This window comes from Nocardia ninae NBRC 108245 (assembly GCF_007990755.1).
GTDB lineage: Bacteria > Actinomycetota > Actinomycetes > Mycobacteriales > Mycobacteriaceae > Nocardia > Nocardia ninae.
The window spans coordinates 1-57,671 of sequence record NZ_BJXA01000049.1 but is presented as its reverse complement, the minus strand read 5'-3'; the positions used below and the strand labels follow the sequence as shown (position 1 = coordinate 57,671).

The 57,671-nt window shown below is 67.8% G+C and carries 49 protein-coding genes and 1 pseudogene (1 of these 50 running past the window's edge); 21 read left to right on the top strand and 29 right to left on the bottom strand.

Annotated features, from left to right (window positions below; all coding sequences use genetic code 11):
* The 5 genes from NN4_RS28920 to NN4_RS28900 form a co-directional block, all read right to left on the bottom strand.
* Window positions 1–7,599: part of a non-ribosomal peptide synthase/polyketide synthase coding region (locus NN4_RS28920; protein ID WP_147138150.1), annotated on the bottom strand (this coding region is incomplete at its 3' end). 8,322 nt of the annotated region lie to the left of the window's left edge; the window shows 7,599 of its 15,921 annotated nt.
* A gap of 377 nt (window positions 7,600–7,976) precedes the next feature.
* The gene (gene cobM / locus NN4_RS28915) at window positions 7,977–8,726 is read right to left on the bottom strand and encodes a precorrin-4 C(11)-methyltransferase (RefSeq protein WP_147138147.1); all 750 of its coding nucleotides are present in this window, start codon (window positions 8,724–8,726) and stop codon (window positions 7,977–7,979) included.
* Window positions 8,727–8,755: 29 nt separating this feature from the next.
* Window positions 8,756–9,181: a PPOX class F420-dependent oxidoreductase gene (locus NN4_RS28910; protein ID WP_147138144.1), complete on the bottom strand. Its 426-nt coding sequence runs from the start codon at window positions 9,179–9,181 to the stop codon at window positions 8,756–8,758.
* Window positions 9,182–9,242: 61 nt separating this feature from the next.
* Entirely contained in the window at window positions 9,243–9,860 is a 618-nt protein-coding gene (locus NN4_RS28905) for a response regulator transcription factor (protein WP_147138141.1), read from the bottom strand.
* Window positions 9,857–11,053 carry a sensor histidine kinase gene (locus tag NN4_RS28900; RefSeq protein WP_147138138.1) on the bottom strand — a complete coding sequence of 399 codons (1,197 nt, stop codon included), beginning with the start codon at window positions 11,051–11,053 and terminating at the stop codon, window positions 9,857–9,859. Before NN4_RS28900 ends, NN4_RS28905 begins: the two co-directional genes overlap by 4 nt.
* Window positions 11,054–11,183: 130 nt before the next feature.
* On the opposite strand from NN4_RS28900, the gene NN4_RS28895 reads away from it, so the two are divergent.
* The 3 genes from NN4_RS28895 to NN4_RS28885 all read left to right on the top strand — a co-directional run bounded on the left by NN4_RS28895 (window position 11,184) and on the right by NN4_RS28885 (window position 13,987).
* Window positions 11,184–12,242, top strand: coding sequence for an ABC transporter permease (locus NN4_RS28895; protein WP_147138135.1), 1,059 nt, complete (start codon window positions 11,184–11,186; stop codon window positions 12,240–12,242).
* A 31-nt stretch (window positions 12,243–12,273) separates the two neighbouring features.
* Complete coding sequence (locus NN4_RS28890) at window positions 12,274–13,017, top strand: ABC transporter ATP-binding protein (RefSeq protein WP_147138132.1); 744 nt, start codon at window positions 12,274–12,276, stop codon at window positions 13,015–13,017.
* A gap of 109 nt (window positions 13,018–13,126) precedes the next feature.
* Window positions 13,127–13,987: an RpnC/YadD family protein gene (locus NN4_RS28885; RefSeq protein ID WP_147138129.1), complete on the top strand. Its 861-nt coding sequence runs from the start codon at window positions 13,127–13,129 to the stop codon at window positions 13,985–13,987.
* Between the two features lie 153 nt (window positions 13,988–14,140).
* On the opposite strand, the gene NN4_RS28880 is transcribed toward NN4_RS28885, so the two are convergent.
* On the bottom strand, window positions 14,141–15,061 hold the full coding sequence (locus tag NN4_RS28880; RefSeq protein WP_186818678.1) for a LysR family transcriptional regulator: 921 nt from the start codon (window positions 15,059–15,061) through the stop codon (window positions 14,141–14,143).
* Between the two features lie 141 nt (window positions 15,062–15,202).
* Here NN4_RS28880 and NN4_RS28875 point away from each other — a divergent pair, with 141 nt between their 5' ends.
* Both NN4_RS28875 and NN4_RS28870 read left to right on the top strand, forming a co-directional pair.
* Window positions 15,203–16,591: an MFS transporter gene (locus NN4_RS28875; RefSeq protein ID WP_147138123.1), complete on the top strand. Its 1,389-nt coding sequence runs from the start codon at window positions 15,203–15,205 to the stop codon at window positions 16,589–16,591.
* Window positions 16,588–17,334, top strand: coding sequence for a 3-hydroxybutyrate dehydrogenase (locus tag NN4_RS28870; RefSeq protein WP_147138120.1), 747 nt, complete (start codon window positions 16,588–16,590; stop codon window positions 17,332–17,334). The genes NN4_RS28875 and NN4_RS28870 overlap by 4 nt, the downstream gene beginning before the upstream one ends.
* A gap of 8 nt (window positions 17,335–17,342) precedes the next feature.
* Here the strand turns inward: NN4_RS28870 and NN4_RS28865 are convergent, their stop codons facing one another.
* Window positions 17,343–17,936 carry an SACE_7040 family transcriptional regulator gene (locus NN4_RS28865; RefSeq protein ID WP_107659420.1) on the bottom strand — a complete coding sequence of 198 codons (594 nt, stop codon included), beginning with the start codon at window positions 17,934–17,936 and terminating at the stop codon, window positions 17,343–17,345.
* Between the two features lie 143 nt (window positions 17,937–18,079).
* Between NN4_RS28865 and NN4_RS28860 the strand changes: the two genes are divergently transcribed.
* The 9 genes from NN4_RS28860 to NN4_RS28820 all read left to right on the top strand — a co-directional run bounded on the left by NN4_RS28860 (window position 18,080) and on the right by NN4_RS28820 (window position 30,530).
* Entirely contained in the window at window positions 18,080–19,678 is a 1,599-nt protein-coding gene (locus tag NN4_RS28860) for a carboxyl transferase domain-containing protein (RefSeq protein WP_147138117.1), read from the top strand.
* A 5-nt stretch (window positions 19,679–19,683) separates the two neighbouring features.
* Window positions 19,684–21,771, top strand: a complete 2,088-nt coding sequence (locus NN4_RS28855) for an acetyl/propionyl/methylcrotonyl-CoA carboxylase subunit alpha (protein ID WP_147138114.1) — start codon at window positions 19,684–19,686, stop codon at window positions 21,769–21,771.
* Window positions 21,768–22,928 (top strand): acyl-CoA dehydrogenase family protein, encoded by a 1,161-nt coding sequence (locus tag NN4_RS28850; protein WP_147138111.1) that lies wholly within the window; start codon window positions 21,768–21,770, stop codon window positions 22,926–22,928. The genes NN4_RS28855 and NN4_RS28850 overlap by 4 nt, the downstream gene beginning before the upstream one ends.
* A 41-nt stretch (window positions 22,929–22,969) precedes the next feature.
* Window positions 22,970–23,428 carry a MaoC family dehydratase gene (locus tag NN4_RS28845; protein WP_167769136.1) on the top strand — a complete coding sequence of 153 codons (459 nt, stop codon included), beginning with the start codon at window positions 22,970–22,972 and terminating at the stop codon, window positions 23,426–23,428.
* A complete protein-coding gene (locus NN4_RS28840) occupies window positions 23,425–24,237 on the top strand; it encodes an HpcH/HpaI aldolase/citrate lyase family protein (protein WP_147138104.1) in 813 nt (270 codons plus the stop codon). The genes NN4_RS28845 and NN4_RS28840 overlap by 4 nt, the downstream gene beginning before the upstream one ends.
* A 29-nt stretch (window positions 24,238–24,266) precedes the next feature.
* Entirely contained in the window at window positions 24,267–26,216 is a 1,950-nt protein-coding gene (locus NN4_RS28835; protein ID WP_147138101.1) for an acetoacetate--CoA ligase, read from the top strand.
* Between the two features lie 93 nt (window positions 26,217–26,309).
* Window positions 26,310–27,650, top strand: a complete 1,341-nt coding sequence (locus NN4_RS28830) for a cytochrome P450 (RefSeq protein WP_147138098.1) — start codon at window positions 26,310–26,312, stop codon at window positions 27,648–27,650.
* A 209-nt stretch (window positions 27,651–27,859) separates the two neighbouring features.
* Complete coding sequence (locus NN4_RS28825) at window positions 27,860–29,104, top strand: TetR/AcrR family transcriptional regulator (protein WP_147138095.1); 1,245 nt, start codon at window positions 27,860–27,862, stop codon at window positions 29,102–29,104.
* 181 nt (window positions 29,105–29,285) lie between these two features.
* Window positions 29,286–30,530 carry a TetR/AcrR family transcriptional regulator gene (locus NN4_RS28820; protein WP_147138092.1) on the top strand — a complete coding sequence of 415 codons (1,245 nt, stop codon included), beginning with the start codon at window positions 29,286–29,288 and terminating at the stop codon, window positions 30,528–30,530.
* Here NN4_RS28820 and NN4_RS28815 read toward each other — a convergent pair whose 3' ends face one another.
* From NN4_RS28815 to NN4_RS28765, 11 genes are read right to left on the bottom strand one after another with little or no spacing between them, the layout of a single operon-like run.
* Window positions 30,531–31,145, bottom strand: a complete 615-nt coding sequence (locus tag NN4_RS28815) for an Rv1363c family protein (protein ID WP_147138089.1) — start codon at window positions 31,143–31,145, stop codon at window positions 30,531–30,533.
* Between the two features lie 11 nt (window positions 31,146–31,156).
* Window positions 31,157–32,377 carry an MCE family protein gene (locus NN4_RS28810; RefSeq protein ID WP_147138085.1) on the bottom strand — a complete coding sequence of 407 codons (1,221 nt, stop codon included), beginning with the start codon at window positions 32,375–32,377 and terminating at the stop codon, window positions 31,157–31,159.
* A complete protein-coding gene (locus tag NN4_RS28805) occupies window positions 32,374–33,456 on the bottom strand; it encodes an MCE family protein (RefSeq protein ID WP_147138082.1) in 1,083 nt (360 codons plus the stop codon). The genes NN4_RS28810 and NN4_RS28805 overlap by 4 nt, the downstream gene beginning before the upstream one ends.
* Complete coding sequence (locus NN4_RS28800) at window positions 33,453–34,553, bottom strand: MCE family protein (protein ID WP_147138079.1); 1,101 nt, start codon at window positions 34,551–34,553, stop codon at window positions 33,453–33,455. Before NN4_RS28800 ends, NN4_RS28805 begins: the two co-directional genes overlap by 4 nt.
* Entirely contained in the window at window positions 34,553–35,578 is a 1,026-nt protein-coding gene (locus NN4_RS28795) for an MCE family protein (RefSeq protein WP_371865742.1), read from the bottom strand. The genes NN4_RS28800 and NN4_RS28795 overlap by 1 nt, the downstream gene beginning before the upstream one ends.
* On the bottom strand, window positions 35,575–36,597 hold the full coding sequence (locus NN4_RS28790; protein WP_147138076.1) for an MCE family protein: 1,023 nt from the start codon (window positions 36,595–36,597) through the stop codon (window positions 35,575–35,577). The genes NN4_RS28795 and NN4_RS28790 overlap by 4 nt, the downstream gene beginning before the upstream one ends.
* A 2-nt stretch (window positions 36,598–36,599) precedes the next feature.
* A complete protein-coding gene (locus NN4_RS28785; protein WP_147138072.1) occupies window positions 36,600–37,964 on the bottom strand; it encodes an MlaD family protein in 1,365 nt (454 codons plus the stop codon).
* Window positions 37,965–37,972: 8 nt separating this feature from the next.
* Window positions 37,973–38,836, bottom strand: coding sequence for an ABC transporter permease (locus NN4_RS28780; protein ID WP_147138069.1), 864 nt, complete (start codon window positions 38,834–38,836; stop codon window positions 37,973–37,975).
* Between the two features lies 1 nt (window position 38,837).
* Window positions 38,838–39,692 (bottom strand): MlaE family ABC transporter permease, encoded by an 855-nt coding sequence (locus NN4_RS28775; RefSeq protein ID WP_147138066.1) that lies wholly within the window; start codon window positions 39,690–39,692, stop codon window positions 38,838–38,840.
* Window positions 39,693–39,705: 13 nt separating this feature from the next.
* Entirely contained in the window at window positions 39,706–39,894 is a 189-nt protein-coding gene (locus NN4_RS28770; protein WP_147138064.1) for a hypothetical protein, read from the bottom strand.
* Window positions 39,894–40,118, bottom strand: coding sequence for a hypothetical protein (locus tag NN4_RS28765; RefSeq protein ID WP_135233531.1), 225 nt, complete (start codon window positions 40,116–40,118; stop codon window positions 39,894–39,896). Before NN4_RS28765 ends, NN4_RS28770 begins: the two co-directional genes overlap by 1 nt.
* Window positions 40,119–40,405: 287 nt before the next feature.
* On the opposite strand from NN4_RS28765, the gene NN4_RS28760 reads away from it, so the two are divergent.
* Window positions 40,406–41,308 (top strand): oxygenase MpaB family protein, encoded by a 903-nt coding sequence (locus NN4_RS28760; RefSeq protein WP_147138061.1) that lies wholly within the window; start codon window positions 40,406–40,408, stop codon window positions 41,306–41,308.
* Window positions 41,309–41,383: 75 nt separating this feature from the next.
* Here the strand turns inward: NN4_RS28760 and NN4_RS28755 are convergent, their stop codons facing one another.
* Window positions 41,384–42,514 (bottom strand): serine hydrolase domain-containing protein, encoded by a 1,131-nt coding sequence (locus NN4_RS28755; protein WP_147138058.1) that lies wholly within the window; start codon window positions 42,512–42,514, stop codon window positions 41,384–41,386.
* Between the two features lie 132 nt (window positions 42,515–42,646).
* On the opposite strand from NN4_RS28755, the gene NN4_RS28750 reads away from it, so the two are divergent.
* The 3 genes from NN4_RS28750 (at window position 42,647) to NN4_RS28740 (ending at window position 45,229) form a co-directional block, all read left to right on the top strand.
* Window positions 42,647–43,468 (top strand): carboxymuconolactone decarboxylase family protein, encoded by an 822-nt coding sequence (locus tag NN4_RS28750; RefSeq protein WP_147138055.1) that lies wholly within the window; start codon window positions 42,647–42,649, stop codon window positions 43,466–43,468.
* A 51-nt stretch (window positions 43,469–43,519) separates the two neighbouring features.
* On the top strand, window positions 43,520–44,215 hold the full coding sequence (locus NN4_RS28745; RefSeq protein ID WP_147138052.1) for a type 1 glutamine amidotransferase domain-containing protein: 696 nt from the start codon (window positions 43,520–43,522) through the stop codon (window positions 44,213–44,215).
* 141 nt (window positions 44,216–44,356) lie between these two features.
* Window positions 44,357–45,229 (top strand): aldo/keto reductase, encoded by an 873-nt coding sequence (locus tag NN4_RS28740; RefSeq protein ID WP_147138049.1) that lies wholly within the window; start codon window positions 44,357–44,359, stop codon window positions 45,227–45,229.
* A 49-nt stretch (window positions 45,230–45,278) separates the two neighbouring features.
* Here NN4_RS28740 and NN4_RS28735 read toward each other — a convergent pair whose 3' ends face one another.
* A complete protein-coding gene (locus tag NN4_RS28735) occupies window positions 45,279–45,467 on the bottom strand; it encodes a hypothetical protein (protein WP_135233537.1) in 189 nt (62 codons plus the stop codon).
* 258 nt (window positions 45,468–45,725) lie between these two features.
* Between NN4_RS28735 and NN4_RS28730 the strand changes: the two genes are divergently transcribed.
* A complete protein-coding gene (locus NN4_RS28730) occupies window positions 45,726–47,072 on the top strand; it encodes a helix-turn-helix domain-containing protein (protein ID WP_147138046.1) in 1,347 nt (448 codons plus the stop codon).
* A gap of 75 nt (window positions 47,073–47,147) precedes the next feature.
* Here the strand turns inward: NN4_RS28730 and NN4_RS45230 are convergent, their stop codons facing one another.
* The 6 genes and pseudogenes from NN4_RS45230 to mftA form a co-directional block, all read right to left on the bottom strand.
* The gene (locus tag NN4_RS45230; protein ID WP_159080728.1) at window positions 47,148–47,309 is read right to left on the bottom strand and encodes a hypothetical protein; all 162 of its coding nucleotides are present in this window, start codon (window positions 47,307–47,309) and stop codon (window positions 47,148–47,150) included.
* 122 nt (window positions 47,310–47,431) lie between these two features.
* On the bottom strand, window positions 47,432–47,650 hold the full coding sequence (locus tag NN4_RS28725; protein ID WP_107659443.1) for an MbtH family protein: 219 nt from the start codon (window positions 47,648–47,650) through the stop codon (window positions 47,432–47,434).
* Window positions 47,651–48,380: 730 nt separating this feature from the next.
* The gene (gene mftG, locus NN4_RS28720) at window positions 48,381–49,874 is read right to left on the bottom strand and encodes a mycofactocin dehydrogenase MftG (protein WP_147138043.1); all 1,494 of its coding nucleotides are present in this window, start codon (window positions 49,872–49,874) and stop codon (window positions 48,381–48,383) included.
* Window positions 49,875–49,915: 41 nt separating this feature from the next.
* Window positions 49,916–51,316 carry a mycofactocin biosynthesis glycosyltransferase MftF gene (gene mftF, locus NN4_RS28715; RefSeq protein ID WP_107659445.1) on the bottom strand — a complete coding sequence of 467 codons (1,401 nt, stop codon included), beginning with the start codon at window positions 51,314–51,316 and terminating at the stop codon, window positions 49,916–49,918.
* A gap of 230 nt (window positions 51,317–51,546) precedes the next feature.
* Entirely contained in the window at window positions 51,547–53,100 is a 1,554-nt protein-coding gene (mftC, locus tag NN4_RS28710) for a mycofactocin radical SAM maturase (protein ID WP_147138040.1), read from the bottom strand.
* Between the two features lie 15 nt (window positions 53,101–53,115).
* Window positions 53,116–53,190: pseudogene (mftA, locus tag NN4_RS46785) on the bottom strand (mycofactocin precursor MftA); the annotation flags it as partial.
* Between the two features lie 363 nt (window positions 53,191–53,553).
* Between mftA and mftR2 the strand changes: the two are divergent.
* Complete coding sequence (gene mftR2 / locus NN4_RS28700) at window positions 53,554–54,177, top strand: mycofactocin system transcriptional regulator MftR2 (RefSeq protein ID WP_107659447.1); 624 nt, start codon at window positions 53,554–53,556, stop codon at window positions 54,175–54,177.
* Window positions 54,178–54,239: 62 nt separating this feature from the next.
* Entirely contained in the window at window positions 54,240–55,295 is a 1,056-nt protein-coding gene (locus NN4_RS28695; RefSeq protein ID WP_147138037.1) for a ferredoxin--NADP reductase, read from the top strand.
* A 6-nt stretch (window positions 55,296–55,301) separates the two neighbouring features.
* On the opposite strand, the gene NN4_RS28690 is transcribed toward NN4_RS28695, so the two are convergent.
* The 3 genes from NN4_RS28690 to NN4_RS28680 form a co-directional block, all read right to left on the bottom strand.
* Window positions 55,302–56,042, bottom strand: a complete 741-nt coding sequence (locus NN4_RS28690) for a DNA alkylation repair protein (protein WP_147138034.1) — start codon at window positions 56,040–56,042, stop codon at window positions 55,302–55,304.
* Between the two features lie 28 nt (window positions 56,043–56,070).
* Window positions 56,071–56,832, bottom strand: coding sequence for a glutamate racemase (locus tag NN4_RS28685; protein ID WP_107659449.1), 762 nt, complete (start codon window positions 56,830–56,832; stop codon window positions 56,071–56,073).
* 96 nt (window positions 56,833–56,928) lie between these two features.
* A partial coding sequence (locus tag NN4_RS28680; protein WP_147138031.1) for an NAD(P)/FAD-dependent oxidoreductase occupies window positions 56,929–57,671 on the bottom strand: 743 nt, incomplete at its 5' end.

The window sequence follows — 57,671 nt, the reverse complement described above, 5'->3', positions numbered from 1 at the left end:
GCGCGCGTCGTAGTCGATGCCGTTGACCGAGAGACCCGGCAGTTCCAGGCTGGCCTGCCTGGTGTTCTGGAAGGTCAGCATCACCTGGAACAGCGGATGCCTGGCCTGCGAGCGCGCCGGGTTGAGCACCTCGACCAGCCGCTCGAAGGGCACGTCCGCGTGCGCGAAGGCGTGCAGATCCTTCTCCCTGGCCTGCGCCAGCAGATCCGCGAAGCTCGCCGCGCCGTCGACGTCGGTGCGCAGCACGAGCGTGTTGACGAACATGCCGATCAGGTCGTCCAGCGCGGCCTCACCACGCCCGGCCACCGGCGTGCCGATGGCGATGTCGGCGGTGCCGCTGGCGCGGGCCAGCAGCACGGCCAGCGCGCTGTGCATCACCATGAACAGCGAGGCGTTGTGCTTGCGGCCCAGATCGACCAGCGCGCGCTGGGTTTCGCCGGAGATGACGAACGGGTAGGTGCCGCCGCGATAGGACGCGGCGGCGGGCCGCGGGCGATCCGAGGGCAGCACCAATTCGTCGGGCAGATCGGCGAGTTCGCGGGTCCAGTACCGAATCTGGTTGGAGATCAGCGAACTCGGGTCGTCCTCGGAGCCGAGGACCTCGCGCTGCCACAGCGCGTAGTCCGCGTACTGGACGGGCAGCGCCGACCAGGCCGGCGCCTCCCACGAGGTGCGCGCGGCGTAGGCCACCATCACGTCGCGGGCCAGCGGGCCCATCGACCAGCCGTCGGCGGAGATGTGGTGCACCACCATGCCGAGCACGTACTCGGTCTCGCTGATCTCGAAAAGCCTTGCGTGCAAGGGCACTTCGTTGGTCACGTCGAACGCCATCGAGGCGAGCTGGACCAGATGGTCGATCAGGTTGTGCTCGGTCACCGGCACCGGCGTCAGGTCGGGCACGATCTGCGCCGCGTCCAGCACCACCTGCACCGGCCCGGTCTTGGTCTCCGGGAACACGGTGCGCAGCGACTCGTGCCGGTCGATCACGTCGATGACCGCGACCTGCAGCGCGGCCACGTCGAGATCGCCGGAGAGCCGGATGGCGACCGGGATGTTGTTGACCGCCGAGGCGGTGTCGAACCGGTTGAGGAACCACATGCGCTGCTGGGCGAGCGACAGCGGCACCTCCTCCGGGCGGTTGCGGGCCACCAGCGCCTTGCGCGCGCCGTCGCCGGCATGCGACTCCACCCGGGCCGCGAGCGCGGCCACCGTGGACGCCTCGAACAGCATGCGCACCGGCACCCTGGTGTCCAGCGCGATACCGAGGCGCGAGGCGACCTGCGTCGCGATCAGCGAGTTGCCGCCGAGCTCGAAGAAGTCGTCGTCGACGCCGACCCGGTTGATGCCGAGTACCTCGCCGAAGATCTGCGCGACGATCTCCTCGATCGGCGTTGTCGGCGCACGGAATTCGCGCACCTCGAACACCGGCGCGGGCAGCGCCTTGCGGTCCAGCTTGCCGCTCGGGTTGAGCGGAAACGCCTCGAGCACCACGATCGCCGACGGCACCATGTAGGCGGGCAGCGTGCGATGCAGCGCGTTCTTGATGTTGTCGATGTCGACCGGGCCCGCCGGGGTGACCACGTAGGCGACGAGCTGATCGCCTGCGACGGTGTCCATCACGAGCACGACCGCCTGGGTGACGGCCGGGTGGTCGAGCAGCGCGGCCTCGATCTCGCCGAGCTCGATGCGCTGGCCGCGGAACTTCACCTGGAAGTCGGTGCGGCCGATGTATTCCAGCACGCCCGCGGCGCCGACCTCGGGATCGCGCGGCTCGACCCAGCGCACCAGGTCACCGGTGCGGTAGAGCCGGGCGCCGGGCGCGCCGAACGGGTCGGCGACGAAGCGTTCCGCGCTCAGGTCGGGGCGGCCGTGGTAGCCGCGGGCGGTCTGCACGCCGCCCAGGTACAGCTCGCCGGGCACGCCGACCGGGACCGGGGCCAGGCCCGCGTCGAGCACGTAGGTCTGCGCGTTCCACACGGGACGGCCGATCGGCACCGAACTGGGGGCCACCTCGTTGAGGTGCCAGGCGGTGGCGTGCACGGTGAACTCGGTCGGGCCGTACAGGTTGTGCATCGCGGCGGTGGAGAACTGCCGGAACGCCGTGACGGTGGCGGGCGGCAGCGCCTCACCGGCGACCAGAACCGCACGCAGCGAGGCACATTCGGCGGTCGACGCGGCACCGGCGAACACCGAGAGCATCGACGGCACGAACGAGGTCATGGTGACGTGATGACGGCCGATGATCTCCGACAGGTACATCGGATCGCGGTGCCCGTCGGGCGCGGCGATGAGCATGCGGGCGCCGACGGCCAAGGTGCCGAACAGTTCCCACACCGACACGTCGAAGGTGACCGGCGTCTTCTGCAGGATCACATCGGCCGGGCCGATGCGGTATTCGCTGGTGATCCAAGCGATCTGGTTGAGCACGGAGGCGTGGCTGACCGCCACACCCTTGGGCCGGCCGGTGGAGCCGGAGGTGTAGAGCACGTAGGCGGTGTTCGCGGGGCGCAGCGGGCCGCGACGCTCGGCGTCGGTGACCGGCTCGTCGCCGAACTCGCTCAGATCCAGGGTGTCGAGGGCGAGTACCGGGCAGTCCGCCGACTTGACGTCATCGGACAGGGTGGTCAGCACGCACACCGGCGTGGAGTTGGCCAGCACGTAGTCGGTGCGCTCGGCCGGGTGATCGGGGTCGATCGGCACGTAGCCGCCGCCCGCGGTCATGGTGGCGTAGATGGCGATCAGCATGTCCACCGAGCGGCGGATACCGACGGCCACCAAGGTTTCCGGGCCGACGCCCTCGGCGATCAGCTTGCGCGCCAGGCGATTCACCCGAGCCGAGAACTCGGCATAGCTGAGCTGTACCTGTGGGCCGAACTCGCCTGCGCTGCGGGTCCCGCCGTCGAACAGCACGGCGATGTCGTCGGGCCGTTGCCGGACCTGTTCCTGGAACAGGTCGAGGACGGTCGCCGCGGGCAGGTCGTGCGCGGTCTGGTTCCAGCCGGTGAGCACGGTGGTGCGTTCGGCGTCGTCGAGGATGTCGATGTCGCGGACCGCGGTGTGCGGTGTGCTGACGGCGGCTTCGAGCACGCGCAGGTAGCGGCGGCCGAACTCGGCGACGGTGGCGGCGTCGAACAGGTCGGTGGCGAAGGAGACCACCGTGGCCATGCCCGCCGGTTCACCTTGGGCGCCACGTTCTTCGGTGACGGTCCACTGCAGGTCGAACTTGGCGATGTCGACGTCGAGTTCGTCGGCGGTGACCGAGAGCCCGGGCAATTCCAGTGTCGCGTGCGACATTTCCTGGAACGACAGCATCACCTGGAACAGCGGATGCCTGGCCTGCGAGCGGGTCGGGTTGAGCACCTCGACCAGGCGCTCGAACGGCACGTCGGCGAACGCGAACGCGGCGAGGTCGGTTTCCCTGGTGCGCGCGAGGAATTCGGTGAACGGCTCGCTGCCGTCCACCTCCGAGCGCAGCACCAGCGTGTTGACGAACATGCCGATCAGGTCGTCGAGGGCCTGCTCGCCACGCCCGGCGACCGGGGTGCCGATGGCGATGTCGTCGGTGCCGGACAGGCGGGCCAGCAGCACGGCCAGCGAGGCGTGCATGACCATGAACAGGCTGACGCCCTGGGCCCGGGCCAAGCCCGAAAGCCGCTGGTGCAGTTCGGCATCGATGTCGAAGCTGACCCGGCCGCCGCTGAAGCTCTGCACCGGTGGGCGCGGGCGGTCGGTGGGCAGGTCGAGCTGGTCGGGCAGCCCGGCCAATGACCTGCGCCAGTAGGCGATTTCGCGGGCCGCCATCGAACCGGGATCGGATTCGGCGCCGAGCAGCTCGCGCTGCCAGACGCTGAAGTCCTGGTACTGCACCGGCAGCGGCGCCCAGCTCGGCGCCTGCCCCGCGGCGCGCGCGAGGTAGGCGGCGGCCACATCGCGGGCCAGCGGCCCGAACGAGAAGCCGTCCGCGGCAATGTGATGCACCACGAACGCGACCGCGTAATCGGCGGCACCGTTGTCCTGGCCACCGGTCACCGCGTACACCCGGACCCGGATCGGCAGCTCGCGGGAGACGTCGAAACCGGTGGACGCGAACGCGGTCAGCACACCTTGCAGTTCGGCCTCGGCGATCGGCTCGACCATGATGCCCAGATCCACCTGGTCCATCGGCAGCACCTGCTGGTAGCCGCCGTCACCGGACTCGGGGAAGATCGTGCGCAGCGATTCCTGGCGCGCCACCACGTCGGTCAGCGCGGCCTGCAAGGCGTCCAGATCGACCTGGCCGCGCAACCGCACCACGAACGGCAGGTTGTAGGCGGGCACCGTCGAGTCGAACTGGTTGATGAACCACATCCGCTGTTGCGACAGCGACAGCGGCACCCGCTCGGGCAGCTGCTGGGCCACCAGCGGCGGCCTGGCACCCTCGGTGGCGGTGGCGTTTTCGGCGCGGGCGGCGATCCCGGCCACGGTCGGCGACTCGAACAGCGCCCGCACCCCGATCTGGGTACCGAACGCCACGCCGATCCGCGAGACCACCTGGGTCGCGACCAGCGAGTTGCCGCCGAGGTCGAAGAAGTTGTCATCGATGCCGATGCGGTCCTGGCTCAGCACGTCGGCGAAGATGCCCGCCACGATCTGCTCGGCCTGGGTACGCGGCGCGCGGAAGCTGGTCTCGTCCACGCTGAACACCGGCTCCGGCAGCGCTTTACGGTCCAGCTTGCCGGAGGTGTTGAGCGGGAAGGCGTCCAGCACCATGACCGAGGCGGGCACCATGTAGCTCGGCAGCTTCTCGGCCGCGAACCTGGTCAGTTCCGTCGGATCGACCGAATGTCCGGGCGCGGGAACGACATACGCGACCAGCTGCTGACCGGTGGCGGTATCCATCACCAAGACCACGGCCTGGCTGACCGCCGGATGGGCCAGCAGGTCGGTCTCGATCTCACCGAGCTCGATGCGCTGACCACGGAACTTCACCTGGAAGTCGGTGCGGCCGATGTATTCCAGCGTGCCCGCGTCGTTCCAGCGCACCAGGTCACCGGTGCGGTACATGCGTTCGCCGTTGGCGGACAACGGGTTCGCGACGAAGCGATCCGCGCTCAGATCCGGGCGGCCGCGATACCCGCGGGCCAGCTGACGGCCACCCAGGTACAGCTCACCCGGTGCGCCGATGGCGGCCGGGCGCAGCCGCGAATCCAGCACGTAGACCGAGACATTCCACTCCGGGATGCCGATCGGCACAGTCACCGTGTCGGCAGCGGTGGCCTCCCAGTAGGTCACCGAGACCGCGGCCTCGGTGGGGCCGTACAGGTTGTGCAAGCCGGCCGAGGTGATCGCGCGGAAACCCGCGGCGGTCTCCGGCGGCAACGCCTCGCCGATCACGAAAACGGCGCGCAGCGTGGCACATTGCGCCGGAGTCGCGTGCGCGACGAACACCGTCAGCATCGACGGGACGAAGTCGGTCACGGTGACCCCGTGCCGCTCGATCATGTCCGCGACGTAGAGCGGGTCGCGATGGCCGTCGGGCGCGGCGATGACCAGCTTCGCGCCGACCAGCAACGGCAGGAAGTAACCCCACAGCGACACGTCGAAGGTGGTAGCGGTCTTCTGCAGGTACACGTCGTCGGCGGTCAGCCGGTACTCGTCGAGCATCCACAGCTGCTGATTGACGATCGCGTGATGGGTGACCGCGACGCCCTTGGGGCGACCGGTCGAACCCGAGGTGTAGATGACGTAGGCGGTGTTGTCCGGGCGCAGCGGCGCGAGCCGATCCGCATCGGTCACCGGCTCGGCGGAGTACTCCGACACGTCCAGGGTGTCGATCCGCACCTGCCGCACCGACTCCGGCAGTTCCAGCTCATCCGCGGAGAGCGTCAGCACACAGACCGGTGCCGCGCTGTCGAGGATGTAGGCGGTGCGATCGGCCGGATGATCCGGATCGATCGGCACGTACGCGCCACCGGCCTTCAGCACCGCGTGCATGCCGACGACCAGCTCCAACGACCGCCGCATACCCAGCGCGACCAGCGATTCCGGGCCGACCCCGTCGGCGATCAGGTACCGGGCCAGCCGGTTGACCCGCGCGTCGAACTCGGCGTAGGTGAGCGTCGCGCCCTCGAAGTCGAGAGCGACGTTGTTCGGCGCCAACGGCATCTGCGCATCGAGCAGCGCGGACAGCGTGGTGACCGGCACGTCCTCGGCGGAGTCGTTCCACTCCAGCAGCGAACGCTCCCGCTCGGCCGCGGTGGTGAGGTCCAGCGCCCAGATCGCGGCGTCCTGGTCGGCCGCGAGGAACCGGTCGAAGAACTCGAGGAAGCGCGAATGATGGCGCCGCGCTTCGTCTTCGGTGTAGAGGTTCGGGTTGGTCTCGAAGTCGATGTGCGAGCGGGTGCCCGCGACCGACTGGTAGAAGTTGACGCCGAGGTCCTCGATGCTGCCGGTGGACAGCACGTGCAGCTGGCCGACCATCGGGCCCATCACCAGCTCGTCGTGGAACAGCATGATGTTGACCCACGGGCCGAAGAACTCGGTGGTCACCACGCCGTCACCGGCCGCATCACGGCGAATGTCCTCGTGCCGGTAGCGCTGGTGCCGCAGCGCACCGGACACCGCAACAGTCACCTGTTGGAGCAGTTCACCGACGGTCGTGCCGTGCCCGACGTGCAACCGCAGCGGCACGATGTTGGACGAGACACCGCCGGAGCGGCGCATCGCCGCGGTGGTGCGGGCGGTCACCGGCAGGCTCAGGATGACGTCCTCGACGCCGTTCCACTGCGCCAGATAACCGGCGAACGCGGCGAGCAGCAGCCCGGCCGGCGACGAATCATGGCGCTGCACAGCCGCATCGAGCAGCGCGTTCTGGTCGTCGGACAGCGCGGCGCTGGCGATGCCGTTGATCGCGGCGGGCGGGGCGGACCGGCCGGTCAGGCTGGTGCCCTCCTCCAGCCCGGCGACCCGCTCGGCCCAGTACTCCTTGTCGGTGCCGAAGCGCTTGCTCTCGCGGTAGGCGATCTCCTGCTCATAGAGCGTGTGCAGATCGGTCGCCTTCGACGCGGCGGGCTCGGTGCCGTTGACGCGCGCGGTGTAGAGCTCGGCGATCCGGTTCAGGTTGGTCATGGCGCCGAAGCCGTCGAGCGCGATGTGGTGCGCCCGCGAGTACCAGTACCAGTGATCGTCGGCCAGTTGCAGCGCCGCGATCATGATCAGCCGGTCGGTGGTCAGGTCCATCGGGCGGCTGTACTCGGCCCGCATCCACGCCATCGCGGCCGCGGCCGGATCGGCCTCGTCACGCAGGTCTACATAGGTGACGTCGTCGTAGTCGGCGATGCCGTGATCGATGAACTGCAACGGCTCGCCGTCGCGTTCGATGATGCGCAGGAAGCCCGAACCGAGCTCGTGCGAGGTGTCGATGCTCGCCTGTTTCAGGATCTCGACATCCAGCACACCGTGCAGGTCTACGTACTGCGCGATGTTGACCGGCACCTGCGGGTCGACATGCTGCGCGTACCAGATGCCCAGCTGTGCAGGAGACAGCGGGAAGTAGTCCGAACCAGCGTGCGCCCGTTCGCTACCAGCTTCGCCGTTTCCGCCGAAATCCAGCCGGTCCAACCGTAACCTCGCTTCCGGAACACCACGCAAGCGCTCCCCGACGACACCCGGACAGGACGCTCACCTATCCCAGCGTGGCGCCCGCGTCTCGGGGTTCAATTCTCATAATCAATCAGGCAAAAAAGCTCATTGGCACTATCTGTCCGCCAGGGTGACCTTGTTACATAGGCGCGACCGCGCCCACTACCCGCCGACCGGCAATGCCGGGAACCTCGCTACAGATCACCGAACCAATCTACCGTCGTCGGCGGCACCGAACCAACCAACCTCGATAGCCGACGGACATCATCACAGGCAGTTGAGGTGTCGGCAATTTGCGGTCCTCATGTTGCAGACCTCACATCCTGCGCGACGCGCTGCGCCGGAGATGCGGCGGGTCACCGATGGCGCACGCGCGCCGGGTCGTAGAGGTGGGATTGCGCACACGACACCGGGTCTGCCAGCGCCCGGCCGACCAGGATGACCGCGGCCTGGCGCAGCCCCGCGGCCTCGACCTGATCGGCGATGTCGGCGAGGGTGCCGCGCAGGATCAGCTGGTCGGGCTGGCTGGCGCGGTACACGACGGCGACCGGGCAGTCCGTGCCGTAGTCGGCGACGAGCTCGGCGGCCAGCGTGCGGACGCGGGTGATCGCCAGGTGCAGCACGAGGGTGGCGCCGGTCGCCGCGAAGTTCGCCAGCGCCTCGGTGTCCGGCATCGCGGTCGAGCGGGCCTGGGTGCGGGTCAGCACGACCGACTGCACCACCTCGGGGACGGTGAGTTCGGTGCCGAGCAGTGCGGCCGCGGCGGCGTAGGCGGGCACGCCGGGGGTGACGTCCCAGGCGATACCGTGCGCGTCCAGCCTCCGGGTCTGTTCGGTGAGCGCGGAGTAGAGCGACGGGTCACCCGAACACAGCCTGGCCACGTCCTTGCCGGATTCGGTGGCGCGCACGAGGTGTTCGGTGATCTGGTCGAGGTCGAGGTGCTGGGTGTCGATCAGTTCGGCGTCGGGGGCGCAGTGCCCGAGCACCTCGGGGTCGAGGTAGGTGCCCGCGTACAGGCACACCGGCGACTCTCGAAGCAGGGCGACCGCGCGCAGGGTCAGCAGATCGGCCGCACCCGGCCCGGCCCCGATGAAGTGCACGGTCATGCCGGTGAGTGTATTCAGCGCGGGATGTGTCAGGCCGTCGCGTCGAAGTGCGCGATCACCTTGGTCGGCCGCAGGCGGACGACGAGTTCGCCGGGCACGCCGTTGCGCTTGCCGAACTCCTCGGCCCGGTCGGCGCCCATGTAGCGGCCGCCGATCTCGGTGGCGGTGCGCAGCAGTTCCTCGGGATCCTCGGACAGCGTCACGGTGCCCTGCAACTGCACCGAGGGGTACGGCATCGCCTCGACATCGACGATCACCGCGATGCGGCCGTCGCGCGCGAACGCCTTGCCCTTGGCGGTGTCCTTGCCGGTGTTGAACACCAGCTCGTCGCCGTCGAGCACGAACCAGACGGGCGTCACCATCGGGCGGCCGTCGGCGGCGACGAACGCCACCTTGCCCGTCCGCGTGCCCGCGGAGAGGAACTCGCGCACCTGAGGATCCGAGAGGGAGGCCATTGCTTCACCCTAGGGGCAGGCGGAGGGCTGGACGGCGCACCGGCGGGCGCATGTCGCGATCTCAGATCGCGCCCTGCTCGCGGGCGCGGGCGACGGCCGAGGTGCGGGAGCGGACACCGAGTTTCGCGTAGATGTGCACCAGATGGGACTTGACGGTGGTTTCGCTGAGGAACAGTTCCTTGGCGATCTCGCGGTTGGCGCGGCCGTCGGCGACCAACCGGAGCACCTCGATTTCGCGGGCGCTCAGGGTGGTGTCGGCGCGGCGCACCCGGGTCATCAGCTTCGAGGCGACCGCGGGCGACAGCACGCTCTCCCCCGCGGCCGCCGCGCGGACGGCGGCGAGCAGTTCGGTCGGTGGGGTGTCCTTCAGGATGTAGCCGCAGGCGCCGGCCTCGATCGCGCCGAGGATGTCGGCGTCGGTGTCGTAGTTGGTGACCACCAAGACATTCGGTGGCTGCGGGAGCGCGCGCAGCTCGGCGGTGGCGTCCGCGCCGGAGCGGCCCGGGCCGAAGCTCAGATCCATCAGCACCAGATCCACCGGGGTGGTCGCGCAGAACGCGACGGCCGCCTCGCCGGTGGGCACGTCGCCGACGACGGTGATGTCGTCGCCGCCGTCGAGCAGTGCGCGCAGGCCCGCGCGGACGATGGCGTGGTCGTCGGCCAGCAGCAGGCGGATCATGCGCGCTCTCCCGGTCGGGCCGAGTCCGGTTCGGGTGCGGCGGGTTCGAGGGGGAAGGAGACGGTGACCGCGGTGTGGCCCGGTTCCGACTCCACCGCCATGGTGCCGCCCTGCTGCTCGACGCGCGACCGCATGGCGGCCAGACCGAACGAGCCGGACGGCGGGTGTGCGAGGACGTCGGGTGGGATACCGACTCCGTCGTCCACCACGTCGAGCAGCACCTCGGCATCGGCGTAGGTCAGCGTCAATCGCATGCGGGCGGCCGCGGCGTGCTGCACCACATTCGAGACGGCGCCCTGCGCGATGCGTACCAGCGCAGCCTCTACCGGCATCGGCAGTCGCTCGGGTGTGCCCTCGACCACCAGCTGGGTGGCGAGTGTGGAGCTGTTGGTGCGCAGGCAGATTCGTTCCAACGCCTGGGCCAGCGATTGACCGTCCAGCGCGGCCGGGGCCAATTCCGCGATGAGCCTGCGGGTTTCGGCAAGGTTCTCCGCAGCGGTCTCCCTGGCCAACTGAATCCGTTGCAGCGCGGGGTGATCCGGTGCCGATTGCTCTGCGGCGTGCAGCAGCAGTTGAATGCTGCTCAACCCCTGGGCCACGGTGTCGTGGATCTCCTTGGCCAGGCGTTCACGCTCGGACAGCTTGCCCGCCGTCCGTTCCTGATCCGCGAGTATCGCTCGGGTACTGAGCAATTCATCGATCAGCCGTTGTCGTTCGGCGGACTCGCGGAACAGGGCCTGGTAGCCGAGGCCGATGCCGACGGCGACCGCCGCGCCGAGGATCGGACCGATCGCGCCCGCCACCGACCAGCCCCGATGCACGCCGAAACCCACCACCGCGATGACCGTGGCCGCCGCCACCGCGAGCAGGCTCCATGGACGCGGGAGCAGATGCAGATAGAGGAAGAACAGCCCGAAGGCCAGGTAGCCGGCGTCGGGAGCGAGCAGGACCAAGCCGAGCCACCACCCGGTCAGGGCGATCAACCAGATTGCGAGCCCGCCGCGGAGCCCGCTCAGTACGTGGCCCGCGAAGTACGTCAGCAGGAAGCCCGCCGTCAACGCCACCACCGGGATCGGATGCGGCGCACCCGGTAGCAGCGCCCGCACGGCGATCACCACGGCTAAAGCCGTCACCAGCACATGCAGCCCGAGCCGCAGCGCGGTGAAGACGGGTGTGAGCGGTGACGAGTGCACCTTGCCAGCTTATGTGCGGCAACCGGGTGGGCATCCATCGAAAGGTGTAAAACGCCACCCACCGTTCGATGGTGCGCCTTTCCTTCCCGCGCGCGATGGCCGCGGGCCCGCCACGCGGAACAGTGAAGACATGTTCGTAGCACTCCGAGACCTGCGCGCCGCCCGCGGCCGCTTCCTGCTCATCACGCTGGTCGTCACCCTGGTGGCGCTGCTCGTGAGTTTCCTGAGCGGGCTCACGGCGGGGCTCGCACACCAGAACATCTCCGCCGTCGAATCGCTGCCCGGCGATACCGTCGTTTTCGCGGACACCGGCGCCGCGCCGTCGTTCGACGCCTCGACGCTCACCGCAGAGCAGGTCGCCGCCTGGCAAGCCGCGGCGGGCCCGAGCGGCACCGTCGACCCGATCGGCATCAGCCACGGCAAGGTCGATCCGAGCGGACGGGCATCGGCGCAGGTCGCGTTCTTCGGTACCACGGGAACGTCTTTCGGCAACCGATCGGCAACCCAGAACGGCACCGTGGTGCTCAGCACCGGCGCGGCCAAGGATCTCGGGGCGGGTACCGGCGACTCCGTCACCATCGGCGGCCGCGCTTTCACCGTGGCCGGGGTGCACGGGGACGACTGGTACAGCCACACACCGGTCGTGTGGACGACCCTCACCGACTGGCAGGCGATGAGCCCACGCTCGGGCGCCGCCACCGTGCTCGCAGTGTCCGGCATCGCCGACCAGGCGGCGGTGAACGCCACCGCACACACCCAGACCACCAGTTCGTCCGGCGCGCTCTCGGCGCTCAGCGCCTACGAAGCCGAGAACGGCTCACTGACCCTGATGACAGTGCTGCTCTTCGCCATCTCAGCCCTGGTGATCGGCGCATTCTTCACCGTGTGGACCGTCCAGCGCATGCCCGATATCGCCACCCTCAAAGCACTCGGCGCCACCTCCGGCTCACTGGTCCGCGACGCACTAGCCCAAGCCGCGATCGTCTTGACTGCCGGTGTCGCCGCCGGACTCGGCATCACCACTGCGGCAGCCGCTTTCATGGGCGACGCCCTCCCCTTCGTATTGAGCCCCGCAACCACCCTGCTGCCCGCCCTGGCATTGATCGTGCTCGGCCTACTCGGCGCCGCCTTCGCCCTCCGCTTCCTCTTCACCACCGACCCACTGACCGCCCTGGGCGCAGGCCGCTGACCATAAGCATTGAGCCACTGGAGTTTCCGATATGACAACCACCGCCACCCGCACCACCACCGCCCTGGACCTCACCGACGTAACCCTCACCTACCCCGACGGCACCAGCCGCCTCACCGCCCTCGACCGCGTGAGCCTGCGCGTCACCGGCGGCTCCGTAGCCGCCATCACCGGCCCCTCCGGCTCCGGCAAATCCAGCCTCCTCGCCACCGCCGCCACCCTCATCCGCCCCGACTCCGGCCACCTCACCCTCCAAACCCCCACCGGCACCACAGATCTCGCCACCCTCACCCGCCGAGAAGCCGCCACCCTCCGCCGCTCTTCCATCGGCATCGTCTTCCAACAACCAAACCTCATCCCCGCCCTGACCGCCCTAGAACAACTAGAGGTAATGACCCACCTAGGCCAACGCCTCTATACCCCCGCCAAAAAGCGCCACGAAATCCGCACCAAGGCAACAGAACTCCTCGAATCAGTCGGATTGACCGACCAACAATCCAAACACCCCGCCCAACTCTCCGGCGGCCAACGCCAACGCGTCAACATAGCCCGAGCCCTGATGAACAACCCATCCCTACTGGTAATCGACGAACCAACCAGCGCCCTGGACACCGAAAGAGGCGCCGCCATCATCGATCTCATCCTCACCGTAGCCCGCAGCCACAACGCCGCCACCCTCCTGGTAACCCACGACCAAACCCACCTCCACCGCATGAACGCCGTCTACCGCATGGTCGACGGCCACCTCACCGACACCACCTTCGCAACCCCATAGCATTCAAGTTGAGAATCAACGAAAGATGGAAGGTTCCAACATAATTCGTTCCATTCGCACCGCGGTTGCGGCTTTGATTTCCGTCGGTGGCAACTGATAGCTTTCCTGCATGCCCGGCCACCTCCACGAGCTACTCATCGAACTGTTCCGGCAACGCCCGCAACTCGCCGCAGAGCTACTGACAAGCCGGCTGGGCACCGACCTACCCGAATTCGACCACGCACGTTTGGAATGCGGAGATTTCCCCGACATCAATCCCACGGAATACCGCGCCGACGCCGTCGTAGTGCTCGCGAACGGAACTACTCCCGCAGTAGCGGTAGTAGTGGAGGTTCAGCTGCAGCCCGACAAGGACAAGACGTGGAGCTGGCCGGTCTACCTGACGACGCTCCGCGCTCGATTGAAGTGTCCAACCATCCTGCTTGTGCTGTGCCCGTACAGACGCACGGCCGCTTATTGCAGAAGACCCATAACGGTCGCCCCCGAGTTCACGCTCAAACCGTTGGTGCTGAGTCCGACCGATGTCCCCGTGGTCACCGATCCGGAGACCGCGGAAGCCAACCCTGAGCTTGCGGTGCTCTCCGCCGTCGCGCACGGCAACCATCCCGACAGCGAAACCATCCTGACCATTCTGGCCACCCGCGTACTCGCCGCGCCACACGGCAAGATGTACATTGACCAGGTAACGGGCCTCTTGCCCGAGGCCGCCCGACACTTCTTGGAGAGCCTCATGACCGCTGGCTACGAGTACCAAAATGAGCTCATCCGGACTTACTACTTCGAAGGTAAAACCGAGGGCAACGTCGAAGGTGAGGCCAAGGCGCTCCTCCGGGTCCTCCGCAAACGCGGATTCCACATCTCAGACACCCTCGCTGCCCGAGTTGCAGGGCACACCGATATTGAACAGCTGGACGTCTGGCTCGATCGCGCTGTAGATGCCGCCTCCCTCGATGAGGTATTCGGCGAATAGAACACGTGATCACAAAACCGGCAAAACCTCGCAGACGAACCGTCACTCGTGAAAACTGCGCATACAGAACCGACTTCATCAGGAAGGCCTACTTCGCAGGTATGGCCGCAGAAACGCTCGACGAAGTCTTCGTTGCATGACACGACCCGCGTTCTAGCCACCTAGGAGCGCCGCGCGCTCGCGGTGGACCTTGGCGCGAAGGGCGTCTACGAAGGCGGCCACTTCGGGGCGGCGGAGGGTTTCGGAGCGGGCGACGAGCCAGTAGGCGAGTTTGACGGAGACGGCTTCGGGGAGGACTCGGGTGAGGTCGGGGTGGCGGTCGGCCATGAAGCAGGGGAGTAGGCCGATGCCTGCGGCGGCGCGGGTGGCTTCTACGTGGACGAAAACGTTTGTTGAGGTTACGGATTCGCGCATGGTGGGGGCGAAGCTGGAGGCGAGGTCGAGGTCGTCGACTTGGAGCATGGAGTCGATGAAGTAGACGAGGGGGTGGTGGATGAGGTCTTCGACGCGGGCTGGGGAGCCGTGTTCGCGCAGATAGTCTCTGGCGGCGTAGAGGCCCAGGCAGTAGTCGGCTAGGCGGGTGGCGGTGGCGCGGTGGACCTGGGGTTCGCCGACGACTACCTCGAGGTCCAGGCCGGAGCGCTGGGTGGATGCGCGTCTGGTGGTGGCCACGATTTCGACAGTGATCTTGGGGTGCTGGCGTTGCACCTCGGCGGCGGCGGGGGCGGCGAGGTAGGCGCTGAAACCGTCGGTTGCCGAAATGCGCACCACGCCTTCGAGAACTCGGCTGCCGTCGGCGTCGGCGGCGAGTGACTTGACGGCCGACTCGACGACCTCGGCTGCCGCCAACGCCTCCCGGCCGAGTTCGGTGAGCTCCCAGCCGCCGGCTGCCCGGGTCAGCACCCGGCCGCCGAGGGTGTGCTCGAGTGCGGCGATGCGCCGGGAGATGGTCGTGTGGTTGATGCCGAGTTCTTCGGCGGCGGACACGAAGCGCCCGGACCGGCCGACGGCCAGCAGAACGAGGAGGTCATCCGCGCTCGGCCGCCGGGCCGACCCAGTTGACACATCCCGCATATCTGCATCATCGCAGATCGCTACTGCACAACTAGTCATTGCGGTCACACCCATCTGCACTAATACTTCGTTGCAGCCGAGATTTGTGGGGGCCATCACATCTCTATCGCGATGTGACCCCCCGGCACGAAGGAGAGTTCGATGAGCGTGCGCAGTGCATTCAGGCCGACGGGCGGCGAGCCCGGCGGGGTGCCGACCGGCTTGAGACGGGTGGTAGCCGCGTCGATGGCGGGCACGGTCGTCGAATGGTATGAGTTCTTCCTCTACGGCACCGCCGCGACACTGGTGTTCAGCAAGGTGTTCTTCGCCAAGGGCACCAGCGATCTGGACGCGATCCTCGCCGCGTTCGTCACCTACGCGGTCGGCTTCGCCGCACGTCCGTTGGGCGGCATCGTCTTCGGGCATTTCGGCGACAAGTACGGCCGCAAGAAGCTGCTGCAATTCAGCCTGATCCTGGTGGGCGCCTCCACCTTTCTGATGGGCTGTCTGCCGACGTTCGGCCAGATCGGTTACTGGGCGCCCGCACTGCTGGTCACCCTGCGCTTCATCCAAGGCTTCGCGGTCGGCGGTGAATGGGGTGGCGCGGTCCTGCTGGTAGCCGAGCACAGTCCGAGCCGCAGCCGCGGTTTCTGGGCGAGCTGGCCGCAAGCGGGCGTGCCGATGGGCAACCTGCTCGCGACGGCGGTGTTGCTGATCCTGACCACCTGGCTCTCCGATGCCGCCTTCCTCAGCTGGGGCTGGCGCGTGGCGTTCTGGCTGTCGGCGGTGGTGGTACTGGTCGGCTACTACATCCGCACCAAGGTCACCGACGCCCCCATTTTCGTTGCCGCGCAACAGGAAGTGGAGAAGATCAAGGCGACCTCGCTCAGCGTCGTCGAGGTGGTCAAGCGGTACCCGCGCGGCGTGCTCACCGCCATGGGGCTGCGTTTCGGAGAGAACATCCTGTACTACCTGGTGGTCACGTTCACCATCACCTATCTCAAGGTGCAGGTGCACGTCGACACCACGGTCATCCTCTGGTGGCTGCTCGCCGCACACGCCGTGCACTTCCTGGCGGTCCCGGTGGCCGGCTGGTTCTCCGACCGGTTCGGCAGGCGACCGGTGTATCTGGTCGGCGCGCTCACCGCGGGCACCTGGGGCTTTTTCGCCTTCCCGATGATGGACAGCGGGCACTACGGGCTCATCATGTTCGCCATCATCATCGGTCTGGTGTTCCACGCGATGATGTACGCCGGGCAGCCCGCGATCATGGCGGAGATGTTCCCGACCCGGATGCGCTATTCCGGTGTGTCCCTTGGTTATCAGGTCACCTCGATCGTGGCCGGCTCGCTCGCGCCGATCATCGCCGTCCGGCTGCTCAACACCTACAAGTCCGCGGTACCCATCGCGATCTACCTGGCCATCGCCGCGGCGATCACCGCCGTCGCGGTGCTGTTCGCCCGGGAAACGAAAGGTGTGACCTTGGAAAGCATCGACCTCGCCGATGCCGAGTACCTAGCCGCGCAGCCCGCCCCGGTGGCCGCCAAATGAGCGACCTGACCGGCCGTTCCGCGCTGATCACGGGTGGCGCCAGTGGCATCGGCGCCGCCTGCGCGCGGGAGCTGTCGGCCCGTGGCGCACTGGTCACCATCGCCGATATCGACGATGTGGGCGCCAAGGCGCTGGCCCGCGAGATCGGCGGAAAGCCTTGGGCGGTAGACCTTCTCGATGCCGAGGCCCTGGAAACGCTCGACCTCGAGGTGGACATCCTGGTGAACAACGCCGGGGTGCAGAGCATCAGCCCGATCGAGGACTTCGCCCCACAGCAGTTCCGGAACCTGCTCACCCTGATGGTCGAGGCGCCGTTCCTGCTCATCCGGGCGGCCCTGCCGCACATGTACCGGCAGGGCTTCGGCCGGATCATCAATATCTCGTCGGTGCACGGGATCCGGGCTTCGGAGTACAAGTCCGCCTACGTGACCGCCAAGCACGGCCTGGAGGGCCTGTCAAAGGTCACCGCGCTGGAGGGTGGCAGGCACGGCGTCACCAGCAACTGCGTCAGTCCGGGCTACGTCCGAACCCCGTTGGTGGACAAGCAGATCGCCGACCAGGCCAAGGCACACAACATCCCTGAGCAGGAAGTGCTGGAGAAGATCCTGCTCACCGAGAGCGCGATCAAACGGCTGGTCGAACCGGAAGAGGTTGCCGCACTGGTGGGTTGGCTCGCGTCGGCGGACGCGGGCATGGTGACCGGCGCGAGTTACACGATGGACGGCGGGTGGAGCGCTCGATGATCGAGCCTTCACCCCAGGGCGGACAGCGCCATCCGGCGCAGGATGGGCCTGGCGCGCGCGGCGGTCGCCGTGGTTGCGCTGTGTGGCGTGGAGTTGATCAGTCCGAAGGCGGCGTGGGCCTGCACCCGCGCCGTCTCCTCGGGTAGCCCGGGGTGCAGGTCGCGCAGCACCGTGACCCAGATTTCCACGTACTGGCGCTGGGTGCGGCGCAGCTCCCGGCGGGCGGCGGCGGGCACGTTCTCGAGGTCGCGGTCCTGGATACGGATCAGCTCGGGATCGCCGAGCGCGAAGTCCAGATGGAAGTCGACGAGACCGTCCAGCGCCTCGGCCGGACCGGCGGTGCGCGCGACCACCGCCTTGCCGCCGTCGAGCAGCCGCTGGCTGACGCCGACGAGCAGTTCCACCAGCAGCGCTTCCTTGTTCGGGAAGTGGCGGTAGACGGCGGGCCCACTGATCCCGACGGCGGCACCGAGGTCGTCCAGGCGCATACCGAGGAAGCCGCGGTCCGCGATGAGCCGCGCGCCTGCGTCGAGGAGCTGCTGCCGTCGCTGCGCCTTCAGCTGTTCGCGGCGGGTGAGCGTGACGGGGTCAGTGCTGGTCACACGCGCTCCTTTCGCCAAATCTGGACATCTCGGTTAACCAAGATTAACCTGGATTCCAGTTATCGGCGACTAACTGGCGCACCCGTAGCCAGACCACCACCCTCATAGAGTCGCTCCGCGACGATGACCCAGAGGATCACGTGATGACCGTTACCGAAGAGGCCGTCGACAACCGAGTCGCCCACAAGGCGCTGGTGGACGACCTGAGCGCCCGGCTCGCCGCCGCCGCGCTCGGCGGACCTGTGAAGGCCAGGGACCGCCATGTGGCGCGCGGCAAACTGCTGCCGCGCCAGCGGGTGGACCAGCTGCTCGACCCCGGCAGCCCGTTCCTCGAGCTCTCCCCCCTGGCCGCGACCGGGATGTACGGCGACGAATCCCCCGGCGCCGGGATCATCACCGGGATCGGCCGGGTGTCCGGCCGCGAGTGCGTGATCGTGGCCAACGACGCCACCGTCAAGGGCGGCACCTACTACCCGATGACGGTGAAGAAGCATCTGCGCGCCCAGGAGATCGCGCTGCAGAACCAGCTGCCCTGCCTGTATCTGGTCGACTCCGGCGGCGCCTACCTGCCCGAGCAGGACGAGGTGTTCCCGGACCGCGAGCACTTCGGGCGCATCTTCTACAACCAGGCGACCATGAGCGCCAAGGGGATTCCGCAGATCGCCGCGGTGCTCGGTTCCTGCACCGCGGGCGGCGCGTACGTGCCCGCGATGAGCGACGAGGCGGTGATCGTGCGCAATCAGGGCACGATCTTCCTCGGCGGCCCGCCGCTGGTGAAGGCGGCGACCGGCGAGGTGGTCACCGCGGAGGAGCTCGGTGGCGGCGAACTGCATTCGCGCACTTCAGGTGTCACCGATCATCTGGCCGAGGACGACCGGGACGCGTTGCGCATCGTGCGCCGCATCGTCGCGACCCTCGGCCCGCGTCCGGCGAGCCCGTGGGAGGTGCTGCCGACGGTCGCGCCCGCCGCACCGGAGTCGGAGTTGTACGACGTGGTGCCGGTGGATCTGCGCACGCCGTACGACGTCCGCGAGGTGATCACGCGCCTCGTCGACGGCGACCCGCACGGGGACGGCGCTTTCCACGAGTTCAAGGCCGAATACGGCAAGACCCTCGTCACCGGTTTCGCACGCATCCACGGCCATCCGGTCGGTATCGTGGCCAACAACGGCGTGCTGTTCAGCGAATCCGCCATGAAGGGCGCGCATTTCATCGAGCTGTGCGACAAGCGCAAGATTCCGCTGCTGTTCCTGCAGAACATCACCGGATTCATGGTCGGTCGCGACTACGAGGCCGGCGGCATCGCCAAGCACGGCGCCAAGATGGTCACCGCGGTGGCCTGCGCGCGGGTGCCGAAGCTCACCGTGGTGATCGGCGGTTCATACGGCGCGGGCAACTATTCGATGTGCGGGCGCGCGTATTCGCCGCGCTTTCTGTGGATGTGGCCCAATGCCAGGATCTCGGTGATGGGCGGCGAGCAGGCCGCCTCCGTCCTGGCGACGGTGCGCGGCGATCAGCTCGACAGCTCGGGGCAGCCGTGGTCGCCCGAGGACGAGGAGGCGTTCAAGGCGCCGATCCGCGACCAGTACGAAAGCCAAGGCAATCCCTACTATTCGACGGCCCGGCTCTGGGATGACGGCGTGATCGACCCCGCGGACACCAGAACTGTTCTCGGGCTTGCCCTCTCGGTCTGCGCCCAGGCGCCGCTCGAGCCCGTTTCCTACGGCGTCTTCCGGATGTGAGTCTGATGCTGAACAAATCTCATCCCGTCGGCTTCGACACCGTGCTCGTGGCCAACCGCGGCGAGATCGCGGTGCGCGTCATCCGCACGTTGCGCGCCATGGGAATTCGCTCGGTCGCGGTCTACAGCGACGCCGACGCCGATGCCAGGCACGTGCACGAGGCCGATACCGCGGTGCGACTCGGTCCGGCCGCCGCCCGCGACAGCTATCTCGCGATCGACAAGGTGGTGGCCGCCGCCGTGCGCACCGGGGCACAGGCGGTCCATCCCGGGTACGGATTCCTTTCCGAGAACGCTGCTTTCGCCGCAGCGCTGGCGGACGCGGGCATCGTCTTCCTCGGTCCGCCCGTCCGGGCGATCGAGGTGATGGGCGACAAGATCGCGGCGAAGAACACCGTCTCCGCGTTCAACGTGCCGGTGGTGCCCGGCATTGCCAGGCCGGGCCTGACCGACGCCGACCTGATCGAGGCGGCCCACGAGGTGGGCTACCCGGTGCTGGTGAAGCCCTCCGCCGGTGGTGGCGGTAAGGGCATGCGGCTGGTCGAGGATCCCGCCCGGCTGCCGGAAGCACTGCTCAGCGCGCGTCGTGAAGCCGCCGCCGCGTTCGGCGACGACACCCTGTTCCTGGAGCGTTTCGTCACCCGCCCGCGGCACATCGAGGTGCAGGTCCTGGCCGACCAGTTCGGCAACGTGCTCCACCTGGGCGAACGCGAGTGCAGCCTGCAACGCAGGCACCAGAAGGTGATCGAGGAGGCGCCGTCCCCGCTGCTCGACGCGGCGACCAGGGCCAGGATCGGCGCCGCCGCTTGCAATACCGCGCGCAGCGTCGACTATGTCGGCGCGGGCACGGTCGAGTTCATCGTCTCCGCCGACCGGCCGGACGAGTTCTTCTTCATGGAGATGAATACCCGCCTGCAGGTGGAACATCCGGTCACCGAGCTGGTCACCGGCGTCGACCTGGTGGACTGCCAGGTCCGGGTCGCGGCCGGGCAGAAGCTCGCGGTGGAGCAGGACGAGATCCGGATGATCGGGCACGCCGTCGAGGCCAGGGTGTACGCCGAGGACCCCGGTCGCGGTTTCCTGCCCACCGGCGGCACCGTGCTCGACCTGTCCGAGCCGGAAGGCACCGGGGTCCGGGTGGATTCGGGCCTGCGCACCGGCACCGTGGTCGGCAGCGACTACGACCCGATGCTGGCGAAGGTCATCACGCACGGCGCCGACCGGACCTCCGCGATCGCGAAACTCGACCGGGCACTGGGCGATACGGTGCTGCTCGGGGTGACCACCAATATCGAGTTCCTGCGCTTCCTGCTCGCCGACCCGAATGTCGCGGCGGGGGAGCTGGATACCGGTCTGCTGGATCGCCGGGTCGCCGACTTCCACCCGGCTCCGGTCGATGACGAGATGTTCCTGGCCGCGGCCGCCTACCGGTGGCTGCGACGCTGGCCGGCCACCCCGGACGATCCCTGGCAGGTTCCGTCCGGCTGGCGCATCGGCGACGCCGCACCGACCCCGATCCGGTTGGCCGGCGGTGACCGCATCGAGCACGTGTACCTCACCGGCTCCCCCGCCGACGCGACTGGCCGTATCGACGACGGCCAATCCATCTCCCTCACAGCTGCTTTCGCCGAGAACATCCTGACGCTGACCCTGGACGGCATCCGGCAGGAATACCGGGTCGCCGAACACGACGGGCACCTGTGGCTGGCCGGACCCACCGGCATCGCCATGCTGCGCGAAGTGGCCGAGGCCAGCGTGCGCGGCACGACCGAGCATGTCGGCGACGCCGAGATCACCAGCCCCATGCCGGGTTCGGTGATCGCACTACAGGTGGACAACGGTGCCACTGTCGCCGCGGGCGCGCCGATCGTCATCGTGGAGGCGATGAAGATGGAGCATTCGCTCACCGCGCCGATCGACGGCACCGTCGAAATCCTGGTCGCACCAGGCACTCAGGTGCGTTTGGACCAGGTACTCGCCCGCATCATCGCGACGCCCGCCGCCGAAGAGCCTGCGTCGCCACCCGATTCCGGCGCAGACCGGAAGGCCGGGGAAGACTCGAATACCGCCGAGCCAGAAGGAAACCAAGCATGACCGACTTCCTGTCCACCGGCGCACTGCCGCAGGAGTACCGCGATCTGGCCATGACGGTGCGCGATTTCGCGCGGACGGTGGTCGCCCCGGTGGCCGCCGAGCACGACGCGAACCACACCTTCCCGTACGAGGTGGTCGCGGGCATGGCCGAGATGGGCCTGTTCGGCCTGCCGTTCCCCGAGGAGTACGGCGGCATGGGCGGCGACTACTTCGCGCTCTGCCTGGCTCTGGAGGAGCTCGGCAAGGTCGACCAGAGCGTGGCCATCACCCTGGAGGCCGGCGTCTCCCTCGGCGCGATGCCGATCTACCGCTACGGCAACGACAAACAGAAGCTGGAGTGGTTGCCGCAGCTGACCAGTGGCCGGGCCCTCGCCGCGTTCGGGCTCACCGAGCCCGGCGCGGGCAGCGACGCAGGCGGCACCAAGACCACCGCCATCGCCGACAGCGGCGAGTGGGTCATCAACGGCAGCAAGCAGTTCATCACCAACTCCGGCACCGACATCACCACGCTGGTCACGGTGACGGCGGTGACCGGCGAGGTCGGCGGCAAGAAGGAGATCTCCACCATCCTGGTGCCCACCGACACCCCCGGGTTCGTCGCCGAACCCGCCTACAACAAGGTCGGCTGGAACGCCTCGGACACCCACCCGCTGAGTTTCACCGACGTCCGGGTGCCGCAGGACAACCTGCTCGGCGAGCGCGGCCGCGGCTACGCGAACTTCCTGCGCATCCTCGACGAGGGCCGGATCGCCATCGCGGCGCTCGCGGTCGGCGCCGCGCAGGGCTGCGTCGACGAGAGCGTGCGCTACGCGAAGGAACGCGAGGCGTTCGGCCAGGCCATCGGCCGCAACCAGGCCATCGCCTTCAAGATCGGCAGAATGGAAGCGCGGGCCCATACGGCGCGCACCGCCTACTATGACGCCGCGGCACTGATGCTGGCAGGCAAGCCGTTCAAGAAGCAGGCCTCCATCGCCAAACTGGTGGCCAGCGAGGCGGCGATGGACAATTCCCGGGACGCTACCCAGATCTTCGGCGGCTACGGCTTCATGAACGAATACCCGGTGGCCCGGCACTACCGGGACAGCAAGATCCTCGAAATCGGTGAGGGCACAACGGAGGTGCAGTTGATGCTGATCGGACGGGAGCTCGGGCTGTGAACGACGTGACCAACGGCTTGCGCCGGGTAGTGCAGACCGGCATGTGGTTCGAGGAGCTCGAGACCGACGTGCTCTACGAGCACCGGCCGGGCCGCACCATGACCGAGACCGACAACGTGCTGTTCAGCACGCTGACCATGAATCCGCAGGGCCTGCACATCGATGCGGCCTACAGCGACGCGCAGGAGCCGTTCCATCAGCGCCTGGTCAATTCGCTGTTCACCCTCGGCACCATGGTCGGCCTCTCGGTGGCGCATCTGACCCAGGGCACCACCGTCGCCAATCTCGGCTTCACCGAGGTGAAGTTCCCGGCTCCGCTGTTCCACGGCGACACCGTCTACGCCGAGACCGTCGTGCTGGACAAGCGGGTCTCCAAGAGCAGGCCGGGCGAGGGCATCGTCACCTTCCGCCACACCGCACGCAACCAGCACGGCACCGTCGTGGCGGTCGCGGTGCGCAACGCGATGATCCGCCTGCGACCAGAAGGCGGACAGTCGTGACCTGGCAGTTGCCGGGACCCGCCTGGCTGTTCTGCCCGGCGGACCGACCGGACCGCTACGAAAAGGCCGCCGCAGCATCGGATGTGGTGATTCTCGATCTGGAGGACGGCGTCGCTGCCGCGGACAAGGCGGCAGCGCGCAAGGCGCTCGTCGAGACACCGCTGGATCCCGAGACCACCGTGGTCCGCGTCAACGCGGCGGGCACCGACGAGCACTCGCTCGACCTTGCCGCGCTGGCCGACACCGGCTATCGGCGCATCATGCTGCCGAAATGCGAATCCGCCGAACAGGTCTCGGCTCTGGCCGAGTACGACGTGATCGCATTGATCGAATCGCCGCTCGGCGCATTGACGGTCGACCGAGCGATGGCGGCACCCAATGCGATCGGCGTGATGTGGGGCGCCGAGGACCTCGTCGCCGGGCTCGGCGGCAACTCCAGCAGGCATGCCGACGGTAGTTATCGCGATGTGGCGCGCCATGTCCGGTCCACCGCGCTGCTCGCGGCCAAGGCGTACGGCAAGTTCGCGCTCGACTCGGTGTATCTCGACATCCGCGACCTCGATGGCCTGCGCGTCGAGGCGCTGGACGCGGTCGCCGTCGGATTCGACGCAAAGGTCGCCATCCATCCCAGCCAGGTGGCGGTCATTCGCGCGGCGTACGCCCCGACCGCGGCCGAACTGGACTGGGCCAGAAGGGTACTCGACGAGGTGCCGAAGCATCGCGGGGTGTTCGCCTTCGAGGGCCGCATGGTCGACGCCCCCGTCCTACGCCATGCCGAGCAGATCGTGCGGCGCGCCGAGCGCGCCTGAACCCGAGTTCGAAAGCCAGGAGGATTGCGGTGCAACCACAGTGGGTGCCGACCGAGCAGGATATCGCCGACGCCAGGATCACCGACTTCGCGCGGTTCGTCACGGCACGCACCGGCCGCGCCGTGCCCGACTACCACGCGCTGTGGCAGTGGTCCGTCGCTGAGATCGCCGAATTCTGGCACGCGGTGTGGGATTACTTCGAGCTCGGAGATACCGCCGGCGAGGTGCTGGCCGACGCGGAAATGCCGGGTGCGCAATGGTTTCCCGGCACCCGGCTGAACTACGTCGATCAGGTGGTTCGTCAGTTCCGCACCGACCGTCCCGCGATCGTCGCCATCAGTGAGGACGCGGAACGGCGCGAGGTGTCCTGGGTCGAGTTGATCGACCACACGGCGGCCTTGGCCCGGACCCTGCGGGACCTAGGGGTGCAACCGGGCGATCGGGTGGCGGGCTACCTGCCCAATATCCCGGAGACAGTCATCGCGTTCCTGGCGACCGCGAGCATCGGCGCGGTGTGGACCGCCTGCGGCCAGGACTACTCGCCCAAGGCCGCGCTGGATCGGCTCGGCCAGCTCGAACCCACCGTGCTGATCACCGTGGACGGCTACCGCTTCGGCGGCAAGGCCCACGACAAGCGCGCCGACATCGCCGCGCTGCAAGCCGGTCTCGGCACCCTGCGCGGCACGATCGCCGTGTCTCAGCTGGGGCTCGACGTTGCGGAGGCGACGCCGTGGCGAGACGCGATCGCCAGCGACGAGGCCGCGCCCGCCGTGATCGAGACGGAGACGGTCGATTTCGACCATCCGCTGTGGATCGTGTTCTCCTCCGGCACCACCGGGCTGCCGAAGGGCATCGTGCACGGGCACGGCGGTGTACTGCTGGAGCATCTCAAAGCCGTTGCCCTGCAAACGGATATCGGCCCGGACGATACCTTCTTCTGGTACACCAGCCCGAGCTGGATGATGTGGAACTTCCAGATCTCCGGCCTGCTGGTCGGCGCGACCGTCGTCTGCTACGACGGCAGCCCCACCTATCCGGCGCCGGATGCGCTGTGGCGCATCGCCGCCGAGACCCGCACGACCATGCTCGGCACCAGCCCCGGGTACGTGCTCGCCTGCATCAAGGCGGGTGCCGTGCCGCGCACCGAGCACGACTTGTCCGCACTGCGCGCGGTCGGCATCACCGGTGCGTCGCTGCCCACCTCGTCGGCACTCTGGCTGGGCGAGAACACCGGTGACCATGTCCAGGTCAACTCGATCAGCGGCGGCACCGACGTGGTTTCGGCCTTCCTCGGTGGCGTGCGCACCGTGCCCGCCTGGCCCGGCGAGCTCTCGGCGCGCTTCCTCGGCGCCGCGATCGAGGCCTTCGACGGCACCGGGCAGCCGGTCCGCGGCGAGGTCGGCGAGCTGGTCATCACGAAGCCGATGCCGTCCATGCCGGTGCGGTTCTGGCATGACGCCGACGGAAAGCGTTACCACGACGCCTATTTCGACATGTACCCCGGCGTGTGGCGGCACGGCGACTGGATCACCATCACCGACCGCAACTCCATCGTCGTGCACGGCCGCTCCGACTCCACCCTCAACCGCCACGGCATCCGGATGGGCAGCGCAGACATCTACCAGTCCGTCGAGCGCCTCCCCGAGATCGCCGAGGCGCTGGTCATCGGCGCCGAACAGCCGGACGGCGGCTACTGGATGCCGCTGTTCGTCGTGCTCGCGCCCGGCGCCGAACTCACCGACGACCTGAAGACTCGCATCAACACCACCATCCGCACCGAGGTCTCCCCGCGCCACGTGCCCGACGAAATCCTGGTAGCCCCGGGCATTCCGCATACCCGGACCGGCAAGAAGCTCGAGGTGCCGATCAAGAAGCTCTTCCAAGGGGCCGACGCCACCCGCGTCGTCGAACGCAGTGCCGTCGACAATCCGGACCTGCTCGATTGGTACGCGGCCGTCCGCCCGAACACCGAAAGCTAGCGCCTGATTCGAACTGTTTCATAGACCCTTGCCCGCACATCTCCTAGCGTGGTGCAGGACAGGCTCGTCCCTTACCCCGGCGGAGGTGGCATCGTGGCCGCACAGGACGTCCGAGCGCGCGACGAGATCGCCGCCTATCCACCGGGGTCGCGACTGCCCGGCATCGTGCAGAGCATCCTGTTCCAAGTCGATCGGCAGCGGTTCGTGCCCGCCCTGGCGCGCCGGTACGGTGACGTCTTCACACTGCGGATCCCGCCCTTCGCCGACCATGCCGTGGTGTTCTCCCGCCCGGAGCACATCAAGGAGATCTTCGCGGGCAACCCGCACGACCTGCACGCGGGCGAGGGCAACCAGATCCTCGGCCACGTGATGGGCAGCCACTCCCTGCTGCTCACCGACGAGGACGAACACGCGCGCGCCCGACGGCTGCTGATGCCCGCCTTCAACGGCTCGGCGCTGCGCGCCTACCGCGACCTGGTCGCCGACATCGCCGTCGCCGAGATCGCCCGCTGGACACCGGGTGCCACGCTCATCACGCTCGACCGGATGAACGCGCTCACCCTCGAGGTGATCGTGCAGGTGGTTTTCGGGGTCACCGATGAACACACCCGCGCCGAACTCGGACCGCGACTGAAGCAGATCGTGAACCTGAATCCGCTGGTGTTCCTCGGCTTCAAGGCGAACTGGCTCGCGCGGCTCGGACCGTGGAAGCGGTTCGCCGACAACCTGCGCGCCGTCGACGCCCTGCTCTACGCCGAGATCGCGGCGCGACGGCGGGCACCGGATCTGGCCGAGCGCACCGATGTGCTGTCCCGGCTGCTGCACGCGGGCACCGGCGAGGACCACGACCCGCCGCTCACCGACGCCGAACTGCGCGATCAGCTCATCACCCTGCTGCTGGCCGGGCACGAGACGACCGCGTCGGCGCTGTCCTGGGCGCTGTACGAGCTCGCGACCCATCCGGACATCCAAGAGCTGGCTTACGCGGCCGCGCGCACCGACGACGACAAATATCTGGAAGCCGTCATGAAGGAGGCGATGCGGCTGCACGTCGTCATCAACGGAACCAACCGAAAACTGACCAGGGATATGACGATCGGCGGCAGGCGACTGCCCGCAGGCACGGTGGTAAGCACCTCGATCCTGCTCGCACACCGCAATCCCGACAGCTACCCCGACCTCGCCGTCTTCCGGCCGGAGCGTTTCCTCGCCGGTGAGGTGGCGCCGAATACCTGGTTCCCGTTCGGTGGCGGGGTCCGGCGCTGCATCGGTGCGGGCTTCTCGCTGATGGAGAGCACCGCAGTGCTGCGGGAAATCCTTGTGCGGCATTCGCTTTCGCTGCCCGAGGGCACGGAACCCGAACGCGGGAAGACCCGCAACATCACCACGGTCCCGCGCGGCAAGGCGCGCCTGGTCATCACGCCACGCGCCTGAGGCGACCCGCGCACTCGACACTGCATGGTTGCTGAGCAGTTGTGGCAGCGATCACATTGACGACTCCCGCCTACAGGTCGCGCGGCCTCGCGCCGCTTTCCGGCAGGTAGTGCGCTTATTCGGCGTGACCTGGGGCACCCGCGCGGTTCGGCGGACGCCCGCGCCGAGCCGTAGCCCGTCTCACCAGCCCTGATCAGTACGATGTCCGCATGAGTGTCGACAATCGCCGTACGGCGCGGAAGGCGAGCACCGGCGACTCGGCACCCCGCGAGGTCCGGCGCAGGCCGAAGAATCGACGGGCCCAGATCGCCGCTGCCTCGGCCGCCGCGTTCGGCGCGCTCGGCTATCACGGCGTGAGCATGGAGGACATCGCCTCCGGCCTCGGCATCAGCTCCGCCGCGCTGTATCGGCACTATCCGAGCAAGTACGCGCTGTTCCGCGAGGAATTGCTACGGGTGGGCCGGGCGATGACCGAGGCGGTCGAGCTGCCCGCCGAGGCCGCGGCGTGGTCGCCCGACCAGCGGTTACGGCACGTACTCGACGCGCTCATCACCGTCACCATCGAGAATCGGCCGACCATCACGCTGGTGCGCTGGGAGGGCCGCTACCTCGAGCCCGACGATGTGACGACGCTGGACGACCAGCAGCTCACCGTGCTCGGCGCGCTCGGCAGCCAGCTGGCCGAGCTGCGCCCGGAACTGACCGAGGACGACACCCGGGTACTGCGGATGGCCTTGCTGAGCACGATCACCAGCATCGCCGACCACCACGCCACGCTGCCGGCGAAATCTCTTGCCCGACTGCTTGGTTCGGCATGCCAGCCGATCGTCGGCGCACAGTTGCCCGCCGAGCAGCCGGCCGAGCCGTTGCAGGTGGTCGAGATCCCGGACTCGTTCAAACATGAACTGCTGCTGCGTAAAGCGGTGGAGCTGTTCCACGAGCGCGGCTATCCGAATGTCAGCGTGGAGGACATCGCCACCGCCGCCGGGCTTTCCGCGGCCTCGGCGGTGTACCGGTTCTACCGAGGCAAGAGCGACCTGCTCGCCGCGGCCTTTCGCCGTGCCGCGGAACGGGTTTCGGGCGCGGTCGGCCCGGCGGTGGCGAACGCGGCGAGCCCGGAGGGCGCCCTGACAACGCTGATCGACCAGTATGTCGCGGGGTCGTTCGCCGAGCGCGCGCTGACCTACGTGTATTTCACCGAGTTCCAGCACGTTCCGGCGGAGGAACGCGCGGTGCTGCGAAACATCCAGCGGCTCAGCGTCGAAGAGTGGGCACGACTGCTGCGCGAGGTGCGCCCGGAGCTCTCGCCTGCCGAGGCACGGTTCCTCATTCACGCCGCGTTCGCGCTGGTGGTCGACCTCGGTCGCGCGTTCGACAATCAGCCGATGGCGGCGCAGGGACGGGTTCGGCTGTTGATGCAGCTGGTCCTTTTCGGGCGTCCCGCCGCAGCCTGAGCAGACCGGCTCGACTGAGGTACCAACCGGTCGCTTATGTTATGCGGAATTCCAGATAGGTGCGGTCGAAGAGTTACAGGTAGCTTCCGCAATCTGGATTCCTTTGTGATCTACCATTCAGTTTGAGTTCGGGCATGCAAAGGCCCCTGTACCGAGCGTCCGATTGGGCTACCATCGCCGCATGGGTGCCCAGGAAGGCCGCGCCGCGGACAAGGCGTCCGACGGGACCGCGCCGCGCGTGGTCCGCCGGCGGCCGCGTGATCGACGGGCCCAGATCGCGGCGGCCTCCGCTGAGGCGTTCGGGTCGCTCGGCTACCACGGTGTGAGCATGGAGGACATCGCGTCCCGGCTCGACATCAGCTCGGCCGCGCTGTATCGGCACTACCCCAGCAAATACGCGCTGTTCCGCGAGGAGGCGCTGCGGCTCGGCGCCCTCAGCGAGGCGGCGGTGCGGCTGCCCGACTCGGCGCGCGGGCTGCCCGCCGAAATACGGCTCGGCCGCGTCGTGGACGCCCTCATCGCGTCCTCGATCGCCAATCGCCGCAGCGCCGCGCTGCTGCGCTGGCAGCGCCGCTATCTCGAGGACGCCGACGCCGCGATCCTGGACGACCAGCTGGCGACGGTGCATTCGGTCCTGATGTCGCTGCTCGGCGAGGCCCGTCCGGACTTGGACAAGGCGGACCGGTCCGTGCTGGCGGCCGCGGTGCTGAGCGTGCTCAGCAGCATCGGCGACCACCACGTGTCGATCCCGGTGCGCGCGTTGACCGCACTGCTCGGGGCGGCCTGCCGCGCCGCCGCCGAGTGCGTGCTGCCGCCACCGGCGCAACACCCCGAACCCCTTGCGGTAACCGAGATTCCGCTGACCTTCAAGCACGAGCTGCTGCTCGCGCGCGCGATCGAGTTGTTCCACGAACGCGGCTATCCGAATGTCAGCGTCGAGGACATCGCCACCGCGGCCGGGTTGCCCGCCTCCTCCGCCGTGTACCGCTTCTATCGCAGTAAGGGCGACATCCTGGCGGCCGCGTTCCGCCGTGCGGCAGAACGGGTTTCGGCCGCGATCGGCCCTGCGGTCGCCGCCGCCGACGGCCCCGAGCAGGCCCTGACGACGCTGATCGAGCTCTACGTGGCGGGCTCGTTCGCCGAACGCGAGCTGACCTTCGTCTACTACGCCGAGATCAGTAACGTGCCTGCCGACGCTCGGACGGCCCTGCGAAACATCCAGCGGCTCAACGTCGAAGAGTGGGCGAAGCTGCTCGTCGGCGTCCGCCCCGAACTCGCCGCCGCCGACGCCAGACTGCTGGTCCACGCGGCCTTGGCGCTGGTGGTCGACCTGGGCCAGCGCTTCGGCTCCACGGATCCGGCGTGCTCGCGGCAACGGGTGGTCCACCTGATGCGGGTCGTGCTGTTCGGCCGCGACGCCGAGTAGTTACGGCTGCTGCGGCGGGGCCAGCGGCGAATTCACCTTGTTCACCAGCCAGCGGCCGTCGACCTTCTCCAGGCGCATCACCATGGACAGCTGGCCGGGGGCGGGCTTGCCCTGGGTGCCCATGCTGGTGATGGTCTGCCCGATCACCACGATGGCCTCGGCGGAGTGCTCGTCACCGGTCTTGATCGCGCACTGCACGTCGTTGACCTTCGACACCACCTCGCCCTGGGTGAGCACCTCGCGCAATTCCTTGCTGGTGCTGTCGAATTGCTTCTTCCAGTCACCGGTGGCGCCGTCGAGCACGGCGGCGAAGTAGGGGTCGAGCTTCTTCGCGTCGTAGTCGGCCAGGATCGGCGCGTAGGCACAGGCGGCCGTGCGCGCGTCCGCGTTGGCGGCAAGAGTGGCTTTGTTGCCCTTGTTCTGCACGTAGAAGACAACGCTCGAAGCGACTGCGGCGCAGAGTGTTACGGCCGCCGCCACACCGAGCACGAGCTTTCCGACTCGGCCTGGCCGGAACCGCTCGAGCCCGCCGGCAGGTGCAGCCTGATCCGAGTCCTTCTCTGGCACAACATCACTCGATGCAGTCGAATCCTCGGGTAGTTCGTTGTCGGTCATGGTGCGCTCCTCTATCTACCAGGTGCCGGTCGGGACAGTTCATTGCCGGTGACGCCGGGCGGCGGCCCGGCACCGTTGTCCGGCACGTTCGGTCGCGGCGCGTTCGCCGAACCACGCACCTGCAACGCCGGATTGCTCGTGACGCAGTAGTTGTAGAGCCGGACCCTGGTGTCGACGGTCTTCGTGGTCGGCACCACGGGCACGGTGTCGTAGTCACAGCTCGGCCGTGGCCATGGGTCGACCAGGGTGTGGTACGCGTTGTCATGGGCCGGAATGCCGATCGCCTCCGAACCCGTGCGCAGCGCCGGGAACAGCGCCGCGATGGCGGGGGCCCGCAGCTTGGCGGCCTTGGTGATCGCGACGAAGTTGGTGACCAGGTTGGTCATCGGATCCTCGGTGTCGCGCACGATGCCGCCGAGGGTGGCCAGCTGGCCGGGTCCGAGGTCGAGGAACTTGCGTACTTCCTGATCGGCGGCGGTCAACTGCTGGAACAGCGCGCTGGAGCCGGTGGTCAAGGTGGTCAGGTCCGGCTGCGCGTGACTGGTCGTGTCGGCGATCACCTGGAGGTTCTCGATGAGCTGCCTGGTCTGCGGCAGTAGGTCGGTCAATCCGGCCATGGCCCGGCTGATACCGGAGATCATGTTGCGCAGCCGATCCGGGCCACCCGCCAGCGCCTTGTCCAGTTCGTCCACGATGACGTTGAGCCGTCCGGGATTCATCCCGCCGATCAGTCCGCTCATGCTCGCGAACACCGACTGCATCGTCACCGGCGCCGTCGTCCTGGCGCGCTCGATCACGGAGCCGTCGGCCAGATATGGCCCGCTGTCCGCCTCCGGCCGGAAGTCGAGATACTGCTCACCCGCCGCGGAGAGCCTGCCGACGGCGACCGTGCCGCCCACCGGAATCCGTGCGGTCTTGTCGATTTCGGCGATCGCGGCGACGCCGTCGCCGGAGATGCGGACCTCCTCGACCCGGCCGACACGGGTACCGCGGAAGGTGACGTCGTTGTTCGGTGCGAGACCGCCGGAGCTCTGCAACTCGACCCGCACGGTGTACGTGCTCGGCAGCGGACTGATCCGCAGCACATAGACACCCAGATAGGACGCGCCGAGCACGAGCACCACGATCAGGCCGATATTGGCTACAGCGACCCGGTGCCAGACCAGCCATTGCCACAGGGGGATGGCAGCCGGCGAAGCCGGCGGGGTGGGTGAGCTCAGCGGCGGGTTCATCGGCCACCGCCTTGCAGCCGGCCGATGACCTTCTCGATGACCTGCGCCAGGCTGCCGATGAACGCGGGCACGTCACCGATCTCGGGTGGCCTGCTGCCCTTCGGGTCGGTCAGCGCGCCGACGCTGAGATAGGACACGGTGGCCGCCACCGCGAGCACCGGACCGTCCAGGCTGGCCGAGATCGACGGGTAGATGGCGTGCAATCCATCGAGGGCGCCCGCGAGATCGTCACCCATCTTGGTGAAGCCGGACATCAGTCGCTGGATGCTGTCGAACAAGCTGAGGAAGTCCGAGCCGGTGGTGTCGGTGAAGTCACCGAGCGCGGCCATGGTCACCGAGACCTTCGCGATGAGATCGGCGATGGCCCTGTTGTTTTCGGCGACGAGCCCGATCAGTGGCGGGAAGGTGTCCGCGGCGGCGCCCAATTCGGCTTTGCGCCTGGCCAATTCACCGGTGAGGGTATTCAATCCGGTCAGCACGCCGTCGATGTCGGCGGTGCGCCGATTGAGTGCGGTGAGCACATCGGTCATCTCGGTGATCAGATGCGACAGCTCCGGGGCGCGCCCGCCGAACATGGAGTTCATCTCGGCGGTGATCCGGGCCGCCTGGTTGAGGCCGCCGCCGTTGAGCAGCAGCGAGACCGACATCATCAGCTGTTCCACCGAGGCGCCGGTCGCGGTCTGCTCCGGGGCGATGGTGTCTCCGGGTCGCAGCAGTTCGGCACCGTCCTGTTTGGCGGGCAGCGTCATCGCGACGAACATGTCGCCGAGCGGGGTGGCCTGGCGCAGCTCGGCGGTGGTCCCCCGAGGCAGCTGGATGTCCTGGCGGATCTGCATCTCCACGTCGGCGAGGAAGTCGGTGGTGCTGATCGCGGACACCATGCCGATATCGGAGCCACCGATCTTGACGTGCGCGTTGGCTGGCAGATTCAGTGCGTCCCGGAACACCGCGTGCAGGGTGTAGCCGGGACCGCCGATGCCCGGTTTCGGCAGCGGCACGTTGTCCACCGTCACCGCGCAGCCCGAGGTCGCGCCGATCGCCACGGCGACGCACAGCGTGGTCAGTGCCCGCGCCCTCATTTGGTCAGTCCGAGCAGCGCGGCGGTGAGCCCGAAGTCCGGGCCGAAATCCTGGATCTTGCCGGTCCGGCAACCATCCAGGCGCATCTGCACCCGTTCGCAGAACACCGACAGGGCCTCGCCGTCTAGCACCGCCTTGTCCAGCAGGCCGTGCAAGCGCAGCGCCTGATGCTCGCGGCTGGTCGCGTTGGCGAGGTTCTGGAAGAACAGCGGCGTCACGTCGGCGATCTCGGTGACCGCCCGCGCGTTGGCCCGCATCTGCCCGGTGAGGGCGGTGAATCGGTTGAGCGCGCCGAGCAATTGCTCGCGGTTGGTGCCCACCACGGTCGAGGTGTTGGTGACGAAGTCGTTGAGCTGGGTCAGCACCGCCTGCAAGCCCGGCGCCTGCTCGCCCATCAGCTGCACCATCTCGGTGAGCCTGCCGCTGAAATCCCGCACCGTCTGGTCGTTCTCGGCGATGATCTGGGTGATCTCATTGAGTTTCACGATGGTGTTGGAGATCTGGTCGCCGTTGGCCAGGCTCACCTCGAAGGCCGAGGACATGGCGTCGAGCGTCTCGCGGAGCTTGTCGCCGTTGCCGTCGAGCAGCGGGAAGAGCACCCGGCTCGCCATTGGCCCGGACTCGTTGTCGCCCTTCAGTGCTCGGCCCAGTTGGTCGAAATTCTCCAGGATCCGATCGAGTTCCACCGGGGTGCGCGTGTGCTCGAGCGGGATGTGCGCGCCGTCGGCCAGCACCGGGCCGGTGCCTTCGTAGGCGGGCGCGAGCTCGACGTGCCGGTTGGTGATCAGCTGCGGTGACACCAGCGCGGCGATCGCGTCGGCGGGCACCTTGACGTCCTTGTCGATGGACATGGTCACCTCGACGTAGCTGCCCCTGGCGGTCACGGTGTCGACCCGGCCCACCGGGACCCCGAGGATCGCGACATCGTTGCCCGCGTACAGGCCGGCGACGTTCTCGAAATCGGCGCTGATCCGCAGACGTTCGCCGAGGTACTGGTCCGGCAGCCCGCTCAGGCTGTCCGGCAGCAGCGAACACCCGGACGCCACCGCGGCGACCCAGCACAACACGGCGGTTTTGCGGAAAGTACCTATCTTCATCAGTTGCACCCCTGTACCGCACCGGCGAAACACAACCAGTTGTCCGGGAAAATCCACGGCGCCCACACGTCGCCGTAGGGTCCGTTGCCGAGCGCATTGTTGAACTGCCGCAAGGCAACCGGCATGATCTCGTAGAGCGAGTCGAGGTTTTCCCGGTTCTTCTCCAGACCCTCGGACATGGTGTTCAGGCTCTGGATCATCGGCCCGAGTTGATCGTTGTTCTCCAGGCCCATCTCCTGCAGCAGCCGGGAGAGCTCGGCGACGTTGTCCAGCAACGACTTCAGCATGTTCTGCCGCACCGCGACGGCGTTACCGATGGCCTCGCCGCGGGTGAGCAGCAGCAGCACGCTGTTGCGGTTGTCCGACACCAGCTGCGAGACCTGATCCATGCTCTTCAGCAGCACGTCGACCTCGTCGCGGCGGTCGTTGATCACCTTGGCCAGCGCGCCGATGCTGTTCAACGCCTCGACGGTGAGCTGCGGCGAGTCACCCATCTGCCTGCTGAGCAAGTCGAGCGACTGGCGCAGCTTGGCCGGATCGATCCGCTCGATCCGCTCGAACGACGACTTGTACACCGGATCACGGATGACCTTGCTGAGGTTGTACGGCACCGACGTGTTCGCCAGCGCAATTCGGTTGCCCGGCAACCCTTTTCCATTGCCCGGCACCAGCTCGACGTGCAGCTTGCCGAGGATCGTCGTCATCTTGATGGCCGCGTGCGCGTCCGGGCCGAGCCGCAGATCCCGGCGCACCCGCAGGTCGACCAGCACCTTCGCGCCGTCGAGCCGCACCGCGCGCACCGAGCCGACCTCGATGCCGGACACATCCACCGACGCACCCGCCCGCAGCCCGGCCGCCTGGGCGAACTCCGCCTGAATGGTCTTGTCCCCCAACCGGGCCTGGGACAGCACACTGGAGCCGACCAGCAGCAGCACCACCGAACCCGCCGCGAGCAGCCCGAGCCACAGCAGCCGGTTCCGCGGCAGCCGGACGCGCCCGATCAGCGATCGCGCTCGTGTCATCATCGGCAGACCTCCGATTGTGAATCCCCGCCGACCTGTGAGAAGAGCCCCGGCGGCAGCAGCACACCCCACAGCGAGACATCGAGACGACAGATATAGGCATTGCCGTAGGCGCCATAGCTGGTGAATCTGGCGATGCCGTTGAGCAGGCTCGGCAGCTCGACGGCCGCCTGGTCCAGCGAGGCGCCGTTGAGCAGCAGCAGTGCCACACCGCTCGTCGCATCGTCTTGCGCCCGAGCAATATTCGGCTTCACCTGAGCGATCAGCCGCGCCAGCGAGTCGGTCGAGGTGGCCACCTGATCGACCGACCCCTTCAACGACTCGCCTTGCGCGTAGAGCGACTCGACCAGCGAACGCGCCTGGGTGATCAGCGTTTCCAGTTCCCCGCTGCGATGGGCGAGCCCGGCGATGACACTGCTCAGGTTGCCGATCACGTCGCCGAGAATCTGGTCCCGCTGCCCGAAGGTGCCGGCCAGCTCGGCGGCCTGGGTGATCAACGCGCTCAGCGAGACATTGTTGCCCTGCAAAGCCTGGATCAGCGTCTCCGACAGCGAATTGATCTGATCCGGTTGCAGCACACTGAACAACGGCTCGAACCCGGACAGCAGCGCGGACACGTCGAACGACGGCTCGGTGCGCTCGAGCGGTATCGCCGCACCCGCCGCCAGCGTTTGTCCGCCGCCCGCGCCGGGCACCAGCGCGATATAGCGCTGCCCGATCAGGTTCTGGTAGCGCACCATGGCCTTGGTGGTGGTGGTCAACCGCTGCTTGCGCTGGATCCGGAACTCGATGCGGGCCCGGTAGTCGCCGTCGAAGTCGATCTCGTCCACCCGGCCGACCCGCACCCCCGCCATCCGGATGTCGTCGCCGACCCGCAGGCCGAGCACATCGGAGAACGTCGCGGAGTAGGAGTCGGTGTCGCCGGTCACCGAGCGTTGCAGGGTGGACCAGATCGTATACGTCAGCACGATCGCGACCACGGCGAAGAGGCTGAAACCGGCCAGGGCTTTACCTGATTTCATGATCAGCTACCGCCCTTGTCCGCCGGGGTGACCGAGCCGCCTGCCAGCAGCGGCGACAGCAGCAGATACTGCGCCGCGGTCGGCTTGCCGCCGACGATCGCCGCGACGGCGTCCGGGCCGCGTAAGCCATTGGGCCCTGCGGTATTCGGTGCCGGATCTTTCGCCGCGGCCGGTGCCGTCAGCCCGGGAATCATCGGAATGCCCGGGATACTCGGCAGCTTGGGCACGACCGGCGCAGGGCCCGCGGCATCCAGCCACTGCGGTGCCAGCTGTTGCGGAAACTCCTGGGGCGGCGCGACTTCCGGTACCGAGGCACCGCCGCAGCGTGGCCCGGCCATGCTGCCGTACCGCGGGCAATCCGCGGCGGTGTACTGCTGAAACGGCGTGAAGGACACGTCCATCTTCCAGATCATCTGGCGACTCGGCCCGAAACCGAACACCGAGCGCAATTTCTGCAGGGACACATTGAGATTGGCCGCCGTCTGCTGCAGGGCATCCGGATCCTCGGCCAGGCTGCCGAACAGCTCGCCGACACCGGAGACCACCTCCTTGCCCGCATCGGGGTTACGCGCGAACAGCGAATTCACCGAGTCGACGGCCCCGTTGGCGTTGGTGAGCAGCGCGACGAGCTTGTCCCGCCGCTCCGTGAGAGTGCGCGCGGTGGTCACCGACTCCGACAGCACACCGACCAGCTCGGGCGCTGACGTGCTCAGCGCGGTCGCGGCCCGGCCCAGATCGCCGAGCAGGTTGCCGATCCCGGGGATGGCGTGCACCTGGGTGAGCCAGGTGTCGAGCCGCTCGATGGTGGAGCCCGGTACCCGTGCGGCCGGGTCGAGGGCGTCGGCGAGGGTGGCGAGCACCCGGCCCAGCTTCTCCGGCTGGATGTGATCGAGCACGTCGCGCAGCACGCTGAGCGTGGTCTGCAATTGGACGGTGCCCTCGCTGGTGTCCTCGGGAATCTCCGCCCCCGCACGCAACGTCTCCCGGGTCGGTCCGTTGTCGACGAGCTCGATCGCCGTTACACCGAAGATGTTGTTGGGGATGACCCTGGCCGTGACGGCAGCCGGGATCAGCGCCGCCACAGCGGGTTTCAGGTTCAACTCGGCGCGCTGCCGTTCCCCCTTCGCGACGACCTGCACATCGGCCACCGAGCCGACGATCATGCCGCGAAACTTCACGTCGGCGTTCTCGGGCAACCCGTCACCGGTGCTGGTGAGCACGGCGACCACGCCGACGTTGTCCTCGAAGCGGCCGGTATAGCGCAGACCGAGCAGGTACAGCAACAGCAGCAGCACCGCCGTGAGCGCGATGCCCGCGAGGGACAGCTGCCGCGGGCTCGGCCCACGGCCACTGGGATCGATGATCATCGCGGCCCCTATCCCGAGATCCGGATGCCGGGGTCGATGCCCCAGATCGCCAGCGTGAGAAACAGATTCGCGAACACCATGACGACGATCACCATCTTGATCGCGCGCCCGGCCGCCTGGCCGACGCCTTCCGGACCACCGGTGGCGACATAGCCGTAGTAGCACTGCAGGAATGTCGAGATCAGCACGAACACCATCACTTTGAGCACCGAGAAGAAGACGTCGGCACCGTTGAGGAATTGGAAGAAGTAGTGGTCGTAGGTGCCCGCCGAGGTGCCGCCGAGGAACAGCACCGACAGCTTGGTCATCAGGTACGCCACCGCCAGCCCCACGCTGTAGAGCGGGACGATGGTCAGCGTCGCCGCGATCATCCTGGTTGTGATCAAGTACGGGAGCGGGCGGATGGCAATGGATTCCAGCGCGTCGATCTCCTCGGAGATCCGCATCGCGCCCAACTGCGCGGTGAATCGGCAGCCCGCCTGGATGGCGAAGGCCAGCGTCGCCAGGATCGGGCCGATCTCGCGGGTGGTGGCGAACCCGGAGATGGCACCGGTCAGCGGGTTCATGGTCAGCAGGTTCAGCGCGGTGTAGGACTCCATGCCGACGGTGATCCCGCCGAACCCGCACAGGATGATGACGACGCCGACGGTGCCGCCGCCGACGACCAGCGAGCCGTTGCCCCAGCCGACGTCCGCGGTGAGCCGCAGCACCTCTTTGCGATAGTGCTTGAGCGTGAACGGAATTGCCGCGATCGCCGCGACGAAGGTGATGGCCTGATGGCCGAGGCGCCGGTTGGCGCGCATCGGTCCGCGCGCGAACTCGCCGACCACCCGGAACGGCTGCAACGCCGGCGGCGTATAGCGCGAACCCATCTCAGATCACCTTTGCCGGGAACAGCGTGTTGTACACCTGGGTGATGATGATGTTGGTGGCGAACAGCATCAGCGCCGAGTTGACCACCGCCGCGTTCACCGAGTTGGCGACGCCGCCGGGTCCGCCCCTGGTGTGCAGGCCGATGTCGCAGGCGATGATCGCGGTGAGCGCGCCGAAGATGGCGGCCTTCAGCAAGGCGACGATCATGTCGTTCGCCACGGCGAAGGAGGCGAAGCTGCTGATGAACGAGCCCGGGGTGCCGCCCTGGGCATACACGTTGAACAGATAGCCGGTCGCGAAGCCGACGAAGACCACGAAGCCGCACAGCAGCATGCTCACCAGCACCGCCGCCGCGAGCCGCGGCGCGACCAGCCTGCGGATCGGATCGACGCCCATCACCTTCATGGCGTCGATCTCCTCCCTGATCGTGCGGGAACCGAGATCGGCGCAGATGGCCGAGCCGACCGCACCGGCGATCATCAGCGAGGTGACCAGCGGCGCGCCCTGGCGAATAATGCCGAGCCCGCTGACGGCACCGATGAAGGTGGTCGCGCCGACCTGACTCACCAGGGCGCCGATCTGAATCGAGACCACCACCGCGACCGGTATCGCGACGAACACCGTCGGCGCCGCCGACACGCTGGACATGAACGCGCACTGTTTGATGAATTCCTGGAACGGAAACCGGCGCGTGAGCAGTGCGCGGAACATCTCCAGGACGGCGTCGCGACCTAGAGTCACCTGCCTGCCCAGCGTCTCCAGTGACCGCTGGGGGTGTCGCTGCCACAGACCCTTGAGGTCGTCGACGGCTTGCTCGAGATCGGTGCGGCCCGGCGGCCGTTGGGTGCTGGTCATCGATCGCTGCCTCTCACGCGGTACCGCTCAACTGCCGCTGCAGCAGCACGAGCAGCAAGCCCAGGACGGCAGCGCCGACCACGACGGCGCTCAGCACGACCAACCACAACCCGAACCGCAGCACCGGATTGACCCGCGTGTGCCCCGCGAGCACCTTCACCCCGATCACCAGGACGTCGATCAACCAGACCAGGATCATCATCAGGTCATGCACACATTCGAGAAGGTGAGCACGGGCCAGCACACGATCGAACCCAGGAACGAGACGACCACGTCGATGCCGTGCATACCGCGCAGGTGGCTGGTGTGGGTCAGCGTCCAGACCACGCCGATCAGGCCGTACGGGATGCCGAGGATGATCAGCGTCCCCAGGAACTCCGAGACCTTCATCTCGTAGCTGAATATCCGATCCAGCCTCTTGAGCATGCGTGTCCTTTCGCGTGCCGGTCGACGTGACCGGCCGCCCACGGCAGGACCCACAAGGGATCCACCGTTGGATCCGTGCCGGACGCCACACGGTCCGGTATGGGCCCGTATGTTACGCACGATTCCGGACTTAACGGAAGACTTTGGCGTAGATTCATTGCGGTACACGCAAGACTTTCCCCATGCAGTACAACCCGTTGACGCGCCGAGCCCGCGCGGATTAAGTTATCAACAGTTCACAGGTTGTTACACCACGCGGAGTCGATTCCGGACCCGAAAGGACTCCCATGACCGCCGCTCACTCCTCCGAACACGCCGCCGTCCCGCTGTCCGAGGAACGCACTCGGATCCGGATCGGCGCCACGCACCGGCCGACCACCAAGCGGGCGATCAAACTCTCCGACGCGCTGGATTTCTGGTCCTTCGCGGGCGCCGCGGCCAATGTCGTGATGCAGCTGGCGCGCCCGGGTGTGGGGTACGGCGTCGCGGAGAGCAAGGTCGAATCCGGCTCGCTGATGCACCATCCGTGGAAGCGGGCCCGCACGACGACGCAGTATCTGGCGGTCGCCATTCTCGGCACCGAAGACGAGCGCCTCGCCTACCGGGAGGCGGTGAACGTCGCGCACCGACAAGTACATTCGGCGCCGGGCGCGCCGGTGAAGTACAACGCGTTCGACCGGAATCTCCAATTGTGGGTCGCCGCTTGCCTGTACATCGGCTTCGAGGACACCTACCAACTGCTACAAGGCCGGATGAGCGACGAGCAGGCCGAGGCGTTCTATGTGTCCTCGTCGACGCTCGGCACCACCCTGCAGGTGACCGAGGACATGTGGCCCGCCACCCGCGCGGACTTCGATCGGTACTGGAGCGAGGCCTGCGAGCAGGTCGCCATCGACGAGTACGTGCGCGCCTATCTGAACGATCTGCTGGAGCTGCGGATGATCCACTGGTATCTGCGGCTGCCGTTCCGAAACCTGTTGAAGTTCCTCACGATCGGCTTCCTCGCGCCGATCTTCCGCGAACAGCTCCAGGTGCCATGGACGGCCACCGATCAGCGGCGCTTCGAGCATCTGTTCGTGTTCGTCGCCTTCGTGAACCGATTCATCCCGCGCTTCCTCCGGCACGGCGGCACCTACACGTTGCTCGCGGACGTGCGGCGTCGAATCCTCAAGCAGCGCAACCTCATCTGAGGCTCGCCCAGCACATGACTCCGCCGTCCGAGCGAACAGCCCGGACGGCGGAGACCCCTCGATCCGCACAAACGATTACGGGCAGAGCGCGTGGCCGAGCAGGCCGACCAGATCCGGCATCGCATCCGGATCCTTGGTGAACGTATAGGTCACCGCACGCCCCTCCGTTGTCGCACCGGACAGGCTGACGAACCCGTATATCCCGCCCGAGTGCCCCAAATACTCAGCGCCGCACGACAGTTTGAGGCTGCCCAAGCCGAGTCCATAGTGCATCTGAGTTTCCGCGTCCATCAGCACGCCGTCGCGCATCTCGCGCAGCTGGACCTCGGGGACCACCCGACCGGCGGCCAGCGCCGAATAGAAGCGATTCAAGTCGGCACCCGTCGAGACCAGCCCCCCGGCCGCCCAGGGCACCGACGGTTCGATGCGCGACACATCGGTCATCTTGCCGTCCACTACCCCATAGCCTTTGGGGTGCGGACTGCGGATCTCGTGATCACCCGCCGCGGGCAGATACGTGTCGGCCAGCCCCTGCGGCTGCAATATGCGCCGGTTCAGCTCGTCGACATACGGTGCGCCGGTGACCTTTTCGATGAGCATGGCCGCGACGTAATAGTTGGTGTTGTTGTATTCATATCGGGCCCCCGGCGCGAAGTCGGCGGGCCGCTGTAGCGCGATCGCCATACCTTCGGCCGGTGTCATGATGCGGTTCTCCAATGCCGCGCGATACTCGTCGACCCGCGGATCCGCGGCCACCTCCGGTAGCCCGCTCTGATGACGCAGGATCTGGCGCACGGTGATCACCCGCCCATCGATCCCCTCCCCACGCAGCAGCCCGGGCAGATACGTGTCGACCGGCTCGTCCAGCCGCACCTTGTCCTCCGCGACGAGCTGCAAAACGATCGCGCTGACAAAGGTTTTCGCGATACTGCCCACCCTGACGTGCTGGGCGGGCTCGGTAGGAATCTTTGCGCCGGTGTCGATATCGGCGACACCGCTGGTGAGCACCACCGTCTTGCCGTTATCGGTGACGGTGGCGATCGCCCCGGTGACCCCCGACGCGACGATGCTGTCGATATCGGCCTGTACGGCGCGAATCTTGTTGTCCGGCACCGCACCGGACGCGTTCTCGGGCTTCGACTCCGACGTACACCCGGCAAGCAGGGCAACCGCGGAGATGGCGACGATGATCGGTGCACAGCGCATGCCTGAACGCTAAGGATCGGACGGCCGCACCCACATCGGGGACAGACCCCGATATTCCCCCCGATCTCACCTCCCCTACAAGGATGAGTCAGCACTTGCGTTGGAGCGCACTCCAACTTTTACAGTCGTCGCATGACCAGCGTTCAGCACTCCACCAGCACAAACGATCGTTACGACCGCGGCATCGCGCTGCTCAGGCAGATCAGCGGACAGGAGCACCCCGCCGTGCTGGACAGCCTGGCCGACATCGCGCCCGATCTGGGCCGCATCACTGTGGAGTTCGGTTACGGCGACATTCTCTCGCGTCCGGGGCTGACCCTGCGGCAGCGGGAGCTGGCCACGGTGGGTGCGCTGGCCGCGCTGGGCAACGCGGCGCCGCAGCTGCGGTTCCACATCGACGGCGCGCTGAATGTCGGCTGCACCCGCACGGAGATCGTCGAGGTCATCATCCACGCGAGCGTCTACGCGGGCTTTCCGGCCGCGCTGAACGGCCTGACCGTCGCCGAGGAGGTATTCGCCGCACGGACCGATCTGCCTGCCGAGCCCGCCGTTGCCGCCGCACCGGAGGGTGACCGGTTCGAGCGCGGTTCGACCGCCCTGACCGCGATCGACGGGGCAGCGGGCGAACAGGTCATCGCCGCCCTGCAAGACATCGCCCCGGACTTCGCCCGCCTACTTGTCGAGTTCGCCTTCGGCGACATCTACTCCCGCCCCGGGCTCGACCTGAAGACCCGTGAGCTGGTGACGGTGGCCATGTGCACCGCACTCGGTGTCGCGCCGCAACTCGCGGTGCACATCCATGGCCTGCTCAATGTCGGCGGTACCGAAGCGGAGGTCGTCGAGGTGCTGATCCAGATGGTGGGCTACGTCGGATTCCCCGCCGCGCTCAACGGAATCGCGGTGGCGCGCACGGTCTTCGCCGAGCGGACGAGCGATCAGAATTCCGATGTCTGATATCGGCGTTCCCATTGGCCAGTCTACGGTGACGCTCGTACTGTCGACGGTATGGCGAAAATACTGTTCGTACTGACCGGTGCCGACACCTGGACCCTTGCCGACGGCACCCCGCACCCGACCGGCTTCTGGGCCGAGGAGTTCGCCGTGCCGTACGAGGCGGCCAAGGCGGCGGGCCACGAGATCGTCGTCGCCACCCCCGGCGGCGTCGTGCCGCCGGTCGACCAGGGGAGCCTGGCGCCCGAGTTCAACGGCGGCCAGGAGGGTGCCGACAAACGGGCCCAGGTGCTCGCGGCGAGTGCGGAACTGAAGCACCCCGTCAAGTTGTCCGAAGTAGACCTCGCCGACTACGCCGCCGTCTTCTACCCCGGCGGCCACGGTCCGATGGAGGATCTCGCGGTGAACGCCGAGTCGGGCGAACTCCTCACCGCCACCTTGGCATCCGGCAAACCGCTCGCGGTGGTGTGCCACGGCCCTGCCGCGCTGCTCGCCGCCGTCGACACCGACGGCGCCAACCCCTTCGCGGGCTACCGGCTCACCGGGTTCACCAACGAGGAGGAGCGCCAGGGCGGCCTGGCCGACAAGGCCAAGTGGCTGCTGCAGGATCGGCTCGTCGAACTGGGCGCGGATTTCCGCGAGGGCGAGCCGTGGGCGCCGCAGGTCGTGGTCGACCGTAACCTGATCACCGGGCAGAACCCGGCCTCGTCCGCGGCGGTGGCGCAGGAACTGCTGCGGGCGCTCGGCTGACGTTTCGCTGCTCGCGAAACGACCCCGCACGGGGAATCGCCGGGGCGGTGCCGACGTTGCTGCCAGTAGCGACGTCGCCGTGCCGACGTCTCACCGGCTCGCCCGCTCTCGCGCAATTCCCCTTCGGAAGGAACCGAACCCATGAGCACCAACCTGCACGCGCGGCCCGCCGCGGCATCCGGCACCTTCGCGCTCGGCGGTGACCTACCCATCCACCGGCTCGGCTACGGGGCCATGCAGCTGACCGGCCCCGGTGTCTGGGGTGACCCCAAGGATCCCGACGAGGCGATCCGGGTGCTGCGACGGGTCGTCGAGCTCGGCGTCACCTTCATCGACACGGCCGACTCCTACGGCCCGTTCGTCAGCGAACAGCTCATCCGTAAGGCTTTGCACCCCTACGCCGATGACCTGGTGATCGCCACCAAGGGCGGGCTGACCCGGAGCGGCCCCGGCGACTGGCGTCCGGTCGGCAGGCCCGAATACCTGCGCCAGCAGACCGAATTGAGCCTGCGCAACCTCGGCGTCGAGCAGATCGATCTCTACCAGTTGCACCGCATCGACCCGCAGGTGCCGCTGGCCGACCAGCTCGGCGAGCTGGTCCTGCTCCAGCAGGAGGGCAAGATTCGCCACATCGGCGTCTCCCAGGTGAGCGTCGAGGAGCTGCGGCAGGCCCGCGAGATCGCCACCATCGTCTCGGTGCAGAACCTGTACAACCTGGCCAACCGCGCCGACGAGGATGTGCTCGAGTACGCCGAGCAGGAGAACATCGCGTTCATCCCGTGGTTCCCCATCGCCACCGGCGAACTCGCCAGGCCGGGCGGCCCGCTCGACGCGATCGCCAAGGAAAACGGCGCGACCCCCGCCCAGCTGGCGCTCGCCTGGCTGCTGCGCCGCTCGCCGGTGGTGCTGCCGATTCCGGGCACCTCCAGCATCGCGCACCTCGAGGAGAACACCGACGCCGCGCGCATCACGCTGACCGACAAGGAGTTCGAGGCGCTGTCCGCGGCCGCCTGACTCCACCCCGACCCAAGGCGGGCCCGGCTTCGGCCGGGCCCGCCTTGCTTCACTTCTCGGCCGCCCGACGGTAACAGCAGGCCGCGGCGGCGAGGTATTGGCGACAGCGGGCACCGTGGCCGCCGTGCACGGTGAGGATGAACCGCGCTCGTTCGTAGCTGAGGTCCACCGGATCCTGTGCGCAGTCGCGACTCTGCACCAGCCACAATTCCCGCACATCCGAGTGCAATACGTCCATAGTTCACCCCTGCGTAAACGTCAGTGCACCCGGCACCGAAAGGCGCCCCCGGAATCACGCGCGACACGGATGGATCGGGCCGTGTCGGGACCATGCGGCGGATTCTGGAATGCCGGCGCCCCGGTACGGGTTTGGGCAGAACCCCGGCGCCGGGTGCAGATTCAGCGTGCACGTTGCGATTCGGTGGATAACAGTCCCGAATGCGGTAAATGCGGGTAGTTTCCGTTTGTATCAGCCTGGTGCGAGGAAGCGGGACCTATGGTTGAGATCGACTGGACGGGCGAGGATGTCCGTGCGCTTCGCGCCGCGATGCGGCGAAGTCGGTACGAATTCGCGCGTCTGGTGGGCGTCACCCCGCGCACCGTCGTCTTGTGGGAAAACGGCCGGACAACCCGGATGCATGCCGCAAGCCAACGTCTGCTCGACCGGGTCGTGTCAGAAGCCGATCCGGTCGTCGTCGCACGATTCGAGCGGGCCGTCACCGCGGGCCGGGGGGCCGGCTTCGGCATCGAAGCCGCCGACTCGGCGCCCGATACGGAAACCCAGCTCGGTAGGGACATCGGGCTCGACAAGGAAGTCGAGGATGACGACGTGAGAAGGCGAGAGTTATTGGCCTGCATCGGGGTCGGCCTGACCGGCAAGGCCGCCGACCTGGTTGCGGCCGAACCGGAGAAAATGCTGGCCACCCTGGACGCCGGGTCGATCAGCGAACGACGGCTCGGCCTGCTGGAACAGTCGGCCGAGGCGCTCGGCAAACGAGTGGTTCAGGTGCCGCCGCACGAGCTGCTACACACCACCCTCGAGCAATTCCGTACCGTCCGTGGCACTCTCGCGCAGCGCCAGGCCACCCACCATCAGGTCCGGCTGGTGCGCACCGCGGGCAGGCTGGCCAACGTCGTCGGCGAAATCCTGTTCAACGAAGGACATTTCGGGCAAGCGCGACTCTGGTACGGCACCGCGATCCACGCCGCGCAAGACATCGGTGATCGTTATTCCGAAGATATCGCGCTGGCCGGTCTCGCATATTTACCGACGTATAGTGACAAGCCGAAGGAAGTCTTGAACTTGCTCGGCGGCCGCCTCGAAGAAAATCCGGCGCACGGCCCGGCGGCGGCCTGGCTGTGGGGAATGGCGGCCCGCGCCCATGCCAGCCTCGGAAATGCCGTCCAGTTTGTCCGGTGTATCGAGAAATCCGGTCGCGCATTGGAAAATGTTGGCCAAGAAGAGCTTACGGTAGGCATCTTTTCGTACCGCCCGGAGAAACTGGCCTTCTATCAGGCGATCGGCTACTCCAATCTCGGCCGTGCCGCCGAAACCGCAAAGGCCGCGGCCCATGCACTCGCCCTCTACGACCCGCAGGAAACAATGGAGCCCGCCCTCGTCCGGTTCGAGCATGCCACCGCGTTGCTGAGCGCAGGCGAGATCGATGAAGCGTGTTCCGTTGCGACACAAGCGATCACCGGCAACAACACCTATATCGGGCTGACCGTCACCAAGCGTGCCGGGAAGTTCGATACCGCGCTCACCGACTTTCGCGGGCGCGCGGTCACCGAGTGGCGCCAGCAGGCCCGCTCGATCATCGAGTCGGCGCGCACGAAGGCATAGCCGACCGCCGTTCGCGGCCCGCGCACCACTCGATCCACTTCTCGGCGCGGACCGCCGCCGGGCGCCGGTGCGGCGCTAGGACTTCGCGGCGTCCTGCGGACGGCGGCGGTGCATGATCGCATCCAGCCAGCCGCTGATCTGTTGGGTCTGCGCGGGAGTCGGGCGACCGGCCTCCCAGCGATGGGCCGCTTCGATCAACGTCTCCGGCAGGCTGGGGGTGAACCGTTGATTCGTCATACGTCCATGATGCACTGGGGCGCAGCGAAGTACGAGTAGGGGGCGGGGCGCGCCGGTCTGCAGGGGGGATGTTGACCGGCGCTCCCCGCCTATACGGGTGGTTTCGGGGGTTCGGTGGGCGCTCAGGAACTTTCGTTGGCCGAGGCCTCGATGAGTGATTTGGGACGCATATCGAGCCAGTGTGTTTCGACGTAGTGCAGACAGGCTTTACGGGCGGCGGCACCGTAGGCGATGGTCCAGCCGCCTGGGACGGCGGCGAAGATCGGCCAGAGGGAGTGCTCGCCGTCGTCGTTGATCAGTACGTAGAACTGGGCGCCATCGTCGTCGAAAGGGTTGTTCATCGGGTTTCCTTTTTCCTGGTTGGGTCAGGTTTGGGGGGTCTGTGCGGTGCCGATACACCGAAGTGGGCATGCGATTCGGGCTGTGCGCGCCGCGTGCGGGCGCAGCTGCCGACGGCGTTGCACCCGGCAGCGCACGGCGCGGGTGTCGGGTTACGCGAAATATGGTGTGGCCGAACTCACGACGGCGGTGGCGGTGCGAGACCTCGGTGGCAACCCCGACGGCGGATGCGCCGTGCGGATCGGGGGCGGGGTGAGCGCGGTGCACCGGAATCCCCGTCGGTGCCGGACCTTCCCTGTGTCCGGCACCGACGAAGTCTGTAGTGACCGGTCGGCCGTCGATGATCGCGAGCTGCGGATCGAACTCGGTCACGCCCTCCACCAGGGTACTGGCGCACACCGACAAGTCGGGCGATTCGACACCGATTGCCGGAATTCGGGCGGGGCGAGCGATCTTCCAGCGCACCGGGCCGCCGCTGAGCGAGCTGTACCCCCGACAGATACAGCTCACTCGGCGCTGCGGTCTGTGGAGGCGCCGGGGCCGCGCGCTGAACCCGCACAACTCCGTATGGTGCACCAGAGGCTGCCCATATGGCGAAACGATGGCGGTCGACAACGTTCCTCCATCTTCACTGCCGCTGCGCAACGCGCCCGGCTGCCAGCTACCTCGCACGGAAGTGACTCGTGCATTGCGAACATTAGGCGTTGGATCAATAAGCTGGACGATTTTCCGTTAAAGACTTTGTGACGTTCGACCGCCGCCGGACCGGCGAAGATCTTCGGCGAGGTGTTCCGCGATCAGCACCGCCGTGGCCTGCGGGCCGCGGCTCAGCGGCACCGGGACGACGGAGAGATCGGCCACCGTCAAGCCGGCTACGCCGTGCACCCGGCCGGACTCGTCCACAACCGCGCGCCCGTCGCCGGCCGGACCCATCCGGCAGGTCCCGGAGAGATGTTGCGAGGTACCCAGATTCGCGTGCAACCACGCCGCCGCGGCCGCCGGTTGCTGCGGCATCAGTGCGGTGCACGGCGTCGCCGACATCTCGTGCAGCACCGCCGTGGCGGTCCCGACGGCGGCGCGCAGCCTGGCCCGATCGTGCTCAGCCGAGAGATACCGATGCTCGATCACCGGCGGTACCGCGGGATCGGCCGACCGCAGCCGCAGCACCCCCGCGGAACTCGGTCGCATGAGCGCGATGCCGAGGCGCTGTGCGCCGGGCGTGAAAGCGACCGTGTACGGCCGGATCTCGAGGTCGTCCAGCTCCAGCACGTACTCCAGCGGGACGGTGGCCCGCCCGGCCCGCCCCGGCCGGTATTCGAGACCGATCTCGGGATGGTCGGTGAACCAGGCGCCGACGGGTGCGGCGTGCACGACCGGGATATCGAGTGCCCGCAGCTGTTCGGGGTCGCCGATCCCCGAACGCAGCAGCAGCGCGGCGGATTCGATCGCGCCGGCGCTGAGCACGATGCGGTCCGCCCAGAGGGTGTCGGCCCGCCCGTCGTGCCATACGTCGACGCCGACCGCGCGGGTGCCGTGAAAGCGCAGGCGCAGCACCGACGTAGCGGCCTGCACGGTGAGGTTCGGTCTGCCCAGCGCGGGCAGGAGGTAGGCGGACGCGGTGCTGACCCGCTTGCCGTCGTCGGTACTGCACGGCACCCGGCCGAGCCCATCGGTGGCACCCGCCGGTGCGTTCAGATCGGATATCTCCGGAAACCCCAGTGCCACACAGGCAGTGGCGAAGCGCTCGCTGAGCGGTACCGGGTTCTTGTTGCGGTGCACCGGGATAGGCCCGGACCGGCCGTGCCAGGGCTGATCGCCGAAGTCGAGGTCACGCTCCGAGCGGCGGTATGCGGGCAGCACCGTGTCGAACGACCAGGCCGTCGACGACCCGAGCACCCGGCTCCATGCCGCGAAGTCCGCCGCGGTGGCCCGCACGAAGTAACTGCCGTTGACCGCACCCGATCCACCGAAGACCTTGCCGCGCACAATGTTTCCCGGCACCGCCGCGCCGTCGTCGGCGAGCATGACCGGGTAACGCCACAACCATGCCGCGTCCGCGTCGATCGGCAGGCGGGTGGCATCGAGCAGCGCCGCGGGAAAACCCTCCGGCGCGATCCCGATCGAGCCGGCCTCGACCAGCCGGACGGTGTGCTCCGGGTCCGCGCTCAGCCGCGCCGCGAGCACACAGCCCGCGGTACCGCCGCCGACGATGAGCGTGTCGGTCATCCGAGCCCTGTCCGATCAGTGTGTCCGCGCCCGATCGGCGATCAGTGCGACGGCGCAGTGGGTTTCAGCGACTCCGGGCTGCGCGCACGGAAGGCGCCCACCCACAGCCCGGTGCCGTAGGCGATGTCGTCGAGCCGCTTGTAGGCCACGTACCGCACCGGATCGAGGCCACCGGCGTCGCGATGGGTGAACCAGTCCGCGAGACCGTCCGCGACCGCCATGGTGATCGCGATGCGCCGAATCCGCTTCGACGCCAGCATCGCCAGCAGTGTCACCGGCCAGTAGTGCCTGCACATCGCCGAGGCCAGCCGCCACAGGCCGGCGAAGAAACCACGGGACAGGTAGATCGCGGCGATCCGGGTCGGGTTGTCCAGTTCCGCGAAGACCCGGCGTAGTCGGACCAGCGCCGTGAGCAAGGTGAGCAGCCCGCCGATCAGTCCCCACTTCGACAGCGTGGCGAACAGGAACGCCGCCACCATCGTCCAGGAGGGCAGCGACAGTGGCGAGACCATACCCGGGTGGCGCTCACCCAACGGCGCTGCGCCCGTGCCGTAGAACATCTTTCGGCCGAACCAGGCCCGGAAGGACACCCGGTGGTCGTGCGCGACGTGGGCGGCGGGCTCATAGCGCAGCCGCCAGCCGGCCTGCTCGAGCCGCCAGCACAGATCGACGTCCTCGGCGACCAGCATCGACTCGTCGAAGCCGTCCTGGGCCAGCAGTGCCCGGCGGCGCGCCAGCAGCGCGGCGCTCGGCACGTAGGAGATCAGGCCGTGCGACTGCACCGCGGCCTCACGCCGGCCCAGATCCAACGAGGAGCGGGTGTGCTCGTAGCGGGCGAGGGCATTGGACTCCGGGTCCAGCGCGACGATCCTGGGGGCGACCAGCGCCACCTCCGGATCGCTGAAGTGCCCGAGCATCACCTCCAGCCAGCCGCTGCGCGGCACCACATCGGAGTCGAGGAACGCGACGAAGTCGGTTGTCGCGGCCTTCAATCCGGCATTGCGCGCGGCGGCGGGCCCTTGCTTCTCGTCGTGGCGCAGCACGGTCACCCGGCAGCGGGTGCCCCGATCGCGCGGGATCTGCACCGGCTGGTCCGAGCCGTCGTCGACCACGATGACGTTGTGCCCGCGCAGCGCGGCGAGCAGCCTGGCGAGTCCGTCGGCGTTGTTGTGCAGCGGCACGATGACGGTGACGTCCTCGGGGGACGGCAGCAGGCGGGGACGCGGGTTGGCGACCCCGGAGTCGAGCAGCCGTCTGGCAACGGTCGCGGACTTCGGGCCGGTCACCTCGAGGTACCCGTCGCCGATCATCTCGGCGGCCTCCGGGGCAAGTCGCAGCAACCGAGCGGGCGAACCGCCGATCAGTACCCGGCCTCCGGAGTATGCGCGTACCCGTGGATCAATCCGCACCCCGAATCCGTCGGGCAGGCGATCATGGCGCATTCCTGGCATGCTAGGCGGAGATTCGCGCGCGAGCATCATCAGTCCGGTTAAAAGGACAGAATTCCGCATCAAACAGGGTCGTTCGGCCCCCTGACACGTGTTGCGACAGACGACGAAGCGCCGAGCTGCGTCCGAATCCAGCATCCGGCAACGCAACGGCAATCGGCCGGTCGCGACCGGAAGCCGCCCGCCGCGCAGCGGGCAGCATCCGATTGGCTACTCCCATGATCTCAGGCGAGCGGGTTCTCGTCGCAGGCCCGCGCGGGTCGGCGTTCAGGTGGAAATACGCTCGGGCGCGTCACGGACAGCGTCAACGGCACCGGCCCGGATTTGCGCGCACCGGTCCGCGGCGTCACCCGCCGGGAGTGGTCGACCGACGAGCGCGGGATCATCCGCGCGGGGTCGGCCAGCGCCGCCTCGCCGTAGCCCTGGACGCACTCCGGGTCGGGTCCGTCGGCAGGCAGACCGGTGAAGAACTTGGCCGCCATGCAGCCGCCGCGGCACGAGTCGTAGTGGCTGCACGACGCGCAGGCGCCGCCGCCGCTCGGCTCACGGAGTTCGGCGAACAGCGCCGAGTCGTGCCAGACCGTGCGAAAACCGCCGTCCGACACCACATTTCCGGCATGGAACCGATCGTGGATGGCGAACGGGCAGGCGTACACGTCACCGAGCGGGTCGACCAGGCAGACCACCCGGCCCGCGCCGCACATGTTCAAACCGGGCAGCGCCTCGCCGAACGCGGACAGGTGGAAGAACGAGTCGCCGGTGAGCACGCCCTCGCCGTTGCGCACCAGCCAGTCGTAGAGCACCCGCTGCTGCTCCTGGGTCGGATGCAGGTCGTCCCATACGTCCGCGCCGCGGCCGGACGGACGCAGCCGGGTCAAACGCAAGGTGGCGCCGTACTTTTCGGCGATCGCCCGGAATTCGTCGAGCTGACCGATGTTGTGCCTGGTCGCCACGACCGACAGCTTGGCGTCCCGGAAGCCCGCTGCCGCAAGGTTTTCCAGCGCGCGGATGGCCATGTCGTAGGAACCGGGCCCGCGCACGGCATCGTTCACCGCCGCGTCGGCACCGTCCAGCGAAATCTGTACGTCGACATAGTCACTCGCGGCCAGCCGGGCAGCGACCTCCGGGGTGATCCGAACTCCATTGGTGGAGAACTTCACTCCGACATGGTGTGCCGTCGCGTAATCGACCAGCTCCCAGAAGTCCGGGCGCACCGTCGGTTCGCCGCCGCCGATGTTCACGTAGAAGATCTGCATGCGCTCGAACTCGTCGATCAGCGCCTTGCACTGCTCGGTGCTCAGCTCCCGGGGATCGCGGCGGCCGGACGAGGACAGGCAGTGCACGCAGGACAGGTTGCAAGCGTAGGTCAGCTCCCAGGTGAGGCAAATCGGTGCGGCCAGGCCGGTTTCGAACCGATCTACCAGCCGCACCGCCGTGTCGGACGGCGGGACCACCCCCGCCGTCGACGATGCCGGAGCCCTGCTCACGGCGGCGGGCGCCACCGGGGCATCGGCGGGCGCACCGACGATCATGTCGGAATCGACCAGCTGTGTCAGGGCTTTCACGTACTGCGCGGCATTCGCGTCGGTGACGCCCGCCGCCCGCATGGCCGTGCGGGCAGTGCCGTGCTCCGGCAGCGACCGCACGATCTCGACGATCCGCGGGCTCTTCAGGAAGGAGAGCTTGCGGGTGCCGAAGTGGTAGAGCAGCGCGCCGAACGGTTCCGGCCGCAAGGCCACCCTCGGATGCAGCTGCCATCGGGTATCGAGATCGAGCATGGTCGCCACTCCCTGTCAGTAAACGCCGCACATACCGTCGATGGACACCTCTTCGATGAGGGTCTCCTCGACCAGCGGTGCGGTGTCCTCGTGTGCCTCGACGGTGCCGACCGGTCCCGAGTGGTCGGTGTCGGCGTGTCCGTTCGATCCGAATTCCGGCATGTCTACCTCCGAGCGAGCGATCCGTGACCGCGGCCACCGATGTAGCCGCCGTCACACGATAACGTCATTCGCTGACAAAATGGAACAGGTTCTTCTTATCGACTTCGGTGTGACCGGGATGCCCGGCGCGTGTTCGGGCCTGGTCGGGCCCGACGCCGATGCTCATCGCCGAGGGCCGTCCCGCCCACCCGGGTCCGGTGGACGCGCATAGACTTCGGGTGGGAAGTAGCTGAACAGGACGGACGGGCGAATCGCGCCCGCGGTGGTAGAGGTGGCATGGGAGTCGGACGAATGCAGGCGAGCGGAGGCGGCAATACCCTGTCGGAGTCCGAGATCGTCGAGGCGGCGCTGCGCGTGGTGCGCGAGGACGGTGTGGAGAAGTTGTCGATGCGGCGACTCTCCCGCGAACTCGGTGTCTCGCCGATGGCGCCGTACTACTACGTCGCCGACAAACGTGAACTGCTCGACCTGGTCGCCACCGCCGCGCTGACCGGAGTACGCACGCCACCACCGGAATCGGGCCCGTGGCAACACCGGCTGCGCGATCTCATCGACCAGATCGACGACAAGCTGCGCAAGCACCCCGGCCTCGGCGATGTGCTGATCGAGCAGATGCTCGGCAAACAGCTGGATCTGATCGCGGCGATCATGGAGATCTTGCTCGAGGCCGGCTTCACCGACCGCAATGTGCTCGCCGCGTACGCGACCATCCACACCTACCTGTTCGGCCGCAGCCGGGTGAACCCGCGCGATCGCGCGCCACTGTCGGACGTCGCACTGCCCGACGCGGTCGAGCGTGCCACCAAATACATGGCGGACCTGCGCGGCAAGTACGCCTACGACTTCGGCATGGAGGTGCTGATCGCCGGTCTGGAGGCTCAGCTTGTCCGGCAACCGAAGTCCGACGTACGATAAAACTGCAACACGTTCTAGTTTTGGCGCTGTGCAGCGCCCTTGCCAGGTTCGAGAGGGACGACATGACCACAGTCGAGGTTCCACACGGCTCGCGTTCGGTCGTACTGCGGGTAGCCGCGGTGATCACCGAGACGACCGATACCTGTTCGCTGGTCTTCGACGTTCCGGACGAACTGGCCGATCGCTTCCGCTATCAGCCCGGCCAGTTCCTCACGCTGCGCATCCCCAGTGAGCTGACCGGTTCGGTGGCCCGCTGCTACTCGCTGGCCAGCTCACCGTACACCGACGATCGGCCGAAGGTCACCGTCAAACGTACCGTCGAAGGCTATGGTTCGAACTGGCTGTGCGACAACGTCAAAGCGGGCGACTCGCTCGAAGTGCTGCCGCCCTCAGGGGTTTTCACGCCCAAGGATCTCGACGCCGACCTGCTGCTGTTCGGCGCGGGCAGCGGCATCACGCCGGTGATGTCGATCCTGAAGTCGGCGCTCGCCAGGGGCAGCGGCCGAATCGTGTTGGTGTACGCCAATCGCGACCACGACGCGGTGATCTTCGCCGACGAGCTGCGCGAGCTCGCGGACAAACATCCGCAGCGGCTCACCGTGATCCACTGGCTCGAACACCTACAGGGGCTGCCGACCACCGAGGGACTGGCCGCCCTGGTCACCCCGTACCAAGGCTACGAGGCGTTCATGTGCGGGCCCAAGCCGTTCATGGATCGAGTGCACGACGCGCTCGCTCAGCTCGGCGTGCCGCGCTCGCGCACGCATGCCGAGGTGTTCAATTCCCTTGCCGGCGACCCGTTCGCGGACCAGGCGCCGGTCGCGGTGTCCGACGAGGAAGCCGCCGGTGCGGCGACGGTCGAGGTGGAACTCGACGGCGAGGTGCACGAGCTGAAGTGGCCGCGCAAGCAGACGCTGGTGGACATCATGCTGGCCAAGGGCCTCGATGTGCCGTATTCCTGCCAGGAAGGCGAATGCGGCTCGTGCGCGTGCACCGTGCTCGAGGGCGCGGTGGAGATGGACAACGCCGAGATCCTCGACCCGGAGGACATCGAGAACGGTTACATCCTCGGCTGCCAGGCACATCCGGTGACGGATCACCTCAAGATCCAGTTCTGACGCCCGCTACTGCGCGCGATAGTGCGCGCGCAGTTCCGCGTCGAGGTGTTCGGTGGCGTAACTCAGTGCGGTACGACCCAATTCGGCCGCGTGCTGGTCGAGGAAGCCGATCAGCAGCCGCTGATCGATGCGCTTGCCGACCTCGCGCAGCATCCAGCCGAGCGCCTTCTGGATGAGGTCGCGCCGGTCATTCAGCAGACGCTCGGCCAGCTCGAATGTGGTTGTGGCGTCGCCGGTTTTGATGAACGCGAAGGTGGACAGCAGGGCAACCCGACGCTCCCACAGCGAATCCGCCCCGGCCAGATCGAACAGCAAGTCGCGGGGTTTGTCCGCGAGCCATGGGCCGATGATGTTCTCGGCGGACACGTCGACCAGGTCCCAGTTGTTCACCCGGCCGCGGCGCACGGCAGCCAGATAAAGCCGCACCATCTCGGCGCGCGCCGCGTCATCGAAGGTCTTCGGCTTGGAGGCCTTGGCGAACCTGGCATTGAGGATGACCAGCCCGGCCAGCCGATCCTCGTGCACGGGACTGTCCAGCAGCACGTCGATCTCGTCGAGCGACAGTGCCGCAAAGCGTTTCGCGATGCCGCGGGTGACCGGTACGCGGACGCCGACGAAGACGTCGCCCTCGCCGTACTCCCCCGGCCCGGTCTTGAAGAACCGCTGCAGATGGATCGCGTCCGCGGGATTGGCGACGGCGACCAGCGCCGCCTGCACGTCCGCGGCGGTCGGCGCGACCTCGGTCATCGCGCGAATCTCCTTCGGGCGCAGCGGTTCACCCCTGGGCACCCAGGATTCTGCCGGATTCGAAGCTGGCCGCACTGGCGGGCAGCGCACCGGGCCGTCCGCTGTTGCGCACGATCACCGCACCGTTGCCGGGCGTGGGGCGGCCGAGCGCGTCCATCCGCCGGATGGTCTGCGCGGCAACGGCTTGCGCGCTGTCGAAGAGCCGGACCCCGTCGGGCAGGGCGGCGACGATGGAGTCGATCACCAGCGGGTAGTGGGTACAGCCGAGGACTACGCCTTCGACGTCATCGGGGGTCTGCTCGACGGCGCGGGCGATGGATTCGCGGGCCGCGACCAAGTCACCCCGGTCGATCGAGTCCGCGAGACCGTGACAGGCCACACCGACCACATCGGCGTCGCCGCCGAACTTGGCGATCAGATCCGCCTGGTACCGGCTCGCGGTGGTCGCGGCGGTGGCCCAGACCGCCACCGAGCGGCAGACCGCGGCCGCAGGCTTGATCGCGGGCACGGTGCCGATGACCGGCACATCCGGCCCGACCTCCACCCTTACATGCTCCAACGCGGTGACGCTGGCGGTATTGCACGGAATCACGATCACTTCGGCGCCCAGCCCGATCGAGGTCCGCGCGGTCTCGACCACACGGTCGATCGTCCACTGCTCGGGTTTCGGTCCCCACGGTGCGCCGTCGGGGTCCAATTGCAGCAGCAGATCCACGTCCGGCCGCAGCTTGCGCAGCCAAGCGGATGTGGGCAGCAGCCCGAGACCCGAATCGATGAGCGCGACGATCACAGAGACAACCGTATTACAGTGCCCGACCGGGTCCCGCGCGGCAGCGGCTCGATCGGTCGTCGGGCGGCGCTTCCGGCGCCGGGTGCGCGGCCGAACTCAGCTGGGGGTGAGCAGTTCCGACACCGGTGCGCCTGCGGCGATCTTGGCTCTGGTCTTCATCACCTGGGCCGTCATGCCCGCGCCGACGACGCCGGTGAGCTTGCCGTCCTGCGCGTAGTAGGCGAGGAATTTGCGGCCGTCGTCGACGACGAGATGCACCTCGTCGGTGGCCGTCGGCGTGCCGAGGGCCTGGATCTTCACCTCGTACTGATCGCTCCAGAAGTACGGGACCCTGGCCGCGGTCGGCGGGGCGGCGCCGAGCATCGCGCAGGCCACCAGGCGGGCTTGTTCGCCCGCATTTGTCCAGTGTTCGACCCGCTTACGGTGGCCGGTGTCGTGCAGCCAGGCCGCGACGTCACCGACTGCCCAGACGCCGTCGGCCGAGGTGCGGCCCACGTCGTCGGCCAGTACCCCGCCGCCCGCCGCCGGATCGGCGAGGGCGATGCCGGAGTCGGTGAGCCATTCGGTCACCGGGCGCGAGCCGATACCGATCACCACCAGATCGGCGGCGACCTCGGAGCCGTCGGCGAGGATCGCGCCGCGCACCCGGCCGTCGTCGGCGAGCAGCGTGTCCAGTCCGGTGCCGCAGCGCAGGTCGACGCCTTCGTCGCGGTGCAGCCTGGCCACCAGCGCGCCGACCTGTTCGCCGAGGACCGAGGCGAGCGGGGTCGGTTGCGGCTCGACCAGCACCACCGCGATGCCGCGGCTGCGGAAGCTGGCCGCGAGCTCGCAGCCGATGA

Coding starts and splice junctions, on each gene's coding strand:
- NN4_RS28880 (WP_186818678.1), bottom strand. CDS start 15,061: ATGCGGGATGTGTCAACTGGGTCGGCCCGGCGGCCGAGCGCGGATGAC.
- NN4_RS28695 (WP_147138037.1), top strand. CDS start 54,240: ATGACCACAGTCGAGGTTCCACACGGCTCGCGTTCGGTCGTACTGCGG.
- NN4_RS28775 (WP_147138066.1), bottom strand. CDS start 39,692: ATGACCAGCACCCAACGGCCGCCGGGCCGCACCGATCTCGAGCAAGCC.
- NN4_RS28850 (WP_147138111.1), top strand. CDS start 21,768: ATGACCGACTTCCTGTCCACCGGCGCACTGCCGCAGGAGTACCGCGAT.
- NN4_RS28815 (WP_147138089.1), bottom strand. CDS start 31,145: ATGACCGACAACGAACTACCCGAGGATTCGACTGCATCGAGTGATGTT.
- NN4_RS28725 (WP_107659443.1), bottom strand. CDS start 47,650: ATGAACAACCCTTTCGACGACGATGGCGCCCAGTTCTACGTACTGATC.
- NN4_RS28745 (WP_147138052.1), top strand. CDS start 43,520: ATGGCGAAAATACTGTTCGTACTGACCGGTGCCGACACCTGGACCCTT.
- NN4_RS28770 (WP_147138064.1), bottom strand. CDS start 39,894: ATGATGATCCTGGTCTGGTTGATCGACGTCCTGGTGATCGGGGTGAAG.
- NN4_RS28750 (WP_147138055.1), top strand. CDS start 42,647: ATGACCAGCGTTCAGCACTCCACCAGCACAAACGATCGTTACGACCGC.
- NN4_RS28800 (WP_147138079.1), bottom strand. CDS start 34,553: ATGAAGATAGGTACTTTCCGCAAAACCGCCGTGTTGTGCTGGGTCGCC.
- NN4_RS28760 (WP_147138061.1), top strand. CDS start 40,406: ATGACCGCCGCTCACTCCTCCGAACACGCCGCCGTCCCGCTGTCCGAG.
- NN4_RS28910 (WP_147138144.1), bottom strand. CDS start 9,181: ATGGCCTCCCTCTCGGATCCTCAGGTGCGCGAGTTCCTCTCCGCGGGC.
- NN4_RS28885 (WP_147138129.1), top strand. CDS start 13,127: ATGCCCGGCCACCTCCACGAGCTACTCATCGAACTGTTCCGGCAACGC.
- NN4_RS28870 (WP_147138120.1), top strand. CDS start 16,588: ATGAGCGACCTGACCGGCCGTTCCGCGCTGATCACGGGTGGCGCCAGT.
- mftC (WP_147138040.1), bottom strand. CDS start 53,100: ATGCTCGATCTCGATACCCGATGGCAGCTGCATCCGAGGGTGGCCTTG.
- NN4_RS28765 (WP_135233531.1), bottom strand. CDS start 40,118: ATGCTCAAGAGGCTGGATCGGATATTCAGCTACGAGATGAAGGTCTCG.
- NN4_RS28795 (WP_371865742.1), bottom strand. CDS start 35,578: ATGATGACACGAGCGCGATCGCTGATCGGGCGCGTCCGGCTGCCGCGG.
- NN4_RS28730 (WP_147138046.1), top strand. CDS start 45,726: ATGGTTGAGATCGACTGGACGGGCGAGGATGTCCGTGCGCTTCGCGCC.
- mftR2 (WP_107659447.1), top strand. CDS start 53,554: ATGCAGGCGAGCGGAGGCGGCAATACCCTGTCGGAGTCCGAGATCGTC.
- NN4_RS28890 (WP_147138132.1), top strand. CDS start 12,274: ATGACAACCACCGCCACCCGCACCACCACCGCCCTGGACCTCACCGAC.
- NN4_RS28905 (WP_147138141.1), bottom strand. CDS start 9,860: ATGATCCGCCTGCTGCTGGCCGACGACCACGCCATCGTCCGCGCGGGC.
- NN4_RS28790 (WP_147138076.1), bottom strand. CDS start 36,597: ATGAAATCAGGTAAAGCCCTGGCCGGTTTCAGCCTCTTCGCCGTGGTC.
- NN4_RS45230 (WP_159080728.1), bottom strand. CDS start 47,309: ATGACGAATCAACGGTTCACCCCCAGCCTGCCGGAGACGTTGATCGAA.
- NN4_RS28805 (WP_147138082.1), bottom strand. CDS start 33,456: ATGAGGGCGCGGGCACTGACCACGCTGTGCGTCGCCGTGGCGATCGGC.
- NN4_RS28825 (WP_147138095.1), top strand. CDS start 27,860: ATGAGTGTCGACAATCGCCGTACGGCGCGGAAGGCGAGCACCGGCGAC.
- NN4_RS28895 (WP_147138135.1), top strand. CDS start 11,184: ATGTTCGTAGCACTCCGAGACCTGCGCGCCGCCCGCGGCCGCTTCCTG.
- mftG (WP_147138043.1), bottom strand. CDS start 49,874: ATGACCGACACGCTCATCGTCGGCGGCGGTACCGCGGGCTGTGTGCTC.
- NN4_RS28845 (WP_167769136.1), top strand. CDS start 22,970: ATGTGGTTCGAGGAGCTCGAGACCGACGTGCTCTACGAGCACCGGCCG.
- NN4_RS28780 (WP_147138069.1), bottom strand. CDS start 38,836: ATGGGTTCGCGCTATACGCCGCCGGCGTTGCAGCCGTTCCGGGTGGTC.
- NN4_RS28855 (WP_147138114.1), top strand. CDS start 19,684: ATGCTGAACAAATCTCATCCCGTCGGCTTCGACACCGTGCTCGTGGCC.
- NN4_RS28755 (WP_147138058.1), bottom strand. CDS start 42,514: ATGCGCTGTGCACCGATCATCGTCGCCATCTCCGCGGTTGCCCTGCTT.
- NN4_RS28785 (WP_147138072.1), bottom strand. CDS start 37,964: ATGATCATCGATCCCAGTGGCCGTGGGCCGAGCCCGCGGCAGCTGTCC.
- NN4_RS28875 (WP_147138123.1), top strand. CDS start 15,203: ATGAGCGTGCGCAGTGCATTCAGGCCGACGGGCGGCGAGCCCGGCGGG.
- NN4_RS28690 (WP_147138034.1), bottom strand. CDS start 56,042: ATGACCGAGGTCGCGCCGACCGCCGCGGACGTGCAGGCGGCGCTGGTC.
- cobM (WP_147138147.1), bottom strand. CDS start 8,726: ATGACCGTGCACTTCATCGGGGCCGGGCCGGGTGCGGCCGATCTGCTG.
- NN4_RS28740 (WP_147138049.1), top strand. CDS start 44,357: ATGAGCACCAACCTGCACGCGCGGCCCGCCGCGGCATCCGGCACCTTC.
- NN4_RS28810 (WP_147138085.1), bottom strand. CDS start 32,377: ATGAACCCGCCGCTGAGCTCACCCACCCCGCCGGCTTCGCCGGCTGCC.
- NN4_RS28735 (WP_135233537.1), bottom strand. CDS start 45,467: ATGGACGTATTGCACTCGGATGTGCGGGAATTGTGGCTGGTGCAGAGT.
- NN4_RS28860 (WP_147138117.1), top strand. CDS start 18,080: ATGACCGTTACCGAAGAGGCCGTCGACAACCGAGTCGCCCACAAGGCG.
- mftF (WP_107659445.1), bottom strand. CDS start 51,316: ATGCGCCATGATCGCCTGCCCGACGGATTCGGGGTGCGGATTGATCCA.
- NN4_RS28820 (WP_147138092.1), top strand. CDS start 29,286: ATGGGTGCCCAGGAAGGCCGCGCCGCGGACAAGGCGTCCGACGGGACC.